The sequence below is a fragment of the Streptococcus lactarius genome (assembly GCF_016642265.1).
GTDB lineage: Bacteria > Bacillota > Bacilli > Lactobacillales > Streptococcaceae > Streptococcus > Streptococcus lactarius.
Genome location: NZ_MRXX01000001.1, coordinates 39,574 through 97,021, shown reverse-complemented (window position 1 = coordinate 97,021; position 57,448 = coordinate 39,574). Strand labels below are relative to the sequence as shown.

General features: G+C 39.0%; 60 protein-coding genes, 1 tRNA gene, 2 pseudogenes and 1 CRISPR repeat array (1 of these 64 cut by a window edge). Of the genes and pseudogenes, 57 read left to right on the top strand and 6 right to left on the bottom strand.

Translation table 11 applies throughout. The annotated features are described in order from the left end of the window. From BTU61_RS10215 to BTU61_RS00410, 23 genes and pseudogenes are all read left to right on the top strand, one after another. On the top strand, window positions 1-774 hold the 3' portion of the coding sequence (locus BTU61_RS10215) for a phospholipase D-like domain-containing protein (RefSeq protein ID WP_234700057.1). 180 nt of this gene lie to the left of the window's left edge; only the last 774 of its 954 coding nucleotides appear in the window; the start codon falls outside the window, past its left edge; the stop codon is at window positions 772-774. 172 nt (window positions 775-946) lie between these two features. Next, window positions 947-1,588 (top strand): annotated as a pseudogene (locus BTU61_RS00515) (IS256 family transposase); the annotation flags it as partial. 609 nt (window positions 1,589-2,197) lie between these two features. Continuing rightward, window positions 2,198-3,166, top strand: coding sequence for a DUF4365 domain-containing protein (locus BTU61_RS00510; RefSeq protein ID WP_200771871.1), 969 nt, complete (start codon window positions 2,198-2,200; stop codon window positions 3,164-3,166). 6 nt (window positions 3,167-3,172) lie between these two features. After that, window positions 3,173-3,571 carry a hypothetical protein gene (locus BTU61_RS00505; RefSeq protein WP_200771870.1) on the top strand — a complete coding sequence of 133 codons (399 nt, stop codon included), beginning with the start codon at window positions 3,173-3,175 and terminating at the stop codon, window positions 3,569-3,571. 192 nt (window positions 3,572-3,763) lie between these two features. Then, entirely contained in the window at window positions 3,764-4,369 is a 606-nt protein-coding gene (locus BTU61_RS00500) for a DUF6037 family protein (RefSeq protein WP_338092674.1), read from the top strand. A 145-nt stretch (window positions 4,370-4,514) separates the two neighbouring features. Then, window positions 4,515-5,276 (top strand): DUF6710 family protein, encoded by a 762-nt coding sequence (locus tag BTU61_RS00495; protein ID WP_200771869.1) that lies wholly within the window; start codon window positions 4,515-4,517, stop codon window positions 5,274-5,276. Between the two features lie 241 nt (window positions 5,277-5,517). Next, window positions 5,518-5,637, top strand: a pseudogene (locus BTU61_RS00490) (Type 1 glutamine amidotransferase-like domain-containing protein); the annotation flags it as partial. 169 nt (window positions 5,638-5,806) lie between these two features. Beyond that, a complete protein-coding gene (locus tag BTU61_RS00485) occupies window positions 5,807-6,436 on the top strand; it encodes a TetR/AcrR family transcriptional regulator (RefSeq protein WP_200771868.1) in 630 nt (209 codons plus the stop codon). A 277-nt stretch (window positions 6,437-6,713) separates the two neighbouring features. Further along, window positions 6,714-7,454, top strand: coding sequence for an ABC transporter permease (locus tag BTU61_RS00480; RefSeq protein ID WP_200771867.1), 741 nt, complete (start codon window positions 6,714-6,716; stop codon window positions 7,452-7,454). 135 nt (window positions 7,455-7,589) lie between these two features. Continuing rightward, the gene (locus BTU61_RS00475; RefSeq protein ID WP_200772064.1) at window positions 7,590-8,327 is read left to right on the top strand and encodes an ABC transporter ATP-binding protein; all 738 of its coding nucleotides are present in this window, start codon (window positions 7,590-7,592) and stop codon (window positions 8,325-8,327) included. Between the two features lie 2 nt (window positions 8,328-8,329). After that, window positions 8,330-10,012 (top strand): ABC transporter ATP-binding protein, encoded by a 1,683-nt coding sequence (locus BTU61_RS00470; RefSeq protein ID WP_200771866.1) that lies wholly within the window; start codon window positions 8,330-8,332, stop codon window positions 10,010-10,012. Window positions 10,013-10,196: 184 nt separating this feature from the next. After that, window positions 10,197-11,174, top strand: coding sequence for an Abi family protein (locus BTU61_RS00465; RefSeq protein WP_200771865.1), 978 nt, complete (start codon window positions 10,197-10,199; stop codon window positions 11,172-11,174). Between the two features lie 206 nt (window positions 11,175-11,380). After that, window positions 11,381-12,187, top strand: a complete 807-nt coding sequence (locus tag BTU61_RS00460) for an alpha/beta hydrolase (RefSeq protein WP_200771864.1) — start codon at window positions 11,381-11,383, stop codon at window positions 12,185-12,187. Window positions 12,188-12,198: 11 nt separating this feature from the next. Next, window positions 12,199-12,327 (top strand): ADP-ribosylglycohydrolase, encoded by a 129-nt coding sequence (locus BTU61_RS00455; protein ID WP_200771863.1) that lies wholly within the window; start codon window positions 12,199-12,201, stop codon window positions 12,325-12,327. A gap of 104 nt (window positions 12,328-12,431) precedes the next feature. Continuing rightward, the gene (locus tag BTU61_RS00450; protein WP_200771862.1) at window positions 12,432-13,049 is read left to right on the top strand and encodes an SAP domain-containing protein; all 618 of its coding nucleotides are present in this window, start codon (window positions 12,432-12,434) and stop codon (window positions 13,047-13,049) included. A 40-nt stretch (window positions 13,050-13,089) separates the two neighbouring features. Beyond that, window positions 13,090-13,944: an ADP-ribosylglycohydrolase family protein gene (locus BTU61_RS00445; RefSeq protein WP_200771861.1), complete on the top strand. Its 855-nt coding sequence runs from the start codon at window positions 13,090-13,092 to the stop codon at window positions 13,942-13,944. A 272-nt stretch (window positions 13,945-14,216) separates the two neighbouring features. Further along, the gene (locus BTU61_RS00440) at window positions 14,217-14,993 is read left to right on the top strand and encodes an alpha/beta fold hydrolase (protein WP_200771860.1); all 777 of its coding nucleotides are present in this window, start codon (window positions 14,217-14,219) and stop codon (window positions 14,991-14,993) included. A gap of 32 nt (window positions 14,994-15,025) precedes the next feature. Then, complete coding sequence (locus BTU61_RS00435; protein WP_200771859.1) at window positions 15,026-15,763, top strand: DUF4336 domain-containing protein; 738 nt, start codon at window positions 15,026-15,028, stop codon at window positions 15,761-15,763. A gap of 259 nt (window positions 15,764-16,022) precedes the next feature. Further along, window positions 16,023-16,316 carry a type II toxin-antitoxin system RelB/ParD family antitoxin gene (gene relB / locus BTU61_RS00430; RefSeq protein WP_200771858.1) on the top strand — a complete coding sequence of 98 codons (294 nt, stop codon included), beginning with the start codon at window positions 16,023-16,025 and terminating at the stop codon, window positions 16,314-16,316. Beyond that, window positions 16,309-16,647 carry a type II toxin-antitoxin system RelE/ParE family toxin gene (locus BTU61_RS00425; protein WP_200772063.1) on the top strand — a complete coding sequence of 113 codons (339 nt, stop codon included), beginning with the start codon at window positions 16,309-16,311 and terminating at the stop codon, window positions 16,645-16,647. Before relB ends, BTU61_RS00425 begins: the two co-directional genes overlap by 8 nt. A gap of 13 nt (window positions 16,648-16,660) precedes the next feature. Beyond that, window positions 16,661-17,104: a hypothetical protein gene (locus BTU61_RS00420; protein ID WP_200771857.1), complete on the top strand. Its 444-nt coding sequence runs from the start codon at window positions 16,661-16,663 to the stop codon at window positions 17,102-17,104. Between the two features lie 309 nt (window positions 17,105-17,413). Beyond that, window positions 17,414-19,171, top strand: a complete 1,758-nt coding sequence (locus BTU61_RS00415; RefSeq protein ID WP_200771856.1) for a glycoside hydrolase family 13 protein — start codon at window positions 17,414-17,416, stop codon at window positions 19,169-19,171. 110 nt (window positions 19,172-19,281) lie between these two features. Further along, the gene (locus BTU61_RS00410; protein ID WP_003006843.1) at window positions 19,282-19,593 is read left to right on the top strand and encodes a hypothetical protein; all 312 of its coding nucleotides are present in this window, start codon (window positions 19,282-19,284) and stop codon (window positions 19,591-19,593) included. Between the two features lie 207 nt (window positions 19,594-19,800). Here BTU61_RS00410 and BTU61_RS00405 read toward each other — a convergent pair whose 3' ends face one another. Continuing rightward, window positions 19,801-20,013: an AbrB family transcriptional regulator gene (locus BTU61_RS00405; RefSeq protein WP_200771855.1), complete on the bottom strand. Its 213-nt coding sequence runs from the start codon at window positions 20,011-20,013 to the stop codon at window positions 19,801-19,803. A 209-nt stretch (window positions 20,014-20,222) separates the two neighbouring features. Here BTU61_RS00405 and BTU61_RS00400 point away from each other — a divergent pair, with 209 nt between their 5' ends. Genes BTU61_RS00400 through BTU61_RS00385 form a run of 4 tightly spaced genes read left to right on the top strand, consistent with a single transcriptional unit; the run spans window position 20,223 to window position 23,053 of the window. Further along, window positions 20,223-21,110 carry a DUF4300 family protein gene (locus BTU61_RS00400; protein WP_200771854.1) on the top strand — a complete coding sequence of 296 codons (888 nt, stop codon included), beginning with the start codon at window positions 20,223-20,225 and terminating at the stop codon, window positions 21,108-21,110. Between the two features lie 3 nt (window positions 21,111-21,113). Next, entirely contained in the window at window positions 21,114-21,530 is a 417-nt protein-coding gene (locus BTU61_RS00395) for a hypothetical protein (RefSeq protein ID WP_200771853.1), read from the top strand. 21 nt (window positions 21,531-21,551) lie between these two features. After that, entirely contained in the window at window positions 21,552-22,304 is a 753-nt protein-coding gene (locus BTU61_RS00390) for a CPBP family intramembrane glutamic endopeptidase (RefSeq protein ID WP_200772062.1), read from the top strand. Beyond that, on the top strand, window positions 22,304-23,053 hold the full coding sequence (locus tag BTU61_RS00385) for a CPBP family intramembrane glutamic endopeptidase (protein ID WP_200771852.1): 750 nt from the start codon (window positions 22,304-22,306) through the stop codon (window positions 23,051-23,053). The genes BTU61_RS00390 and BTU61_RS00385 overlap by 1 nt, the downstream gene beginning before the upstream one ends. 89 nt (window positions 23,054-23,142) lie before the next feature. Here BTU61_RS00385 and BTU61_RS00380 read toward each other — a convergent pair whose 3' ends face one another. From BTU61_RS00380 to BTU61_RS00370, 3 genes are all read right to left on the bottom strand, one after another. Next, on the bottom strand, window positions 23,143-23,385 hold the full coding sequence (locus BTU61_RS00380; protein WP_023023047.1) for a type B 50S ribosomal protein L31: 243 nt from the start codon (window positions 23,383-23,385) through the stop codon (window positions 23,143-23,145). A gap of 160 nt (window positions 23,386-23,545) precedes the next feature. Further along, window positions 23,546-24,130 carry a lantibiotic ABC transporter permease gene (locus BTU61_RS00375; RefSeq protein WP_200771851.1) on the bottom strand — a complete coding sequence of 195 codons (585 nt, stop codon included), beginning with the start codon at window positions 24,128-24,130 and terminating at the stop codon, window positions 23,546-23,548. A gap of 94 nt (window positions 24,131-24,224) precedes the next feature. After that, window positions 24,225-25,169 (bottom strand): DHH family phosphoesterase, encoded by a 945-nt coding sequence (locus BTU61_RS00370; protein WP_200771850.1) that lies wholly within the window; start codon window positions 25,167-25,169, stop codon window positions 24,225-24,227. A gap of 148 nt (window positions 25,170-25,317) precedes the next feature. On the opposite strand from BTU61_RS00370, the gene BTU61_RS00365 reads away from it, so the two are divergent. From BTU61_RS00365 to BTU61_RS00285, 17 genes are all read left to right on the top strand, one after another. Then, window positions 25,318-25,587, top strand: a complete 270-nt coding sequence (locus tag BTU61_RS00365) for a TIGR04197 family type VII secretion effector (RefSeq protein WP_200771849.1) — start codon at window positions 25,318-25,320, stop codon at window positions 25,585-25,587. 17 nt (window positions 25,588-25,604) lie between these two features. Beyond that, entirely contained in the window at window positions 25,605-25,979 is a 375-nt protein-coding gene (locus BTU61_RS00360) for a DUF3958 family protein (RefSeq protein ID WP_200771848.1), read from the top strand. Continuing rightward, window positions 25,954-27,840 (top strand): DUF3114 domain-containing protein, encoded by a 1,887-nt coding sequence (locus tag BTU61_RS00355; RefSeq protein WP_200771847.1) that lies wholly within the window; start codon window positions 25,954-25,956, stop codon window positions 27,838-27,840. Before BTU61_RS00360 ends, BTU61_RS00355 begins: the two co-directional genes overlap by 26 nt. Further along, complete coding sequence (locus BTU61_RS00350) at window positions 27,821-28,381, top strand: hypothetical protein (protein ID WP_200771846.1); 561 nt, start codon at window positions 27,821-27,823, stop codon at window positions 28,379-28,381. The genes BTU61_RS00355 and BTU61_RS00350 overlap by 20 nt, the downstream gene beginning before the upstream one ends. Window positions 28,382-28,465: 84 nt before the next feature. Continuing rightward, window positions 28,466-29,086 carry a hypothetical protein gene (locus BTU61_RS00345; protein ID WP_200771845.1) on the top strand — a complete coding sequence of 207 codons (621 nt, stop codon included), beginning with the start codon at window positions 28,466-28,468 and terminating at the stop codon, window positions 29,084-29,086. A 116-nt stretch (window positions 29,087-29,202) separates the two neighbouring features. Continuing rightward, on the top strand, window positions 29,203-29,646 hold the full coding sequence (locus BTU61_RS00340) for a flavodoxin (RefSeq protein WP_023917941.1): 444 nt from the start codon (window positions 29,203-29,205) through the stop codon (window positions 29,644-29,646). Window positions 29,647-29,710: 64 nt separating this feature from the next. Next, window positions 29,711-29,983, top strand: coding sequence for a chorismate mutase (locus tag BTU61_RS00335; protein WP_200771844.1), 273 nt, complete (start codon window positions 29,711-29,713; stop codon window positions 29,981-29,983). Between the two features lie 46 nt (window positions 29,984-30,029). After that, on the top strand, window positions 30,030-31,193 hold the full coding sequence (locus tag BTU61_RS00330; RefSeq protein WP_200772061.1) for a chloride channel protein: 1,164 nt from the start codon (window positions 30,030-30,032) through the stop codon (window positions 31,191-31,193). A gap of 122 nt (window positions 31,194-31,315) precedes the next feature. After that, window positions 31,316-31,663, top strand: a complete 348-nt coding sequence (rplS, locus tag BTU61_RS00325; RefSeq protein ID WP_003016418.1) for a 50S ribosomal protein L19 — start codon at window positions 31,316-31,318, stop codon at window positions 31,661-31,663. 42 nt (window positions 31,664-31,705) lie between these two features. Beyond that, a tRNA-Arg gene (locus BTU61_RS00320) sits at window positions 31,706-31,777 on the top strand. Between the two features lie 456 nt (window positions 31,778-32,233). Then, window positions 32,234-36,334, top strand: coding sequence for a type II CRISPR RNA-guided endonuclease Cas9 (gene cas9 / locus BTU61_RS00315; RefSeq protein WP_200771843.1), 4,101 nt, complete (start codon window positions 32,234-32,236; stop codon window positions 36,332-36,334). Beyond that, window positions 36,334-37,200: a type II CRISPR-associated endonuclease Cas1 gene (gene cas1 / locus BTU61_RS00310; protein WP_200771842.1), complete on the top strand. Its 867-nt coding sequence runs from the start codon at window positions 36,334-36,336 to the stop codon at window positions 37,198-37,200. Before cas9 ends, cas1 begins: the two co-directional genes overlap by 1 nt. Further along, a complete protein-coding gene (gene cas2, locus BTU61_RS00305) occupies window positions 37,197-37,541 on the top strand; it encodes a CRISPR-associated endonuclease Cas2 (RefSeq protein WP_200771841.1) in 345 nt (114 codons plus the stop codon). The genes cas1 and cas2 overlap by 4 nt, the downstream gene beginning before the upstream one ends. After that, on the top strand, window positions 37,531-38,193 hold the full coding sequence (gene csn2 / locus BTU61_RS00300) for a type II-A CRISPR-associated protein Csn2 (protein WP_200771840.1): 663 nt from the start codon (window positions 37,531-37,533) through the stop codon (window positions 38,191-38,193). The genes cas2 and csn2 overlap by 11 nt, the downstream gene beginning before the upstream one ends. A 90-nt stretch (window positions 38,194-38,283) precedes the next feature. Beyond that, a CRISPR array of direct repeats spans window positions 38,284-39,505; the repeat unit is 36 nt; unit sequence GTTTTAGAGCCGTGTTGTTTCGAATGGTCCCAAAAC. A 35-nt stretch (window positions 39,506-39,540) separates the two neighbouring features. Beyond that, window positions 39,541-39,843, top strand: coding sequence for a hypothetical protein (locus tag BTU61_RS00295; RefSeq protein ID WP_200771839.1), 303 nt, complete (start codon window positions 39,541-39,543; stop codon window positions 39,841-39,843). Between the two features lie 287 nt (window positions 39,844-40,130). Beyond that, a complete protein-coding gene (locus BTU61_RS00290) occupies window positions 40,131-41,099 on the top strand; it encodes a DUF6287 domain-containing protein (RefSeq protein WP_200771838.1) in 969 nt (322 codons plus the stop codon). 114 nt (window positions 41,100-41,213) lie between these two features. Next, window positions 41,214-42,026, top strand: a complete 813-nt coding sequence (locus BTU61_RS00285; RefSeq protein WP_200771837.1) for a PrsW family glutamic-type intramembrane protease — start codon at window positions 41,214-41,216, stop codon at window positions 42,024-42,026. A gap of 41 nt (window positions 42,027-42,067) precedes the next feature. Here the strand turns inward: BTU61_RS00285 and mnmE are convergent, their stop codons facing one another. Continuing rightward, complete coding sequence (mnmE, locus tag BTU61_RS00280; protein WP_200771836.1) at window positions 42,068-43,441, bottom strand: tRNA uridine-5-carboxymethylaminomethyl(34) synthesis GTPase MnmE; 1,374 nt, start codon at window positions 43,439-43,441, stop codon at window positions 42,068-42,070. Between the two features lie 160 nt (window positions 43,442-43,601). Here mnmE and rpiA point away from each other — a divergent pair, with 160 nt between their 5' ends. The 8 genes from rpiA to BTU61_RS00240 all read left to right on the top strand — a co-directional run bounded on the left by rpiA (window position 43,602) and on the right by BTU61_RS00240 (window position 51,160). Next, entirely contained in the window at window positions 43,602-44,273 is a 672-nt protein-coding gene (gene rpiA / locus BTU61_RS00275) for a ribose-5-phosphate isomerase RpiA (protein ID WP_200771835.1), read from the top strand. An 88-nt stretch (window positions 44,274-44,361) separates the two neighbouring features. Then, window positions 44,362-45,573 (top strand): phosphopentomutase, encoded by a 1,212-nt coding sequence (locus BTU61_RS00270; RefSeq protein ID WP_200771834.1) that lies wholly within the window; start codon window positions 44,362-44,364, stop codon window positions 45,571-45,573. Between the two features lie 91 nt (window positions 45,574-45,664). Beyond that, window positions 45,665-46,474, top strand: a complete 810-nt coding sequence (locus tag BTU61_RS00265) for a purine-nucleoside phosphorylase (RefSeq protein ID WP_200771833.1) — start codon at window positions 45,665-45,667, stop codon at window positions 46,472-46,474. Window positions 46,475-46,478: 4 nt separating this feature from the next. Next, on the top strand, window positions 46,479-47,714 hold the full coding sequence (locus BTU61_RS00260) for a chloride channel protein (protein WP_200771832.1): 1,236 nt from the start codon (window positions 46,479-46,481) through the stop codon (window positions 47,712-47,714). Beyond that, entirely contained in the window at window positions 47,711-48,421 is a 711-nt protein-coding gene (locus BTU61_RS00255) for a glutamine amidotransferase-related protein (protein WP_200771831.1), read from the top strand. The genes BTU61_RS00260 and BTU61_RS00255 overlap by 4 nt, the downstream gene beginning before the upstream one ends. A gap of 529 nt (window positions 48,422-48,950) precedes the next feature. Further along, entirely contained in the window at window positions 48,951-49,661 is a 711-nt protein-coding gene (deoD, locus tag BTU61_RS00250; protein ID WP_200771830.1) for a purine-nucleoside phosphorylase, read from the top strand. Then, complete coding sequence (locus BTU61_RS00245; RefSeq protein WP_200771829.1) at window positions 49,661-50,428, top strand: hypothetical protein; 768 nt, start codon at window positions 49,661-49,663, stop codon at window positions 50,426-50,428. Before deoD ends, BTU61_RS00245 begins: the two co-directional genes overlap by 1 nt. Continuing rightward, window positions 50,429-51,160, top strand: coding sequence for an NAD-dependent protein deacylase (locus BTU61_RS00240; protein WP_200771828.1), 732 nt, complete (start codon window positions 50,429-50,431; stop codon window positions 51,158-51,160). A gap of 36 nt (window positions 51,161-51,196) precedes the next feature. On the opposite strand, the gene BTU61_RS00235 is transcribed toward BTU61_RS00240, so the two are convergent. Continuing rightward, complete coding sequence (locus BTU61_RS00235) at window positions 51,197-52,105, bottom strand: LysR family transcriptional regulator (protein ID WP_200771827.1); 909 nt, start codon at window positions 52,103-52,105, stop codon at window positions 51,197-51,199. A 232-nt stretch (window positions 52,106-52,337) separates the two neighbouring features. Here BTU61_RS00235 and BTU61_RS00230 point away from each other — a divergent pair, with 232 nt between their 5' ends. The 5 genes from BTU61_RS00230 to pyrE all read left to right on the top strand — a co-directional run bounded on the left by BTU61_RS00230 (window position 52,338) and on the right by pyrE (window position 57,401). Beyond that, on the top strand, window positions 52,338-53,813 hold the full coding sequence (locus BTU61_RS00230) for a DUF6688 domain-containing protein (protein ID WP_200771826.1): 1,476 nt from the start codon (window positions 52,338-52,340) through the stop codon (window positions 53,811-53,813). Between the two features lie 185 nt (window positions 53,814-53,998). Next, on the top strand, window positions 53,999-54,805 hold the full coding sequence (locus tag BTU61_RS00225) for a dihydroorotate dehydrogenase electron transfer subunit (protein ID WP_200771825.1): 807 nt from the start codon (window positions 53,999-54,001) through the stop codon (window positions 54,803-54,805). Between the two features lie 9 nt (window positions 54,806-54,814). Further along, window positions 54,815-55,753 carry a dihydroorotate dehydrogenase gene (locus BTU61_RS00220; RefSeq protein ID WP_200771824.1) on the top strand — a complete coding sequence of 313 codons (939 nt, stop codon included), beginning with the start codon at window positions 54,815-54,817 and terminating at the stop codon, window positions 55,751-55,753. A 178-nt stretch (window positions 55,754-55,931) separates the two neighbouring features. Next, a complete protein-coding gene (pyrF, locus tag BTU61_RS00215) occupies window positions 55,932-56,624 on the top strand; it encodes an orotidine-5'-phosphate decarboxylase (protein WP_003014774.1) in 693 nt (230 codons plus the stop codon). A 144-nt stretch (window positions 56,625-56,768) separates the two neighbouring features. Further along, window positions 56,769-57,401, top strand: a complete 633-nt coding sequence (gene pyrE, locus BTU61_RS00210) for an orotate phosphoribosyltransferase (RefSeq protein WP_200771823.1) — start codon at window positions 56,769-56,771, stop codon at window positions 57,399-57,401. Window positions 57,402-57,448: the final 47 nt, after the last annotated feature.

Here is a 57,448-nt window from a genome sequence, read left to right as displayed (position 1 = left end):
CGTAAAAAAACTAATGTCAGAGTACTATTAAGTAAAGTTTCTAAGCAAAGTCAACATTACGCAGATTTAATTCGAGAGATTGTACCAAATTCAGATGTAATTAAGGTTGAAGAGAGTCACGCCAAAATTGTTTTGGCGGAGCCTAATTTTGTATATCTAGGATCTCAAAATATTGATCAGTCAGACTGGTTCCAGACAGGAGTGGTAATTAGGGACCAAGAAATTTATAAATATTATCTAAAGATTGTTAATGATTTGGCGAAAGGAAAATTACCTTATAATTATTCGCATAAAAGTTCAGATTATGTCTTGCAGAATCTAAATAAAATTTCTTATACTCCTTTTACACCATTATATTCATCAAAAACATTGCATAACGTTGAAGTTAAATTCTCTAAGCAGTTAAATTGGAATCAAAAATTCAATGGATTGCGAAATAGAAAAATTATTATTACTACTTATACACTCCCAAATATGGACTACATTCGAACAATGTTAACTAAACTATTCAAACAGCAAAATGATGTAACAATATACGCAAATTCAATAGCTCTACCAACTTTAGAGAAACTTAGAAATGAGTTTCCAAGTTTGGATTTTGAAACAAGACCAAATTTACATTCAAAGATGATTTTAGTTGAGGACAATATTGTATGGATTTCCTCTCAAAATTTCGGAACTAGTACTTGGTTCGAGAATACATTGAATATTAAAAGTAACGATGCTTATTGCTATTTTGAAGCCATTTTAAAAGATTTCCTACGAAGACAATAATCAATTACTATGTAGAAATCTATTTAGTTTGGAATATATCACTTATTAAAACAAAATATTTTCTTTATTTTTGTATATGATAAATAGAACACGAGAGCTCTAATATGATTAACTCAATAAATGAAACATTTGAAAAAAGTGGACTACTCTAAAAAATAATAAATAATTTTAAAAATGTATTCATATCGAGCTTCGCATTACACCAGAAGGACAAAAGACTATCCTCGGATGTGAGATGCCCAAAATGAAAATGATGATTCTTGGTTGGCTCTGCTAGACAAACTTCAAAACCAAGGAATCCAACCTAATTCTCTTTTAGTGACCGATGGCGTCAAGGGGGATGAGCAGATTATTAGTCAGGCTTACTCATTAGCGAAACAACGTTGCTTAATTCATATTAGTCGTAATCTGGCTAGTAAGGTGAAACGATCTGATCGGGCAGTTATTCTGGAGCAATTTAGAACGATTTATCGTGCTGAAAATTTAGAAATGGTAGTACAAGCTTTAGCTTACTTTATCGTCGAATGGAAATCAAAGTATAGAAATATCATGGGAAATCTAGAGAATACGGATAATCTTTAACTTTTTATCAGTTTTCATACCAGATTTGGCACAGTCTTTATTCGACAAACTTCATTGAGGCTCTTAACAAAGAAATCAAACATCAAACGAAAAAGAAGGTTCTTTTTCCTAACGAGGAGGCTCTGAAACGTTATTTAGTTACTCTGTTTGAAGATTATAATTTCAGGCAAAGTTAGCGAATTCAAAAGGTTTTGGCCAATGTTCTGACACACTTGAAAGCTTATTTGATTAAAACTCCGTAACTCTGCTTGAGTGTTTACACAAAATTATTGACAGTATCATCAAAAGCTTTGCCCAAAATATTGAAGAAAATCCATTCTCATCAAAGCTTTTCTGCGGTGTATGTGGTTCGCCATTTGCGAGGCAACATTGGACAACTACCAAAGGGAAACGCCCCATTTGATAATGTAGTTCAAAAGGGAGAACTTGGTTGTTCAAACACACATATTGATGAAAAAATGTTGCGAAAGGCTACCAGCTAGCCATATCGGAATTACTCTCTCATCAGCAGGACTGCGAACAGAAGTGGCAGAGAATGATTGAGAAAGGAACATCTCTTGAGAAGTACAAAGCTTCACTCATGAGAGAAGAACTGATGGATAGTAGTAAGGAGTTCGATCCAGACTTGATAGTTAGATTGCTGAAAAAATCATTGTTGGTGAGCAAGTGATAGTCTGTTTTGCGGATGGAACAGAAGTTTCACTTTAAAATGTTTCAATTGAGGTACATATGTGCTCTTTACTTTTTTGGTATAATTGAGGTAGATATTATTCTAAATTAGAATTAATGAAGTTATTGTGCTAATTAATAAGTTTGATTGTAAGATCTTAAAGGAGTGCTTATGTCAAATACAAATGAACGTTTAGGAGTTCATTACTGTGCAGGAATTGTAGAACATAATAAATGGTTGTTTAGAGAACAACCCGTTAATGATATCGGTATTGATGCACATATTGAATATATTGAAAATGGAAAACCAAAACAGCTTCTAGCTTTACAAATAAAATCTGGACCTAGTTGGTTTAGAGAAAAGAAAGATGATTGTGTCATTTTCAGAAAGATAAATGAAAGACAATATAACTATTGGACTATGAATTCCCTTCCTTGCATTATTGTACTGTATCATCCAGAGACTAACGTGTGTATCTGGCAAAAGTTAACTGTTGATACAATTGAAAGAACAAAAAATGGAGACGGGAGGGGTTTTATTGTTAGAATTCCTTTGAGTCAAGTTTTCTTAGATGAATCCTCAAATAAGGAATTGCTTAGTTATACAAATTTGCCACAGCACATTGTCAACTACAATTTCCTATCATCTCAAAAGAATTTTATGCAGATTATTAAAAATGGTGGCGAAATAAAGTTGCATTCTAGAGAATGGATCAACAAATCAAGTGGTAAAGGTGAAGTGGAGTTAATAGTTGATGATAGGAAAACAATCCAAAAATATATTTATCCATATTGGTTTCCTTACACTCCCTACACAGATGTGTTTCCTAAATTGTTTCCATGGGCAAATTTTTCTCCTGATGAAGAGTTTTTTGAAGAAGATGATATAGAACTGTGGAAACAATATCACTGTTATTATGATGAAGAAAGAGATGATTGGTTAGTTGTTGGCGATACATTCGAGGAGTTTCGCAAAACGTTAAATCCTATGCGTTGGAAAGATTACTCTGGCGAAATTGCAGAGTACATGTTGATTTTAAGTTTGAATGAACTGGGTGACTCATTCTTGAATGTGGATAATTTTTTGGATAAAAATCAGCCATATGTAGAAACAAGATCAAAAGAAAGATCTGGAGAGTAAACTATCATGAAAAAAATTAAACTAAATAGTGAGCAAATGAGTATTTCTAAAATTGATGGGTACATACTTGATCCCACTGAAAAATATGTAAGTGATCTCAATGAAGAACTAGATTTTGGAATTACGATTCTCCAATCCTGTCATATGCTTGTTTTTCCTCCAGCCTTTAAAAATTGGCATGCCTGGCTTTTTGAAAATGGATTTAGTCTAGATATACCAAACCCAACAAATGAGTTTGTTTCAAAATTTTATGGTGTTGAGCCACTGTGGAAAACCGCATATTCGATGGGAATAGTCGTAAAAGCTGAGAATGATGAGGATTACTATATCATTATGGAATGTAGTGATAAAAATACGGGCTTTAAACATACTCAAATCATTCTTACTATGGGTGGGTGCATGTAAGGAGATTCACTCCAACTTGATAGTTTGGCTACTTTGAAAAATAATAGTCGGTGCGCAAGTTACAATTTGCTTTTTGGATGAAACTGAAGTTGCTTTATAAAACTCTGAAAGCACAGATAAATTCTGTGCTTTTTTGATATAATGGAGTTTAAGAAAGAATATTAGTCATCATGGAGGAGGTGCAATAATGGAATATTTTATAGTAAAAGCATTGATGGTCTGAAAGAATTGTATAAATCAATGTGTGGATTGGGAGTCCAAATTGGAAGTTTCATACATGAGTATAATAGCATTAGGTCAAATGTTATTTTTGATACCCGTAAGTGGATTCTAATATTTATAAAGCAAGGATTAGGAGATACACTAACACTAAAGGTTCAAAAAGGATTTAAATTTACTATTGAAGGTAATAGTGAGTATCAAAATTTTATTTCCTATTTTGGCATCAGAGGAGGGAGAGGGAAGTTTAGTATAGCTGATTTTATCAATCATTTTAGTAGTCAGATACCTACTCAATATATAATAACTGATACTGCAAGGCAGACCATTGTTAATTATGACCGAATAGATTCTACAAGTGATGGAATTTATCCAGTAGGAGTGAAAAATTGGGATGTTATACATGCTCAAAATCCCAATTTACCAAAAGATAAGTACCATCGTACAAAAGGAAATTTATTGAAAACAAAGGAACTCTATCCAAAAATATATGAGCTAATCAAGGATAAGGATATTACGATAATATATAGTCAACATCAAGGGGCTGAAACAGCTCACATAAAAAGTGGTATTTTTTAGAAAAAGTTATAATGAGAATACAGCACGATGGAAAACGATCAAAAATCTAATTGAAACAAATCCAGCTTGGTTAAAAAATTTAAGTTAAAGTTAGAACCCCATCAGAACTGGATTTTTTAGTCTTTTTTACTAATAGGAGAAAATAATGTTTGATAAAATATGTAAGTTTTTTGGTTCTTTTTATAGAACTGAGAGGAATGGTGATTATCAAGGTAAATATAAAAGGTATATGGAGAAACTAAACAATAGTGAGAATACTAATAAAAAGGTAAAAATTGTAAAAAATATTTTATCGGTGATAATTGATTATCTAAACTTTTATGAAGCAATTCAAGCTATTGAAACAGACCATGAAGTTCAATATAATTCAAATATTGAAGAAATCTATAATTTACTTGCTAACGAAACAGATTTGGATATTGATGAAGTTATTTGTGAAAAAGTACATGTAGATGATATGAAATACTATGAAAATAAGAAAATACGTAAAGAAGGCCCGATTAGCATAAAAGTAAATGAGTTACCGATTTTATTAAACCCTTGGAATTCAGATAGGATTATTAGAAATCTTGATGATATTAACGACCAAAATGTTTTTGACGGAGATAAGTATAGTTTCAATATCTATAATCATTATTTGTATCCAATGGATATTGTTATTTGTAATGGGGGAAATCATTCGCAGTTTTCAGCAAGGATGAAACATCAAGGTCATACCCTTATTAAAAGTATACGAGACTATTCGGTATTATATGACTATATTTACTTTGATGGTCAAAAATTTAAAAGAAAGTCAGATGAATCAGTTATTGATTTGGAATATGATACAAAGCTTGTATTCTACTCAGGAGTTATTTTTGAATACGGAAGGCATTTACTTGAAGCAGATTATCATAGATTCGAATAATCTGTTGAACATTTTCGAATATAGGCAGAAAAGTCTGTAAAATTGTTGTATATACACTATTTCTAACTAAGAAGAATCTACTTTGAATTTTATATCATATTTTAAGTGTTTCGGAGTGTCCTTATAAATTCTATCCCTCGATAATCCATTTCAGAGTAACGGACTGTCCTATCAAGACATGTTGAGGCAGTATTACTGCTTGTACGAGCTGAAGCAGTGTGAAAGTAGTTAATTTACAGTGAATGATAAAGCTAATAAGGATAGAGCTGAAGAACTCGTTCATGTTCCCATAATTCCACTAAATGATTATTCCTGTCTTGTATTAGATAAACTTGGAAACATCATAGAGAAAATTGACTAGTTTTCAATATTTAAAATCCGGAATTAGGATACTAAAGTGTAGATGAAATGTTTAATGAAAAGCCTTGAATTAAGGCTTTTTGTTATATTCCAATAAAGAACTTGACATTTTTAGTTTCGTCAATTACAATAGAAGTTACATACCACCGGTATGATAGAAAGGGACTAAAATGGCAAGGAATAGAAACTCACATGAAACTAGAAAAAAAATACTAGAGGTCTCTAAAAACTTATTTTTAGAAAAAGGATTTGATAATACGTCAATCCAAGATATCATAGATGGCTTAGGTGGATTAACAAAAGGAGTTATCTATCATCATTTTGATTCTAAATATGATATACTTCAAACAATCATTAGCGAAAATAATCAAGAAATTTTAAATTATAATTGGAGAGGAAATACTGGATTAGAAAAGATACAAAATTCTTTGATGGATTCTTTCTCTAATTTTGAACACCAAAGGCTCGTATACTCTGCCTCAATCATGCTAAGAAGTCCCCGTTTGTTAGGGGAGCAGTATCTAGGTCTATTTTCTGATTTTTTACCCGAAATTAGAGAGAAAGTTTACGAAGGAGTTGAAGATAGGTCTATTAAAACAGAATATCCAGAAGAGCTAGCGGATTTAATTGTTTTAACTCTAAATATTTGGATCGGTTTTCAAATTTCCGTTTTTTCATTAGTAGAATTAAAGCGCAAAATGAATTTCATTAAACTTACTTTTGAAGGTCTAGGGGTACAGTTAATTTCTGATGAAATGATGGAGGTGATTTTCAACTTATTTGATCACTTAAAAAAATAGGAAATAAGTAGTTGCATGACATGCTTGTTAATACTAATTTCTATCTATGTAATATCAATTGAACGATCTATTTTACATTTTGATACTTAAAAAATAACATACTTTAAGTGTGTTATTAAAATTCCATTATACATACCATAGGTATGTTTGTTTTTTGATATTTACATACCGATAGTATGTCTGATGGGATTGTCTGTTAAATAAGCTTATTTTTAAATATTTGGTGAGATTAGTTTGAATAGTTAATTCTTTATTTACACTTTGGAGGAAAGAATCTATGTTGTCGCTTATTAAAATTGAATTAAATAAAATTTCTAAATCTAAATTATTTTTAGCCTGGTTGTGTACTATATTTATAGTGTTAGGTATTACAGGAATAATCATTATGGGGTTAGGTACTGATAATAAACTAGGAGAATTCACTGGACAGGATTCTAATCTTATTAGAATTACTGGTAAATGGGAAGGTTGGGCAATTGTAGCATCATTGTTTTCATCTTTATTTACAAAAGCAGTATTTTTGATTTTCGAATCTTATTTATTATCTACGATTATTATTGATGAATTTAAACGAAGGACAATTTTTCAGTTGTTTTCTTACCCTATTTCTAAAATAAAGTTACTATGGGGAAAAATTATTTCAGTCATTCTAATAGCATGTATTGCCCATTTTTCTGCACATTTAGTGATTCAATTATTCATTAGATTCATGGCTGTTGTAACTGAATCTAGTTATATCCCTGTAGCTAGTCAATTAATTAACTTAGCTGGAATAACGTTTGCAACAGTACTAATAGGGTTACTACCATTTGTTTTAGGTATGATTAAGCATTCAACAGCTATAACAATGCTTACAGGACTTGGTTTAGCAGCATTACTTTCAAATGTAAGTCCAGGAAGTTTATCTAATAATATTGCTGATAACTTATTCTTTTTGATATTTGCAAGTTTCATAAGTTTAATGATTACTTCATTTTCAATTTTTGATATTTCAAGACAAGATATTAGTATCAAGTAGCGTAGTTGAGTTTAATCGAAGGAAAGTGATAATTCCTTAATGATTTCTATAAAAAAAGAGACTGTATAAATTAGTATTTATTCTCCGGGAGAAAAATTCTTGTATTTAAAGCCAGATATAGAAAGAGAGATAGAAATGAGAAATATTGTTGAAATAAAAGAACTTTTTAAAACAATTGATAAAGAAGAAATTTTAAGTGGTATCAACCTTCAAATTGCTGAAGGAGAAATCTATGGTTTTTTAGGACCGAATGGTGCTGGAAAAACAACGCTAATGAAATGTATGTTAACCTTATCAACAATTACATCAGGTAGTATTGAAATTTTTGGGAAAAATCTACATGAACACAGAGAGGAAATACTAAGTCAGGTTGGAAGTATTATTGAATCACCAATTTTTTATGATAACTGCACTGCAAAAGAAATTTTGGAAATTCACGCTCAGTATATGGGGAAAACTATTACTGAATCAGATATAATAAGAGCCTTAAGAATGGTCGGATTAAAAAATACGACTAAAAAAGTAAAAGATTTTTCGTTAGGAATGAGGCAAAGGCTTGGTTTAGCTCGTGCTTTTCTAACAAAACCTAAATTGTTAATTTTAGATGAGCCAATCAATGGTTTAGATCCAATAGGAATTCAAGAAATTCGAAATCTTTTGTTGTCGCTTTCTAAGGAGCATGGAATTACAATACTAATATCGAGTCATATATTATCGGAAATTTCACAGATAGCAGATAAGATTGGTTTTATCAAAAATGGAGAAATGGTAGAACAGGTCTCTATGAAAGAGATTAGAAGAGAGAATATCGATTTAGAAGAATATTTTATGTCACATTTTCTAAATGAAATTAAGAATTATGAGGTAGATTAAGGATGAAACAATTGATAAAGAACCATCAGAAGGCTTTTTATGCCTTCATGATATTTAATATACTGGTCCCTTTAACTAATATTGCTTTTGCTTATGCTATTAAAGGTATTATTGATAGTGGCATGTCTCAAAATAAAGAAGCCTTAACTCAAGCGGTACTAGTAGGAGCTATTGTTATTTTCATCTATGCAGGGCTCAACTTTCTATCTCTGCGATTGAAAAATAAACTTGTTAGGCAAATCATGTCAAGATACAAAAACAAGGTGTTACAATCTATTTTAGATAGGGATTATAGAGACTTTTCTAACGAAAAATCAGGGAAATTTATTTCTGTATTAACCGAAAATATGAAGAAAATTGAGCAAGATTATCTACACCAGTATTTTAATATTTCAAAAAACCTTTCCTTAATGATTTTTTCACTCCTAGCTATGTTTGTAGGTAATTGGTTTTTGACCTTATTAGTTATCATTGCTAGCATTATTCCGATGATGATTTCAGGATTTATTGGACAAAAATCAGCCTCTCTACAAAATAGAGCTATGATTGCCGATCAGAAGTATTTAGCGAAGGTTAAAGATATTTTAGCAGGATTTCTGGTTATTAAAAGTTTTAATGTGAAAGACGCTATCTGTGAGGATTATAGTCATGAAAGTGAAAAATTTGATGAGATATATTTTATAAAAGGAAAATTTGATGTTTTAGCAAATGTTATTTCCCAGCTTTCAGGGATGATTGTTTTTTTGGTAGCCTTTGGTGGAGGGATGTATCTCGTATTTAATGGCTCTACCACAATTGGAAGTGTGACAGCTATTGTTCAACTGGTCAATTTTGTAGTAATGCCACTAAATGAAATTGGTATGGGAATGAGTAAATTCCGTGAAGGTCAGACAACACTTAATGCATTTGAGGTAAAAGATGTAACTGGACTCCAGACCGGTGAAACGAAAGAATATTTCGATGATGTTATTTCTTTTTCAAATATAGACTTTTCTTACCCTAATGCTGAAGAAAAAATTTTTAATCATTTATCTTTGAAGATTAAAAAAGGAGAAAAAATTGCAATTGTAGGAATGTCAGGGAGTGGGAAATCAACTTTGCTCAATCTATTACTGCGTTTTTACGATGTAACAAGTGGGTATATCTCAATTGATAATCAAGATATACAAGCTATTTCAGCAGAGAGTCTTTATAACTTAATGACGATTGTTCAACAAGATGTTTATATCTTTGATGATACTTTAAGAGCCAATATTACTCTTAATCAATCCTTTACCGATGAGGAAATAAAGAAAGCTGTACAGCAGTCAGGTTTAGAAAGTTATGTTTTAGAAAATGAATTAGGTCTACAAGCTTTATGTGGAGAGAATGGATCAAATTTATCTGGCGGACAAAAACAAAGAGTTAGTATTGCGCGTGCCTTGATTCGAAAAACACCAATCTTATTATTGGATGAGGCTACTTCATCTTTGGATAATCAAGTAACTACTGAAATTGAAAGTTCAATCTTGGATATTCAAAATTTGACTGCACTTGTAGTAACCCACAAGTTGAATGAGAACATTTTGAAAAAATACGATAGAATCCTCTTTATGAAAGATGGCGTTATTGTTGAAGATGGTTCTTTCAGTGATTTGATGGATAGGAGAGGTGAGTTTTGTAAGTTGTTTGAGTTGAGTGTGTAATTCTCTTTCATTTTATAGTATAATTTTATAAAACACTCTATTACTTTCATTCTATAATATAGAAGTTTATAACGATACGAAGAGTGTAAAAGTTTGTTAGTAAAACGTTGTTAAATATCTTAATTATAGATTTTTCGCTTACTGTAATTGGATTCTTTTCAATAAATCTACTTAGGGAGAGGTTATGGCAAATAAAGTTAAAAAACCTAAGAAGTTAGTTTCCCAATTAATTTTAGAAATGAAAAATAATAGAGGCATTACATTTAATTATATTGATGAATCTGTAGCTGCCAATTATTTATCTAATATTAATAACTATCTACGTACGGCTTCATATAGAAAAAATTATCAAAAATATCAAAAAGGAGCAAAACAAGGTAAGTACATACAACTTGATTTTTCTTATTTGGTTGAGATGAGTATACTGGACATGCATTATAGATTTTTAGTACAAAAAATGTGTTCTGATATTGAACATAGTATGTGTGTCAACTTGATTCATGACGTGGAGAAAGATGTAACAACAGATGGCTATGATTTAGTAAAACAGTTTTTAAAAAAATATCCTCGAGAAATTAAAAAAATTCAAGGAACAATCTTATCACCACATACTGGAGATCTTTTAAAGAAATATTTCACCATTAAGCAAACAACAAAAAGTCGTTCAGTCTGTTATGAGATTACAAACTATGAGGATTGCCCAGTATGGGTTTTGATGGAATTATTGAGTTTTGGATCTATTATAAATTTTTATTTAGACTACTATACCAGAAAAAATTCCCCTCATATTCAAAGTCAGATTTTAAATCTAGTACGAAGCTTAAGAAATGCTGCAGCTCACAATAATTGTATTTTATATGACTTGAATCCTGGGACAACCGTACCCCCTCAAGCGATTATAAAATTTGTTAAAGGAATTCCTGGTATAACAACGTCTAGCAGAAGGAAAAGGTTGTCATCTCGCGCTATTCTGGAATTTGTTGCATTAATATATGTTTATGATCAGATTGTCACAGGAAAGGTCAAAAAGCATCGATTCAAAGAACTGGACGATTTATTCAATAAAAGGATGAAAGAAAAAGCTGGTTTTTTCAAAAATAATCAATTGATTAATAGTACATATACATTCCTTCAGAAGATTGTAAATGATACTATAAAGTAAATAAAAATTTGACAAAATACCAGAGTGATGGTAGAATTACTTTATTAACTAAAAATTGTAATCAATTTTTGACGGGGCAACGTTACGACGGTGTCCTATTTTTTGTATATTATAATAGCATACAAATTAAGTAAGCCCACTCTAGTTGTCCAAACTGATTGAACAAGGATGTTGTTAGTGAAAGTCTCATAGTAAGGAGTTTAAATATGAAATTCCATGAATTTGGTGATAAGAATTTGCCTCCTGTCTTACTGATACACGGCGGTGGTAGTTCTTGGTGGAATTATCTTCGTCAAGCACGGATCTTATCAAAAGACCACCGTGTTATTCTACCCACTTTGAATGGCCACGGCGAAGAATACCAACTTGATTATGTTTCTACGGAAGATTCTGCTTTGGAGATCCTAGACTATATCAAAGCAAACTGTGGTGGAAAGGTCTTTGCGATTGGTGGCGTTTCACTTGGTGGTCAAATTGCCATGGAGCTTTTGTCCTTAGACAGCGAGATAGCTGAGAAAGCCATCATAGACGGAAGCCTCTGTATTCCTCAACCAAGGTTGACTAAAATCAGCATCTTTCTAGTATCACTATTTGGTAAACTGATGTTCTGTAAATCCTCTTGTAAACTTCAATTAAGCATGATGAACAAACTCTATCCTAAACTGGCTTATCCAGAGGAAATAAAAGCATATTATTTGGAGGATCTGCCAAGAACACCTATCAAAACATTGGTGACCATTTACAAAACCTATATGGGGCGTTACAAGCTCAAGGATACGATTTCTGCTAGTAAGGCGCAGGTTCTGTATATTTATGGTGAAAAAGAATTGAACTGTGTGAAAGAGTCAGCTGGATTATTTGAGCAGCTACACCCTAACACGATCCTGTATGAAGCAAAGGGCTATAACCACGGCTATTTATCAGCTTACCTACCTTATGAGTGGATTGATTTGGTGGTGCCATTTTTAAAGAGTGACTCATTAGAAATGTGTAACGAATCTGATATGCCATAAGGAGGAAACGGATGCTAGGAGCAATTATTGGAGATATTGTAGTTTCAGTTTACGAATGGAACAATATCAAAACGAAAGACTTTCCATTATTTCGTGAGGATTGTTTTTTCACGGATGATACGGTAAATCCGAACCGCTGAGTGTGTGAGTTTGTTAGTGAAACGTAGTTAATCCTCAAAATAAAGAAACTAAAACTCCATTATTTTGAGATGAAAACCTAAACTGTTTTTAAGGAGGTGAAATATTGATAGAAAGCAGACCTATGTTTGAAAAAATCTCATCCTTTGATGAATTTAATAAATATTACTGGTATCGTGATGAACTTTCACAGATATGCAAGTCATTAGGGCTTGAATATAGAGGGACCAAACAGGAACTTAATCATATTATTGAGCAGTACTTTAAGGGTAATTTGATTAAAAAATCATCAATAAAAAGGGAAAAGAAACAAGTAGAAGTCGTTACCTTAAATACGCCCTTACTTGAATGTGGATTCTCCTTTAATGCACACTTTAGAGAATATTTCTCAACTTTAACAGATGTTTCGCCCTTTAAGTTTACTGCCGATATGGCTACTGCTTGGAGAAAAGTAAAAAGCGACAATGATTTGAGTTTCACAATCCAAGATATGCTAAAAGTTTATTATGGAAATTCAGATTATGCCAAGTATGATCATTCGGTTTGTCAATGGAACCAATTTTTAAAGGACTTCTGTGCAGACGAAAATAGTGGCAACTACTCGAATAAACTAAAAGTAGCTTCTATTCTTTGGAAAGAAGTTAGAAATTCAAGTAATGAAAAAATTTATTCAAAGAATCTTTTGACCGAATATGTTGATAAAATAAAAGAGTATGACAAATAGAAATGTCTGTCTAAACCAATAGTTTATAAGGAGAAATGCCATGCTAGGAGCTATTATTGGAGATATTGTAGGTTCAGTTTACGAATGGAACAATATCAAAACTAAGGATTTTCCTTTATTTCGTGAGGCTTGTTTTTTCACGGATGATACGGTTATGACCTGTGCTGTGGCAGAAGCTATTATGAATGGTGGTCAGAAGGATGACTTTATTAATGCCATGAAGAAGTATGGTGGGATGTATCCTGATGCTGGTTATGGTGCTAGGTTTGACGCATGGATTCATAGCAATGACCGCGCCCCTTATAATAGCCTTGGCAATGGCTCTGCCATGCGTGTTTCTCCCTGTGCTTGGGCCATGGATTGTAGTTTCTGTGCACGAACGGGAGCCTGGCCGTCCAGAAGAGCTCTTGCGCGACTTTCTGCAGAAGTGACGCACAACCATCCAGAAGGGATTAAGGGAGCTATGGCAACGTCTGATGCTATCTTTATGTGTCGGTATTACTTTGGAGGTTACTGTGGCGACTACGAGCAACCAATCAATGATGACCCGGCAGAATGTAAGAGACGCATCGGGGAATACATAGAGGAAGAGTACGGATATAACCTTTCTCAATCACTCGATGACATTCGTCCTAACTATCATTTTAATGAAACTTGTCAGGATACAGTACCCCAAGCCATCATTGCTTTTCTTGAAAGTACAGACTTTGAAGATGCGATTAGAAATGCCATCTCTCTTGGTGGGGATAGTGATACCCTAGCTGCTATCACAGGAAGTATCGCAGAGGCAGCCTATGGAATTCCTGATTGGATTAAGGACAAGGCTTATACCTATCTTGATGAGCCCTTAAAGGATGTGCTCAGACGGTGGGAAACTAATGTCGTCATAAAATAATAAAGATTATTAAAAGTAAATGGTGTAATTTGTTCTCAGAAGAAATTATATTTTCAGAACATGGACAAACCTTGTTTAAAATTTATGTATCTTTAGAAAACGCGAAAATTTGACCAACATATTTTTATTTGGGGGAAATTCGCCGATAAAGAATCAGAAGTATCGAAGAGAGGTGAAATGGAAAAAAAGAGCCAACCCTGTCTGAAAATACTAGTAAAAAAAGTCCAAATAGGGATGTATCTATTGAAAGTCTCACAGTAAGGAGTTTAAACATGAAATTCCATGAATTTGGTGATAGGAATTTGCCTCCTATCTTGCTGATACATGGCGGTGGCAGTTCTTGGTGGAATTATCTTCGTCAAGCGCGGATCTTGTCAGAAGAATACCGTGTGATTCTACCCACTTTGAATGGCCACGGTGAAGAATATCCACTCGATTATGTTTCTACGGAAGATTCTGCTTTGGAGATCCTAGACTATGTCAAAGCTAACTGTGGTGGAAAGGTGTTTGCGATCGGTGGCGTTTCACTTGGTGGTCAAATTGCCATGGAGCTTTTATCCTTAGACAGCGAGATAGCTGAGAAGGCCATCATAGATGGAAGTCTCTGTATTCCTCAACCAAGGTTAGCTAAAATCAGCATCTTTTTAGTAGCTCTATTTGGTAAACTGATGTTCAGTAAATTCTCTTGTAAACTTCAATTAAGCATGATGAATAAAATCTATCCTAAACTGGCTTATCCAGAGGAAATAAAAGCTTATTATTTGGAGGATCTGCCAAGGACACCTATCAAAACATTTGTGACCATTTACAAAACCTATATGGGACGTTACAAGTTAAAGGACACGATTTCCGCTAGTAAGGCCCAGGTTCTGTATATCTACGGTGAAAAAGAATTGAACTGTGTGAAAGCATCGGCGAAATTATTTCCGCAGCTACATCCCAACACGATCCTGTATGAAGCAAAGGGCTATAACCACGGCTATTTATCAGCTTACCTGCCTCAAGAGTGGATTGATTTGGTGGTGCCATTTTTGGAGGATAACGATTGATTATACTTTATTAATTTAGAAAGCAGAGTCTCATGGAAGTCAAAAAATATAGTCCGCTCAATTCCTTAAAAAAGATAGCAGATAACCTCTGGATTGTAGATGGGGAAGAAGTACTGATGAATTTCAAACTCTTCAAAGTGCCTTTTTCAACTAGAATGACAGTTATCCGTCTGCAGAATGGTGGTCTTTGGGTGCATTCGCCGATTAAGCCTAGTGACAATTTACTTTTTGAAATCAAGCAATTAGGTGAGGTAAAACACCTTATTGCACCCAATGTCTTACATTATAGTTATATAAATGAGTGGCACGAACTATTTCCGGAAGCAGAAGTATGGCTAGCTAGTGGTGTTCAAAAGCGTGCCAGAAAATCGGGAATGAGTTTAGATTATGGTCATGAACTAGAGAAAGCCAATTGGAACGAAGAAATTCTTTTTACGATATTTGAGGGAAGTTTTTATGTGAAAGAGGTTGTTTTTTTCCATACTGAAAGTTCAACTCTAATTTTAACGGATCTTATTGAAAATATAGAAGTTGAGAATTTATCGCTTTTTGAAAAGCTACTTTTTAAAATAGGTGATAATCACTATCCAAATGGTAAAACACCAAGAGATTTAAGAATGAGTTTCTTATTTGGTAAAAAACAAGCTTTGAGGAGTTATCACAAAATAAAAAAATGGGATCCTAAGAATATTATTATTTCTCATGGACCGTGTATCATTGGACAAGCAAAAGAGATGTTAAACCAAGCGTTCTTTTGGCTAGAGAAATAGGAATTTACTATAAAGAAATTAATAAAATATATCTAATATAATTGACTACAATTACTTGGAGTTGTTAAATTAAGATGTGGAATCTACTTAAATTGTTGATTCTAAGAGGTATCAGATGACCCGAGAGAAAGGATATAGATTAACTCTCGGTATCTCTCAATTAGATTTAGTGAAAGAAGAATCCATTTTTCACTTGAATCCTTTCTCTTTCGTATGATAGAATGTATATACAAATTGTATGTACAAAGGAGAGGTAGAAATGGCAAACACGAAAGCAGTGAATTTTCGCGCAGATGCGATATTTTACCAGAAAACAAAAGAGGTACTTGCTGATGAAAAAATTTCTGTGTCAGATGTCCTGAATGCAGCACTTCGGAAAATTGCCAACGGGACTGTGGATCCGAGAGAATTTGTTTCGAGTGATTTGAAGGACAAACAGTATCAAGTAGCCTTTGAGGATTTGAAGAAGGAGATTTTAGTGGGGCATCAAGAAATCGCTCAAGGAAAAGTCACTTCTGTAGCAGATGTGAGAAAGGAATTTGGTCTTGACTAAGTTGAAACGCTATCAGGTCTTACTTGCAGATCGAGCTAAGCAGGACTTGCGTGATATTCACGACTATATTCTTGTGAATTTTTATAGCCAGCAAGCTGCAGATGGCAAAGTCGATTTGCTATTAAGCGCTCTTGAGACCCTAGAACTGTTTCCAGAAGCGTGTCCTCTGGTATCAAGCAGGGGGTATGGTGAGATGACGAATGATGGAAAACCCTATCGTTATATGCCAATAGAGAACTATCTCGCATTTTATTATATTGAGCAGCATACAGTGTATGTTGCTCGTATTCTAAGTGCAAAGCAGGATTGGGTCAAGATTTTTTATAAGTAGGATGAGGACCCCCATGTTAAAATCGAATAAACTGATTATTTTTTTAATTTCCTTACCTTTTCTGATGGACATTGTTTTCTATTTGCGCAATGGGCATCCTGGATATAGTGATGATAGTAATTTCGTCAGAAATCATGAGGCTACTGTTAAGGAGGAGATTATCGCACACTTAGCTCAGGAAAAGCAAGACATAAAATCTGTCACCTTATTGCCAAATACTGCTAGAGGAGAGTATGATAATGGTGGTGATGTGAGTGGAAATTACCACATCTATTTTACAGCCTACGTCAATCATAATCGCGAGCGAACGATAAGCGTAGAACTATTCTTCCCAGATGCCAGCATTCCCCCATTTACCTTGTTTCCTCCCAACCCTTATAAAGACAAGGGCAAAAAGATGGCCAACTGGTATGTGGAAAGAATTGAAGAATCGGAAAAAGCGTCGAAATATGAATAAAGCCTTCAGAGATAGGATAAAATTATTTTCAGGCTAATTTTTCTAAGGTTGTTCAAATGTCAGAAAAGCAAGCGCTAAGTCTTGGAAAGCGGCATACAAGTAAGGAATGAGTATCAGTTATTTTGATAATGAGAAAGCCCAATTGCTGGGCTTTTTTGTTGCATTACAATCTTAAAAAGCTAGTAATCTAAAATGATCTCTCAGCATCTTGCAAACCTTTTCATAAAGTTGTATACTAGAAATAGTTTATGGAATCGTTTGCATAAATTGGTAAATGAAGAAAAGAGAGTATAGTAGGAGACGAGACAGATGGAATTAACAGCGATTTATCACCGGCCTGAATCGGAGTACGCCTATCTTTATAAGGACGGCCAGCTTCACATTCGCATCCGGACCAAGAAAGAAGATATCAAACGGATTGTCTTGCACTATGGGGATCCCTTTATTTTTATAGAGGATCTTTATGAGGCAACCAAGGAAATGGACAAGGTGACGACAGATGACCTCTTTGATTATTGGCAAGTGTCGGTATCTGTCCGCCATGCAAGGATCCAGTACCTCTTTGAATTAGAGGACACAGCGGGAGAGAAGATTTTGTATGGAGACCGAGGTGTGGTAGCCTATAACAAGGAGAACCTGGACTTCGTCATGAACGGCTTTAAGCTTCCCTTTATCCATGAGATTGATGGGTGTGCTGTTCCGGATTGGGTGGCGCAGACGGTTTGGTATCAAATCTTTCCTGAGCGCTTTGCCAATGGGAATCCAGCCATTTCCCCAGAAGGTGTTCGTCCTTGGGATGCTTCTATTTCCCCTCAAATCTTGGATTTCTTTGGTGGTGATTTACAAGGGATCATCGATCATCTGGACTACTTGCAGGAGTTAGGAATTACAGGGCTCTATCTTTGCCCGATTTTTGAATCTCCAAGCAACCACAAGTACGATACCATTGATTATTTTGAAATTGATCGTCATTTTGGAGATAAGGAAACTTTCCGCCAGCTGGTGAAAGAAGCTCACGCGCGTGGGATGAAGATCATGCTGGATGCCGTCTTCAACCATATTGGCTATGATTCACCTCAATGGCAGGATGTGGTCAAACACGGGGAGGATTCGATTTACAAGGACTGGTTCCATATCAAAGAGTTCCCTGTCTCCTCAGAAAATCTGTGGAATAGTCGCGACTTGTCTTACCATGCTTTTGCCTTTGCAGGCTATATGCCTAAGCTCAATACGGCTAATCCTGAGGTGAAGGCCTATCTCTTGCAGGTGGCGACTTACTGGATTGAAGAGTTTGATATTGATGCTTGGCGACTGGATGTGGCCAATGAGATCGACCATCAATTCTGGCGAGATTTCCGTAAGGCGGTCTTAGCCAAGAAACCAGACCTCTATATCCTCGGGGAAATCTGGCATTCGTCCCAACCTTGGCTCAAGGGAGATGAGTTCCATGCAGTGATGAACTATCCCCTCTCTGAAAGTATCAAGGATTATTTCCTGCGGGAGCATAAGGAAACGCAACGCTTCATTTGGGAAATCAATAGCCAGTCCATGTATTACAGGCAACAAATCTCTGAGGTGATGTTTAACCTCTTGGACTCCCATGATACAGAGCGCATTTTGACGACGGCCAAAGGCGATCTCCAGTCTGTCAAGTCTGCTCTCGCCTTCCTTTATCTGCAACGGGGTACGCCATGTATTTATTATGGAACGGAGCTAGCCCTTATTGGCGGGCCAGACCCTGATTGCCGCCGTGTCATGCCATGGGAGCGCGTGGCAGCTGATAATGACATGCTGAACTTTATGAAGGACTTGATCCAGCTCCGAAAAGAAGTAGCGGGCATGATTCAGTATGGTAAAGTGAGTCTGGAAGAAGTAGAGCCAGATGTAGTGGCAATAGAATGGCAGCATGAAGGTGACATGCTCAAAGCCTACTTTAACCAGTCGAAGAAAGACGTTGTCTTAGAAAAAGGACAGGCAGATCTGATGAGTCTTGGAATCATTTCTGATGATCAATTGGTTATCCAACCAAATGGATTTGTTATTTATAAGGAAGAGATGAATGGATAAATCAATGTCTAATGGACGCATTTGTGTGCTATTTTCCGAAATCCTTTAATTGTACTTTCCCCTACATAGGTGTATAATGTATACTTAGATAAGCAAATAAGGAATTTACCATGGAATTAAAAGATTTTACAGAAAAAGAACAAGAACAAATCAAGCAAGGATTGAGTACAGCTGAGATTTCTGATAAAGAAGCAGCGAAGAAGTTGCTCGCTTTAGTCCCGCAAGAATGGATCAAGCGTATTCCATTCTTTGTCAGAGGGCATGCGACGACCAAGACAGTTGAGCGTGTAGCCAAGCAATACCCTGAACTCTATGCCGTGGCAAAACGTCAAGGAGACCTTCCTGAAAAAGAAGGGGAAGAGCTCCGCAAGATTATGACAGCCATCTTTGAAGAAAAGATGAACAAACACAAGATTAAATAAGACTTTTAAAGGGAACGTGTTTATTTTATATTTACAAATCAACATTCTATAAAAAAAAGACAATATCAGTGCTCTGTATTCCAGAAATCTAATATTGTCTTTTTTCTTATTTTTTATGCTGTATTAAAACGAAAAACGCTGCGCGTTTATTAGAAATTGGCAAAAACATGCTTTTTTTATCAATCTACTTTTCTATTAGGTAAACTGTCATTTTTCCACCAAAGCCTTGAAAATATCATCATATTCATCAAAAATATCATTAGATAAATCGGAGTCAAGATTGTTGTCTTCTTTGGGAGTATTGATAACTTCACTATTTTGGATCAATTTTACTTTGCTTTTAACATTCCTTACCATATTAAATGCATTCGCCAGTTCTTTTGTGGTTGAATTTCCGTCTTTTACAGTTTCTCTTACCATTTGCCTACCTCCTTTGGAGTATTATATCAAATAATTAATAGTATGTAAGAAAATAGCTATTTTAACAGTAGATCCTCAACTATAGTTTTAAATTCAGTGTTATAGTAGAGAGTTTTTTCTTTTTGTTTCAATCTGTTTTTTGTTATAATGAACTTAAGAAACTTTAAAATAAATGATTCTTACAACAAATCATTAGAAGGAACCATTTTATGAAACCATCTAAAAAAATCATGCTCCTTACTAGTTGTGCTTTTGCACTCTTTGCTTTAGCGGCTTGTGGGAGCAACCAAAAGCAATCCAAGGGAAAGCAGGAACCCTCAACGGTGCAGAAATCTAGTACAGACAAGGAGCGCTACAAGGGCACCTACAGCAACCTCAACAGCAAGGCAAGTGTCGAAGAAGTGCGGACTCTTTTGTCTGCTTATTTGGATCAGGAAAGTGTAGATAAATTTCTAGGTCTAGTAACGGACTATGATAGCATTGTTGGCTCGACCGGCTTGACGGGTAACTTCACCACCTTCAAGAAAACAGACTACAATGTTGAGAAGATCAGTGACTTGTGGACCAAGCAGAAGGGCGATTTCGTCGGGACCAACTGCCGGATCAATAGTTATACCTTGCTGAAAAATCGCATCGAGATTCCTAAGATGAAAGCGGATAGTGAACTCTTATTCGTGGACAATGATGCCATTGACAAAGGCAAAGTCTTCGACGAAGCAGACAAGGAAGCCTTTAACATACTGTATTCACGGGTTCCGACAGAGGCGACAACGGATGTCAAGGTCCATGCCAAGAAGATGGAGGAATATTTTTCTCATTTCAAATTCAATGAAAATGCTCGCATGCTTTCTGTCATCGTTCATGATAACCTAGACGGAAATACCCTTTTTGTCGGGCACGTTGGTGTCTTGGTTCCTGCCAAGGACGGTTATCTCTTTGTTGAAAAGCTGACCTTTGAAGAGCCCTATCAAGCCATCAAATTTGCGACCAAGGAAGATGTCTACAAATACTTGGAGACCAAGTATCAAGACTACACAGGCGAAGGTCTAGCTAAGCCCTTTATCATGGACAATGAAAAATGGGTTGAGATGAAATAGAGGATGAAGAACAGCGTGTTAGAATTTAGAAAGATGATGGAGAGTGCTCCGATTCTATATGTGCTAGTTTTCTTGCTCTTTTTCAGTGTTCTCCTTTTCTTGAGAAGAAGCGCAATCGTGAGATCTAGTGGCGGTCCCTTCTTTGCCCCCTTTCATATTAGCTATGGCTTCTTCTATATTCATGTGTCTCTGTGTTTCAGCCGTCGCAGTATCCCACTAAAAGAAATCAAGCAATTCACGTATGCAATTTTTCGTGGTCGTGCTGGTGGTGGGAGTCGCTATGCTTTCTATATTGAACTCAGAAATGGAAAGACCATTCCCTTCTTTTTTGGTAAAAGTAAACAGAATGAACTGTTGGTTGAAAAACTCAAGCAAAATGCAGGCAGGTATGGGTTTAAGGTACATAGCACTGGAAATTAATTGAAAGAAAAGGAATCACGAATGAGTAGAAAACAAGCCCTATCTATGTATTTGTTAGGGACCTTTGGTCAAGTATTAGGTGTCAGCCTTCTGGTTTGGTTTTTAAGAGCAGGAGGAGTCAAGGTTGATTTTACATCACCAATGGGGATTATCGCTGTTATTGTAGGTGGTTTGTCATCAGCTTTGTGGGGCAGTATTGCAATCATTAGTTACCATCTTTCTAGTTTTAAACAAGTTCTAAAAGATTTTTTTCAAGTCAAAGATAGTTTAGTAAATTATTGTTTGGTGCTTGTTTTCTTGCTGCTCGATTTTTTCCCATTTATCTTAGGTGGTAAGATTACCACTCAATCGTTGGTCTTGCCAGTGGTGCTCTTTTTCAAGGCTCTTCTTTTTGGTGGAATTGAAGAAATTGGATGGCGTTATTTCTTTCAACCAACTTTGGAGGAAAGAATACCTTATCTTTCAGCTACTGTGATCACTTTTTTAGCCTGGTCTATCTGGCATCTGTTTTACTTTTACATTGATGGTTCTTTAGCTGTCATTCAGTTGCTTCCGTTTCTAGTAGGGCTATTCATCAACTGCTTTATCTTATCAGCCTTGTATCATAAAACGCAAAATTTATGGATCTGTGTCATGACTCATGCCTGTATTAATTCCCTGTCTCAGATTCTAGTGAATGAAGAGGTATGGCTATCTCTAGTCAGTAAAATTCTTATTATTAGTTTAGCAATGATGATTGCAAGAAAGAAGTATGTAACTCTAAAGGAGAAATAATGAGCAAATTTATTTCAAAACAATCAGTCGCTATCTGGTATGCACTGACTGCCCTTCTTGCTACATTTATAGTAGGGCAAGTTATCCTATGGTGTTTCCCAGATAGGAGTAGTATGGGGGCTTCACTCCTGTTTATCCTTATGAACTTGATTCCCATGATAACGGCTCTTTGCTTTTCCATCGTCTTAGGTGAAACTAAATCCCTGGGAGAATTTTTCAAAAAGGTCTTTCTTCAAAAAGAAAGTAACCTGTCCTGGATGCTAGCTTTCTTCATCCCCATCATTTATTATGGGATTTCCATCCTGCTCATGAATGTTCGCTTTACTGGAAACTCCCTCTTGGCCTTCTTCCTCTATTTCCCCTGGACCTTTTTATATGGAGGTCTGGAAGAAGTCGGTTGGCGTTGGTTTTTACAAGATCATCTTTCCTTTAGCAAGCACTTTATATCTAAAATGATGGTTCTTTCCCTTGTCTGGTTCCTCTGGCATATACCTATCTATCAACTCCCTTGGATTACAGCAGGTTCGTCTAACTATCTCATCTTTTACCTGATGATTTTAGGGAATACCTTCCTATTTGGAGCGCTCAAGGAGTACTCGAAAGGTGCTGTTCCTTGTATCCTCGCTCATATGCTAATCGATAGTTTAGCTGTTCCTATGCTGGTTCAGAGTTCTCTTCCTCAGATCATCCTTCTAGTTATTATTGAAATCCTGCTAGCCTCTTGGCTAGTGGCTAAACGAAAATCATAGAAACAGAATTCGACTTCTCATATAAGCTAAATAAGCGGTTTAAAATCAAAAAAACCACTCCCAAGAGGGTAGTGGTTTTTGTTGGTTTCTTATTTGAGACCGTATTTTTTGTTGAAACGATCCACACGTCCATCTGCTTGAGTGAACTTTTGACGTCCAGTGTAGAATGGGTGTGAGTCTGATGAAATTTCAACACGGATCAATGGGTAAGTTTCACCTTCGAATTCAACAGTCTCGTTAGAGTACTTAGTTGAACCACTGAGGAACTTGTAACCAGTAGTAGTGTCCATGAAGACAACAGGGCGATATTCTGGATGGATATCTTTTTTCATTTTGCAATATTTCCTTTCTGCCATGGTCTCTTTCCGAGCCATAGATTGTTACTTAGCTAGTGTACCAAATTTCAAGGATCTTGACAAGTCTTTTCCCTGATTTTATCAAATTTATTCATAAAAAAGATCACTCTGTTAGGCCGGAGCGATCAATTTTTGGTTATTGTTCAGATTGGTTTGGATCTTTTGGTGCTTCAACTGGTTGATCAGCTTGTCCTTCTGTATGTTCGTGTGTTTCTTTTTTGATTTCGTTCACAGCAGTTTTTACAGTAGAAGTGGTCACGCGACCAACTGATTGGGCAAATCCTTTACCTGATTCAGCAAGCTCCTCGAATGTTCCTTTAGTGATTTTACCACCAGACATAGCCAAGAGACCAGCGACAATGATAGCGACAGAGGCGATCAAAGTAAGGATCAAACCAAATCCGATTGAAACGCCATAGCCGTTGAAGTCAACAACGTACTTGTTCACATTAAATACGTCGATCAATCCAACGACAGTTGCGATAGCGCCTGAGACGATAACACCAATTGCTAAACCTTTTGGTAATGAAGATTTCACATCATTTAAGCAAGCAAGGACAATCGCAACGACACCACAGATAAGGATGAACCATCCATCTCCGTGAAGACCATTCACACTGTACGAACCAAAGGCACCAGCGTTGACACTTACCCATGGTAAGAAAGAACCAAGAATCCCTACCGCAGCAGAGATAATGATAAACAAACGATTTTTTTCCATAATCAGTCTCCTTAAAATTTGTTAGGTTTATTTTACCACAAGAGATCACAAATGAAAACCCCATGACCGAGATAAAAAGGCTGAGAAACCGTTCTCAGCCTTCATTTGTGCGAGCCGCTTCTTGTAGCTCTTGGTAGATTTGGTCATTTTCTTCTAGGGAGTAGGAGTTGGCACCGCTCGCTAGTGGATGGCCACCACCGTTATGGCGTTTGGCAATTTCGTTAATCACTTTGCGTTTGCTACGCATCCGGACACGGAAGTGACCGTCGGCTTGCTCAACAAAGATAGCCCAAACAGACACGGTATCAATGCGTCCAGGAGCTCCGACAATCGCAGCAGTCTCGGAATCACGTAGATCGAATTTCTTCAAGAGCTCTTGTGTCAGGGTCACACGCGCAGCGCCATGTTCATCGATCTCGAGATGGTCATAGACGTAGCCTTGAAGCTTAGCCGTCTTGAGATTGATCGTATCCATCTGACGAGCAAGTGATGTAAAATCAAAGGGAATGCTTCGAAGGAAGGCAGCAAGCTCAAAGGTTCGAGTCGAAGTAGCAGGATAAAGGAAGCGACCTGTATCGCCGACAATCCCAGCATAGAGGAGACGCGCAGCACTAACTGGAAGTTCGAGATCCAATTCCTTAGCAAAAAGAGCAATCAGTTCACTAGTAGAGCTAGAATCGGTATCAACCCAGAGCAGATCGCCATAAGCATCGTCATTTGGATGGTGGTCGATCTTGATTAGGAAATCACCAGACGTATAGCGCTTGTCATCGATGCGGGGAGTATTGGCCGTGTCACAGACAATCACCAAAGCCCCCTCATAATCCTCATCCTTGACGTCATCCATCTCAGCAAGCCAAGTCAAGGTAGGTTCATCATAGCCAGTAGCCAAAACCCGCTTTTGAGGGAAGTGCGCACGCAGGAGGTCCCGCAAGCCCACCTGACTCCCAATCGCATCCGGATCCGGATTCTGGTGACGGTGAATAATAACCGTGTCATAAGCTTGAATCTTTTCAAGAATGTCATTCATTACGTTCATACATTACCTCGTTTTCTTAGTCAATTTTAACATAAGAAAGGCCCATCCAGCAAGCGTTTATCACTAATTAGGAGCTATGGAAGCGGTTTTACAGATGTTCAATATTTTGGTAGAATGGATGAATAGATTTAGTATGGGAGAAATTGGAATGAATGAAATTAAAAGCAATGCTGAGACAGCCCAAGAGTTAGCTGCCTCCTTAAAACGTAGTGGCGATGCACTTACATCAGTTACACCAGCTACAAAGGATGAACAAACCAAACTTTCCGGTAATGATGCTGCCCACCAAGCCATTGATACGGCTAAAACCAAAGCAGAAGAAATTGCAGCAGCGATTGAATCCATCGGGACTAATCTGCAAAGTGTTTCAACTGGATTTACAGAAGTGGATGAAGCGACTGCTGCGAGCATGCAATAGGTTGAAAGAGTAGGAAGATGGATTACGATCAACAACTGTCAGAATTAAGAAAAATAGAAGACCAACTTTTCCAAAAAGAAAGGGCTATTATAAAAGAAACAAGAAAGTTGGAAGAGGATTTGAACCGCTTTGAAGCGTATAGCTATGATGCACACCGTTTTTTATGGAATGCATTTGAATCTTACCCTTCCTCTAGAAATTTTTTTGACCAACTTCAGGAAGGAGTCCTTCATGAATCAAGAAAAATTTCAACTAGTTATTTGGAAGAAATAGATGAATTAGCTATCCAAAAAAGAAAAATCGAAGATGATTTAAATGATATTTATCACGAACGAAAAAAACTAAACTTTGAAAAGGAGAGTGACGATGGGAATCGAAGTTTATCGAGGTAGTTTGGATAGTCAGGCTACTAGCACAGGGACGATGGTTGAGCAGCAACTGAAAGCCTATGAAGCACTAGAAACATCATTAACGCAAATAGAAAACTCAGCCTCACGCTTGTCAGGACAGGCTTACGACTCTTTTAGAATCTTTGTGACAAGTGTTGTCAAGCCATTAAAAGAGGCCGGGATAGCTTTAGCGGATGCGACACAAGAAAGTGTGAAAAAGCTTCCAGAATCCTATCGCTCTGAGGTGGCTGATGAGGACTTACAGGAAGATAAGTTGTTGTCTGAAATTGAAGAGTGTGATCGGATGATTGCTATCTTTCATGCAGAGATTAATGAAATTGCGGCTAGTCAATCGACCAGTGCGGGAGATTTTCAAAGATTACAAGGATTGCAAAGAATAGAAGCATCTTTTCAAAAAGCTAAAAATGAATTTCAAGAAAAATTGAATAAGCTTAGAGCATTTAATGGGACGTCACCAAGCATTTTCTGGGAAATTGATGTTTTAGCCCAAGCTATTCAAATAGCTGTCAATCAAATTAACGTAGCGTGGGATCCAAATACTGGAATGTATTCTATTCCAAAGGATTTATCCTGGTCTGATCTCGTAAATGAAACGATTAAGAATAAAGAGTTTGAAAATGAATATTTGCCAACGAAACCAAAGGATGTAACAGCGTTCGAATATAACCAATTTCTTACGGGATTACGTGAACAATCAGTGAACCTTAAAGAAATAGATGGCTGGGATAAGGATGCAATCAAAGGGTATGTTAAAGGCGTTTCAAAAAGAACCGCTGATGCCAAGACAGGCAGTGAGTTAAATGCAAGGAGAGATGCTTTATATGCGGAAACCAAAGAGATTGGATCTGATATTTACACGGAGATGTATGCTAGTAGTAAACTCGATTCCAAAGCGAAAGTAGAACTGGTTCTTAAGCAATTGGGTGCGGAAACGGACAAAAAGCAGTTTATGCATTTGACAAGTCAAACCCATAAGATTTCAGAGAACCTGGCACCACATGGGGATTTTAACATGTATTTCAGACGGGATGTGGTAAAAGCGTTTGGTGATAAAAATCTTAATTACCAAAAGGATCCGCTTAGGCAACAAGTTCATTTCTTCCGCTATTATTTGGATCGCCAAGCAATTTACTATATTCGTAGTCACTACGAAGGTGCAAATGATTACGAGAAACTGTTAGCATATGGTAAAGAAAATAATATTGAATTTGATTATACAACCGGCTCTAACTACCATAATCGCTTTAAGAAATCAGATGGCTTCAAACGTCCGTATAATATGAAGGTTCAAGTCCCTCAGGGCAATTCAGCTAAAGGAAAAGATTTGAACAACGCACGTATGGTGGAATTTATTGTGAATATAGACACTGGCGAGTTTGAGAGTCAATGGGATGCCTATGACAAACACAAACTTCCAAATGGTCGTTATAACTCCGATCCAAGCGCATATTCTGATGATGAATTGAGGGAAATCGCCAATACGGAATCTTTTAACTATGGCCCTTCAAAAGGTCAAAATTCTGATGTTACAGAATTTTATAAAGGAAAACATGGAACACTCGATGTGGATGGTACTCCTGAGCCAGCCACTCGAGTTAGAGCTAAAAAATTATTTTCCTATGAAGAAGATTTGGGTAAAAAGGATAAAAACACAGGTCATATAGGTCAATTTGCGGATATTGTAAGAGGAGGACATGAAGATTATGAAGCATGGCAGAAAGTTCCAAATAAAGATAAACAAAAAGTTTATAACGACTATATTAATTGGAGTGGTAAGCATGATTTTAATGGTATTTTGGATTATTTCAAATCAGAAAAACTCTATGGATACGAATCAAACTAGTTATCAAAGAATTAAAGTACGTCAATTTGTTACAGTTCAGGATACTAGATATCCTAATGAGGAGATTGGTTTTGACTTGAAAACTCATGAATTTTATAGTTCTTCCCTGGCTGTAAAAAATGGTCGTGCTTATGGCATTGATTCAACTGTAGCTTCAGAACTGTACAAGGAGTGGGAAGAATTCATTCTAACGTATGGAATACTAAAGATAGCCATAACCAATAATGAAATCATTAATCATGGTTATATCCTAGAGTTTGATTCAAGGGATTTTATAAATAGTAAGAAACTTTCCAACATCCAAAGAGGTGATATTGAAAATTTTTACACGAAGTATAAAATGTCAAAAGTTCGTGTTACCTATAACAAGGAGTTTCTGCCTACAAAAATTGAGGGCTACTATGAAAAAGATGGTGAAATGAGTTGGAATACGATTCGCGCATACTCTTACCCATTCAAAAATAAAGCTGATTTTGATAAGAAGTTGGACGAACAAATCCAGCTGATTAAAGAAATTGAAAGTGAAAAAGAAGGAGATTAGGCTATAAAGCTATTAAAAAATCCATTAAAGTTAAAGAATTTATCAAGGACCTATCTCCTCCTAATCGCAGCAATCATAATAATAATGGCTGTTTTAAAAATGCTAATAGTCAATATTGTTCAAAAGCAGCCAAAAGATGTTTATGATATTTTGCTGAGTCAGAGATTTATTTTGGTACAAGATAAAAATGACTGGGGAAAACAGTGGAGTACTGGAGTAGGATTTGATTTAAAAGATAAGGAACTGTACAATTCGTATTTTGCAGTTATTAAGAGAAATAAATTATATGGTGGTTATGGAAATTATGGAACTAAAGAAATGTATCAGCGTTCTTTTAACAGAGAAATACCCTCCATATTAGTTAATCTGAAAATTTCACCGGATGAAATCAAAAAGAATAACTATCAAATTACTGGCTCACCGAATAGGTTTGTGGACGATAAATTGATGAAAGAAGAGTATCCCCCAGAATTTGAGGCGATTTATTTAAATAAAAAACGTCAATTCACCAAAGTTCGTATCACCTATAACAAAGAATTCTTACCAACCAAAATCGAGTGGTACTATAAGGGTGGAGAAGGAATAAAATGGTACACTTGTCGCACCTATTCGTACCCATTTAAGAATAAATCTGATTTTGATAAGAAGCTTGATGAAGAAATCAAAACTATTAAAGAAATTCAAAAAGAAAACGAGGGTGATTAGGTTCCATCGGTCCAATTTCTTGAAATGAACCTATTCTTTCACCTTCTCAGGAAAGGTTCTGTACAAAATACCTGAAAAAATGGTATAATACGGGAAATAGATTTTGGGAGGAAATTATGACTGTAGCGAAAATTGTTTTTGCTAGTATGACTGGAAATACTGAAGAAATTGCAGATATCGTAGCGGACAAATTCCGTGATCTTGGTGTAGAAGTAGACGTGGATGAGTGCACAACTGTGGATGCGGAAGACTTCCTTGAAGCCGATATTGCAGTGGTTGCGACCTATACTTACGGCGATGGAGAGCTTCCAGATGAGATCCAAGATTTCTACGAAGATTTGGCTGGCCTTGATCTCAAAGGCAAACTTTATGGTGTTGTAGGATCAGGGGATACCTTCTACGATGAATTTTGTAAAGCAGTTGATGATTTCGACCGTTGCTTCGCTGCGACAGGGGCTGAAAAAGGTTCTGAAAATGTCAAAGTTGATTTGTCTGCTGAAGACGAAGATATTGAAAAATTAGAAGCCTTTGCAGAAGAACTCGTAGCCAAAGCAAATTAATGATAAAGAGGCTGGATCGATGGATTACAGCCTCGATTTGTATCCAAAAATAAAGAGGAAACACATGAAGTTAGATCAGATTCGTAAGGACATTGACCAGATCGATCAAGAGCTTGTAGCCTTGTTGGAAAAACGGATGGTTTGTGTCGGTCAGATTGTAGAATATAAGGAGCAGCAGGGGCTACCTGTGCTTGATCAAGGAAGGGAAAGAGAGGTGCTAGAGAAGGTGGCTTCTCTCGTGGGTGATGAGCAGTATCGCTCGACCATCCAAGCCCAGTTTCGTGATTTGATGGCGCGTTCGAGAGACTTCCAAGAGGAGGTGAAGGCGCGTGATTAATCAATCGATTCAAGAAAAAACACAGCAGTATTTGGTACTAACTGGGATGGCTTTGTTGATCGGTCTCTTGGTCGGTGCCATTGACATGATTTTTGGTCAAGGATTGCTCCTGATCGGAGATTTCCGAAGCCAGCATTGGCCCTTGATTCTTTTCCTGGCTTTAGCAGGGCTTATCATCGTTTATCTCTATAAACGTTTTGGTGGCAAGGCTTCAAAAGGGATGGGATTGATCTTTGATGTCGGGCATGCACGTGAGGAGAAAATCCCCTTAGTCCTTGTGCCTTTGATCATGCTGACGACCTGGATGAGCCACCTCTTTGGTGGTTCGGTCGGACGGGAAGGTGTAGCGGTCCAGATCGGAGCGACCCTTTCGCATCGTTTTGCCCGTCATATTAAGATTCCAGATGCTTCGCGTATCTTTCTCATGACCGGGATGGCGGCAGGTTTTGCGGGGCTCTTTCAGACGCCGCTAGCAGCAACCTTCTTTGCCCTTGAAGTCTTGACCGTTGGGGAATTGCAGTTGATTGCTCTCTATCCTGCCCTTATCGCCTCGATTGTAGCGAGCTTCACCTCTCATGCCCTTGGTTTAGAGAAATTTGCTGTACCACTCAAGGAAACGCTGAGCTGGACACCAGAGACCTTGATCAAGGTTGCTCTTCTTGGCCTAGCTTTTGGCCTCGCTGGGAAGCTCTTTGCAGTTAGCCTTTCTTGGTTGAAAAAAACAGTCGCGAAAGTACTGCCTAATCCTTATATTCGAATCTCGGTCATTGGGGCTGGACTCAGCTTGGTCCTCTTGACTCTCCAGCTGACCAAGGTCGGCTCTTATAGCGGACTCGGAACCAATCTGATTGATGTGGCCTTTCACCAAGGTAGTGCGCAGAGCTATGACTGGATCCTCAAGCTCCTCTTTACTGTGGTGACCATTTCAGCTGGTTACCAAGGAGGAGAAGTGACACCGCTCTTTGCGATCGGAGCGACACTTGGCGTCTTTCTTGCTCCTCTGCTGGGCTTACCCGTCTTAGTCGTGGCTGCTATCGGCTATGCCTGTGTCTTTGGCAGTGCGACCACGACCTTGCTCGCACCGATCTTGATCGGAGGGGAGGTCTTTGGATATGGCAATCTTCCTTTCTTTGTGATCGCCTGCGCCATCGCCTATTGCCTGCCAAAAGACTGGAGCATTTATTCCGGTCAAAAAGTTGCAAAAAAGTAGGGAAATAGCTTTACAAACCTGAAAATATCTGATATGATAGTTTTTGTGCGTAATGGAAGCACAAAAATACAGTTTATCCGCTGAGGGAGGTCCCTCAAGATTGACGAAGATAGGAGAAAATAATGAATCCATTAATCCAAAGTTTGACTGAAGGTCAACTTCGTACTGATATCCCTGCATTCCGTCCTGGTGATACTGTTCGTGTTCACGCGAAAGTTGTCGAAGGAACTCGCGAACGTATCCAGATCTTTGAAGGCGTTGTGATCGCTCGTAAAGGTCAAGGACACACTGAAATGTACACTGTTCGTAAAATCTCTAACGGTGTCGGTGTTGAACGTACATTCCCAGTACACACTCCACGTGTAGAAAAGATCGAAGTTGTACGTTACGGTAAAGTACGTCGTGCGAAATTGTACTACCTTCGTGCATTGCAAGGTAAAGCAGCTCGTATTAAAGAAATCCGTCGTTAAGACGAACAAGGAGGCGGGAGTGATCTCGCTTCTTTTTTATCTGTCCCCTTAGTTCAATGGATATAACAACTCCCTCCTAAGGAGTAGTTGCTGGTTCGATTCCGGCAGGGGACATGAAGAAAAAGGAGGCTGGGACAAAAGTTCTAGTCTATTTTTGATGTTGGATTGTCGAGCAAGACGCAGTGGTTGAGTGGGTTCTACTAGGCTGATTTCATCAGCTTTTACAGCCCTACTCAACTGTGCGGAGGTGGGACGACGAAATCGAATTCTAACGAATTACCGATTTCGGTCTCACTCTCTTTTTGTGTGTATTAAAAATGTTTGAAATAGAAAAATTATCTCCATATGGAGATTTGATTTTTGAGGAAGGAAGGAGTAAAATGGAATTAATATAATGATTGGTGAGGAATAAACGGAACAGGGCATAAAAAAAGCACCGAATCGGTGCACACTTTTTCAAGTTGGATACGGACAAAGCCTTATTTTAACTTGCTATGTTGTTTCGAATAGTTCCAACATCATTATTTTACAACTTTATCATCGTTAATGCAATACATAAGGGAGAAAATTATGAAAAAGCCATACTCAATTGGATTAGATATTGGTACAAATAGTGTAGGGTGGGCTGTTATCACAGATGATTACAGGGTTCCTGCTAAAAAAATGAAGGTACTTGGAAATACTAATAAGACGACTATTAAGAAGAATTTAATCGGAGCACTCCTTTTTGATGCAGGTAATACAGCTGCAGACCGTCGCTTAAAAAGAACTGCTAGACGTCGATATACAAGACGTCGAAATAGAATTTTGTATCTACAGGAAATATTTGCGACAGAAATGAACAAAGTGGATGAAAACTTTTTTCATCGCTTAGATGATTCATTCTTAGTTCCTGAAGATAAGAGAGGAAGTAAATATCCAATTTTTGGAACCTTAGAGGAGGAGAAAGAGTATCATAAACAGTTTCCAACCATTTATCATTTAAGAAAGAGTCTTGCAGATTCGAAAGAGAAAGCTGATTTGCGTTTAATCTATTTAGCTTTGGCACATATCATTAAATATCGTGGGCATTTCTTGTATGAAGACTCATTCGATATTAAAAATAATGATATTCAAAAAATCTTTAACGAATTCACAAGTCTCTATGATAACACTTTTGAAGAAAGTTCGCTTAGCAAAGGAAATGCACAGGTAGAAGAAATTTTTACCGATAAGATTAGTAAATCTGCTAAAAGAGACCGTATCTTAAAACTTTTTCCTGATGAAAAATCAACGGGAATATTTTCTGAGTTTTTGAAATTAATTGTTGGGAATCAAGCTGATTTTAAGAAACATTTTGACTTAGAAGAAAAGGCTCCACTGCAATTTTCTAAAGATACTTATGATGAGGACTTGGAAAACTTATTAGGTCAAATTGGGGACATGTATGCTGATCTTTTTGTAGTAGCTAAAAAACTCTATGATGCCATACTACTAGCAGGGATATTATCTGTTAAAGACACTGCAACCAAGGCGCCACTATCTGCTTCTATGATAGAACGTTATGATAATCATCAAAACGAGCTTTCAGCATTAAAACAATTTATAAAAAGAAATCTTTCAGAAAAATATGATGAAGTCTTTTCTGATGAATCTAAAGATGGATATGCTGGATATATTGATGGTAAAACTACTCAAGAAGGATTTTACAAATATATTAAAAATCTCATCTCTAAATTTGAAGGAGCAGACTATTTCCTTGAAAAAATTGAACGTGAAGATTTTTTGAGAAAACAACGCACCTTCGATAATGGTTCTATTCCTCATCAAATTCATCTTCAAGAAATGAATGCCATCCTCCGACACCAAGGAGAATATTATCCTTTCTTAAAAGAGAACAAAGAAAAAATTGAACAGATCCTAACATTCCGTATTCCTTATTATGTTGGCCCACTAGCTCGTGGTAATCGTAATTTTGCTTGGCTGACTCGAAATTCTGACGAAGCAATCAGACCATGGAATTTTGAGAAAATTGTTGATAAAGCAAACTCTGCAAAAGATTTCATCAATAAGATGACTAACTATGATTTGTATCTCCCAGAGGAAAAGGTTCTACCTAAACACAGTCCCTTATATGAAACTTTTACAGTCTATAATGAATTAACAAAAGTAAAATTTATTGCAGAAGGAATGAGAAACTATCAATTCCTTGATAGTGGACAGAAAAAGAAAATTGTCGATCAATTATTCAAAGAAAAAAGAAAAGTAACTGAAAAAGATATCATTAATTATCTTCACAATGTTGATGGTTATGACGGAATCGAAATAAAAGGAATAGAAAAACAATTTAACGCCAGTCTATCCACTTATCATGATTTACTCAAAATTATTAAGGATAAAGAATTTATGGATGATACTAAAAATGAAGCAATTCTTGAAAAGATCATCCATACTCTAACAATATTTGAAGATCGTGAGATGATTAAGAAACGACTTGATCAATATAATTCTATCTTTGATGAGAAAGTAATCAAGGCACTAGCTCGTCGACATTATACTGGTTGGGGAAAACTCTCTGCTAAGCTGATTAACGGAATCCGTGACAAGCAAACTGGAAAAACGATTCTTGATTATCTGATTGATGATGGCTACAGCAATCGTAATTTTATGCAGTTAATCAATGATGATGGACTTTCCTTCAAAGAAGTTATCCAAAAAGCACAAGTGGTTGGTAAGACAGATGATTTGAAGCAAGTTGTCCAAGAACTTCCAGGAAGTCCTGCCATTAAAAAGGGAATTTTACAAAGTATCAAAATTGTGGATGAACTTGTCAAGGTTATGGGCCATTCTCCTGAGTCTATTGTAATCGAAATGGCACGTGAAAATCAGACTACTAATAAAGGAAAAAGTAAGTCGCAACAACGCTTAAAAACACTCTCAGATGCTATTTCTGAACTTGGAAGTAACATTCTAAAAGAACATCCAACAGATAATATTCAACTGCAAAATGACCGTCTTTTCCTTTACTATCTCCAAAATGGGAAAGATATGTATACTGGAGAAGCTCTTGACATCAACCAATTGAGCAACTATGATATTGACCACATCATCCCACAGGCTTTTATTAAGGATGATTCGCTCGATAACCGTGTCTTGACTAGTTCAAAAGATAATCGTGGTAAATCTGATAATGTTCCAGGTCTTGAAATAGTTGAGAAGATGAAAGGCTTTTGGCAACAATTACTGAAATCCAAATTAATTTCCGAACGTAAATTTAACAATTTAACCAAAGCTGAACGTGGAGGGTTAGATGAGCGAGATAAAGTTGGCTTCATCAAACGTCAGTTGGTTGAAACACGGCAGATCACAAAACATGTTGCACAAATTTTAGATGCTCGCTTCAATGCAGAAGTGAATGAAAAAAACCAAAAAATTCGTACTGTTAAAATCATTACATTGAAATCCAATCTGGTTTCCAACTTTCGTAAAGAATTTGGATTATATAAGGTACGGGAAATTAATGACTACCACCATGCACATGATGCATACTTAAATGCAGTGGTAGCTAAGGCTATCCTTAAAAAATATCCTAAATTAGAGCCTGAATTTGTCTATGGTGATTACCAAAAATACGATCTTAAGAGATACATTTCAAGAACCAAAGATCCTAAAGAAATTGAAAAAGCAACAGAAAAGTATTTCTTCTACTCAAACTTGTTGAACTTCTTTAAAGAAGAAGTTCAATACGCAGACGGAACAGTCGTAAAAAGAGAGAATATCGAATATTCCAAGGATACTGGTGAAATAGCTTGGGATAAAGAAAAAGATTTTGCAACAATCAAAAAAGTGCTTGCTCTTCCACAAGTGAATATTGTGAAAAAGCGAGAGGTCCAAACAGGTGGCTTCTCTAAAGAGTCCATTCTTCCTAAAGGAAATTCTGACAAGCTAATCCCTCGAAAAACAAAGAAAATTTTTTGGGACACTACTAAATACGGGGGATTTGATAGCCCTGTTATCGCCTATTCGATCTTGCTCATTGCCGATATCGAAAAAGGAAAAGGGAAAAAACTTAAGACGGTCAAGACTCTAGTTGGTATAACGATTATGGAAAAAGCCACTTTTGAGAAGAATCCAATAACTTTCCTTGAAAATAAAGGTTATCATAATGTCCGTAAAGAAAACATTCTTTTCCTACCTAAGTATAGTTTATTTGAACTTGAAAATGGTCGCAGACGGATGCTAGCAAGTGCCAAAGAACTTCAAAAAGGTAATGAAATGGTGCTACCATCGTATTTAATATCCTTGCTTTACCATGCTAAAAAAATACAAAAAAAAGATGAACCGGAGCATTTTGAATATATTCAGCAACATCATACTGAATTTAATGATTTATTGAATTTTGTATCTGAGTTTTCACAAAAGTATGTACTTGCAGAGTCAAATCTAGAAAAAATTAAAAAAATATATAGTGATTCTGAACAAAGTAACATGGAAGAACTAGCAAATTCATTTATCAATTTGTTGACCTTCACTGCATTTGGTGCCCCTGCTGTCTTTAAATTTCTTGGAACTGATATTGAAAGAAAACGCTACTCATCTGTTACAGAAATTTTTAATGCTACCCTTATCCATCAATCTATTACAGGACTTTATGAAACTCGTATAGACTTGAGCAAATTAGGAGAAGAGTAATGGGCTGGCGTACAGTAGTAGTAAACACTCATTCTAAACTAACCTATAAAAACAATCATTTAATTTTTAAAGATGCATCTCGGACAGAACTAATTCATCTGTCCGAGATTGATATCTTGCTTCTTGAAACAACTGATATAGTCTTGTCGACCATGCTTGTAAAACGGCTTATTGATGAGAATGTGTTAGTGATCTTTTGTGATGATAAAAGACTTCCAACTGCTTATTTAATGCCTTATTATGGACGCCATGATTCAAGTTTACAATTATCTAAACAGATCTCTTGGAATGAAGAAACTAAAGGTTTTGTTTGGACAAGTATCATTTCTCAAAAGATATTGAATCAAGCAATGTATTTAGGAAGTTGTGGTTATTATGAAAAATCAAAATCTATCATAAACTTATATGACGGGTTAGAAATTTTTGATCCAAATAATCGAGAAGGACATGCTGCTCGAATCTATTTTAATACCTTATTTGGAAATGATTTTAGTCGTGATCAAGATAATGATATCAATGCTGCATTGGACTATGGGTATACTTTGTTACTGAGTATGTTTGCGCGTGAGATTGTGTTATCAGGCTGTATGACGCAACTAGGATTAAAGCATGCGAATCAGTTTAATCAATTTAACCTAGCAAGTGATATTATGGAGCCATTTCGACCTATTATTGATCGTATTGTATATGAAAATAGAGGTTCAGAATTTATAAAGATAAAAAGAGAATTATTCTCGATATTTTCAGATACTTTTCATTACAATGATAAAGAAATGTACTTAACGAATATTGTTAGTGATTATACGAAGAAAGTCATTCAGTCATTAAATAATCCTCAGAAAGGAGTTCCTGAGTTTAGGATATGAGTTATCGATATATGCGAATGATTTTAATGTTTGATATGCCAGTTGAAACAGCAGAGGAGAGGAAAGCCTATCGTAAATTCAGGCAATTTCTAATTGATGAAGGATTCATCATGCATCAGTTTTCCATTTATAGTAAGTTGTTGCTAAATAATTCAGCCAATAACGCAATGATTGAACGATTAAAAAACCATAACCCTAAAAAAGGAAGTATTACGCTGCTAACAGTTACGGAAAAACAGTTTTCCCGTATGATATATTTATGCGGTGAGAGAGATACTAGCGTAGCGAATTCAGATGCACGTTTAGTTTTTTTAGGAGAGGAATTTTCAGATGAAGATTAATTTCCCTTTATTAGATGAGGCAATAACAATAGCAAATGCCACCTTTTTAGTCCTTGAAGATCAGCAAGTATTTTCAGACCTTGTAAAGCAATTGTATCAATACACTGGTGATAGTGATTTAAATATTTTTGACTCTCGTCATTCAGTATTAAAAGATTCAGAACTTCTGGTGATAACAGATATTTTAGGCTATAATTTAAATTCAAGTTCTATGCTTAAATTGATTCATGCGGATTTAGAAAATCAATTGAATGAAAAACCTGAAGTAAAGTCAATGATTGAGAAATTAGTCATAACGATCACTGAATTATTGGCTTATGAATGCTTAGAGAATGAATTGGATCTAGAATATGACGAAATCACTATCCTAGAATTGATCGAAGCATTAGGAGTCAAAGTAGAGACACTGAGTGATACGTTATTTGAAAAATGCATGGAAATTGTGCAAGTTTTTAAATATCTTTCTAAAAAGAGACTTCTTGTTTTTATAAATGTTGCTTCTTACTTGTCAGAGAAAGAATTAGAAAGTTTGATGGAATATATTAGCTTAAATCAATTATGTGTCTTATTTATAGAACCAAGGCGAGTTTACAATTTTCCACAATTTGTACTAGATAAAGATTATTTTTTAAATACTGAAAATATGCTATAATAGCAGTAATGAAGGGATTCAGACGGACTGAAGTCTAGCTAAGACGAATGGTGCGATTACGAAATTTCGAAAGAAAAATTATTCTACGAGGTTTTAGAGCCGTGTTGTTTCGAATGGTCCCAAAACCATTTGCTCAGTTTGTCGGCTGGGAGAACTGTTTTAGAGCCGTGTTGTTTCGAATGGTCCCAAAACCATCTGTTGAGCCACCTGTTGCAGTAATAGTTTTAGAGCCGTGTTGTTTCGAATGGTCCCAAAACTTGGACGATAGGATCACGCTGGACGAATTAGTTTTAGAGCCGTGTTGTTTCGAATGGTCCCAAAACCGCAACAATCGCAGCAGTCGCAACAGTAGGGTTTTAGAGCCGTGTTGTTTCGAATGGTCCCAAAACTATCTAGCTGGTATGTCAATAACTAAGTTGGTTTTAGAGCCGTGTTGTTTCGAATGGTCCCAAAACTCGGCAAACGGAAAAAATACCAATTATTACGTTTTAGAGCCGTGTTGTTTCGAATGGTCCCAAAACAGTTAGAAGCGTATATTGAACAGGCTGGAGGTTTTAGAGCCGTGTTGTTTCGAATGGTCCCAAAACTTTGGAATAATCTTATAAACATTTCCTTTAGTTTTAGAGCCGTGTTGTTTCGAATGGTCCCAAAACTCGCACTGGTCTGGCTCTCTGGTCTGATCTGTTTTAGAGCCGTGTTGTTTCGAATGGTCCCAAAACACGACCAATCTTGTCACGGAATACCTTTGAGTTTTAGAGCCGTGTTGTTTCGAATGGTCCCAAAACCTTTGGTTGAATGATAACTGCTCCGCAATAGTTTTAGAGCCGTGTTGTTTCGAATGGTCCCAAAACAAACAGATGCACCAGATAAGCTCTCACGCTGTTTTAGAGCCGTGTTGTTTCGAATGGTCCCAAAACAATTCCCGTTACGCTTCCCGTGAGATATTGGTTTTAGAGCCGTGTTGTTTCGAATGGTCCCAAAACAGAGCTTCAGGAATTGCTTATTGGGTTCCTGTTTTAGAGCCGTGTTGTTTCGAATGGTCCCAAAACAGTTCCAGCTTTCTTTAATCCATCAGTAAGTTTTAGAGCCATGTTGTTTCGAATGGTCCCAAAACCTGTCATGCCATCACGTTTGAACGCGTTTAGTTTTAGAGCCGTGTTGTTTCGAATGGTCCCAAAACGATTGCTTCATCTTGCTATCGAATGTCCCAGTTTTAGAGCCGTGTTGTTTCGAATGGTCCCAAAACAAGACTATCGTCATGACCACCGACACGGGCGTTTTAGAGCCGTGTTGTTTCGAATGGTCTCAAAATTTATTTTTTGTATGTTATAAAGGAATATTTTAAAAATGAAGGGATTTTCTATGGAGAGTGATGTGTTTTTGGATTATTATTTAAAATCACTTAGATTTTATTTTGGTGATAGGTGTAAGGATATCGGATTTATAAAGTTTTTCAAAGATGAGAATAATTGTTTTATTACTATTGAGGATTATGTTTTGGAATCATTTGTAGTATTGTCAAATATTTTGAGTAAGGAGAGGATTGTGTTTTCTTGTGGAATTATTCATAGTAAGTGGGGAGTTACTGGAGTAGAAGTATGTATGAATGTATTAGAGTTAGAAAGATTAAATCATTTGTATAAGATATAGTTTTAAAGAATATTAAAAAAATAAGGGAAACTGTCTATGTAGGATGTGTGGAGTTGATAGTATCAATGCTTCCTGGTTTTAGAGCTGTATTCTTTCGAATGATCCCACAACGAGAAAAACAAAAAATGATGGTCTAGGAGCTCGATACATTGAGCTTCTTTTTCTTTAGAAATTCAAATAATAATTTTACAGACTTTTATGTCATTAATTTATTTTCCCCCTCCACTTTTCCATTGACGATCCTTTCTTATTTCTCTAAAATAGTAGGTGTGTGAAGGGAGATTAATATGAAAAAAGGTATTGTGATTATGCTTTCTGCATTGGTCTTGGCTTCGTGTGGTCGGCCCTATCGGTCGGTTACGCCGAAGACTCCGTCTACCAAGCAGTCTAGCCATGCTGATAAAAAACACTCAGGTATGGACTTGAAAGCTATTAAGAACAAGGATTACTCGAGTATCGAGGGGACTTGGATTGACGGCCATGGGAATGAGCTGGTCTTTGATGACAAGGGCTTGGTCAGCGAGGATGTTGAGCTTGATGCATCGAGCTTCAAGCAAAAGGACCATGGTGCTGAGATGACGGTTAGTGCCAAATCTGGTGTCGGTGGCTTTGGTATCTTGCTCCTTCCTAAGGGGGAGACTGCTGGTAAGGACGATGCATCGGATAAGTCCAAGGATCGGATCTGGGCGGGTCAGTCACCGGCTTATGGTGATGATGACAATTTCTACTATCGCAAGAAAGAGCAACCAAAAGATCGGGAGCAGGTAGATAAAAACGATAGCAGTAGTACGACTAAGACAAGCAAGGCCAAAAAATGGGCTAGCAGTCAAGGATCCGATACCAAGTCATCGAAAAAATCAGATAAGGATAGCTTCCCAGGCTATTCGTCTGACCAGATTGAAGCTGCGCGTGTTTGGGCTTATGTGATTCAGTCTGTTCCTAAGGAATTGAATGTCAACGAAAGTGCTGCTGGTACCTATATTTACACAGATGGGATGGGAGTGACCTATCCGAAGACGGTCCATCATCTATATGGCTCTTATTCGGCTGAGGGAAATGTGACCTATGCGTCTAACGGTGATGGAACAGTGACGATTTATCCTGTACCGAGTCACTGGCAACAGTCTGCGGATGAGTTGAACAGCCAAGAATACATGACTCAGTTCACCCAAGGAATCCTAGACCATGCGGAGACGGTAACATTGCCTGATGGGGATCCTGATATGATTCGGCAGATCCTAGCTGTTCTACAGTAGAAGTAGGAAATAAGGGCTTAGTTTATTGTTTTTTTAAGCTGATCCTGATACAATAGAATCACAGAAAAGGACTGGTCTTCCAGCCTTTTTCATTTCCTTATAGAAAGGTCTTTTATGAAACGCAAATCGATTTTGTTTCTTTATTTATTGTTACTGACCATTGGGTTGGCTTATGAGACCCAGTCGCTGACGGAAGGTTGGATGTCGGGTAGCCAGTATGGGATTGTGGGACTTTCGACCCTGATCCTCTTGGTCTACGCACTTCCTGCTGTCTGGGCATTGTTTCATTTTGCCAAGAAGTGGAAGTTGTCTTGGGTACCGGTCCTCTTTTCGCTTTTAGGTGGAGGCTTTGTGGCTGGGTGGCTGTCTAGCTTTGCCAATACTTATTTTCATGACATGGTCCAAGCAGTAGCGCCAAACAGCGCCTTTTGGAACCAGTATGAGAGTGCCATCGCGGCGCCCCTCTTTGAGGAACCCTTTAAATTGCTTCCGATCTTCTTTGTTCTCTATTTGTTTAGTGTCCGTCGGATCAAGTCGATCTTTCTCTTAGCCATTGCCTCTGGTCTTGGCTTCCAGATTGTGGAGGACTTTGCTTATATTCGTCAGGATCTGCCGGGAGGTTTCTCCTACACGGTGTCAGGGATTCTCGGACGTGTGGCTAATGCGCCTATGTCTCACTGGGTCTACACCGGCCTTGTCATGCTGGGACTTCTCTTGTTAGCGCAAGTTCGAAAAGGTCGCAAGGATCTCCTTGTTCCGGCTTGGGGTTACTTCATCGCAGGTTTTGCCCTTCATTTTGTGGGCAATTCCCCATTCTCACAAATCGTGACCGAGTTGCCGATTGCGATCCCGCTTCTAAATGCTGTCGGTCTCTTCTTGATCTACCAAGCCTATCAAACGATCGAGAAGGTAGAGCAAGATAAATAAACCAAAAAAATGCGTATGGTTCGAACACATACGCATTTTTATTATTTACCGAGACAGAACTGGCTGAAGAGTTGGGTAATGAGCTCATCTGGAGCGGCATCCCCTGTGATTTCTCCGAGGATTTCCCAAGTGCGAGTGAGGTCGACTTGAAGCAGGTCGACCGGCATGCCAAGGGCCAAACCTTCGTTGACAGCTTGCAGGCTTTCAACAGCTTTTTCGATCAGAGAGATGTGGCGGGCATTAGATAGATAAGTAGCGTCTTGCTCAACGAGCCCAGCATTCTCGAAGAAGAGGGCATTGATCCGGTCTTCAATTTGATCGATATTTTGGTTCTTTAGAACGGAAATCTTGATGTGATCTTCTGGCAGTTGATCAATTTCGATCTTCTCTGGGAGATCTACCTTGTTGAGCAGAATAATGCGGTTGCTATCTCGAGAAATTTCAAGTAACTGGCGATCTTGATCGGTCAGAGGCTCGCTAGCATTGAGGACCAGGAGGACTAGATCAGCTTCCTTGAGGGCTTTTTTCGAACGTTCGACACCGATTTGCTCGACGATATCCTCGGTTTCCCGGATCCCAGCCGTATCTACCAACTTGAGGGGAACGCCGTTGATGTTGACGTATTCTTCGATGACGTCCCGGGTGGTTCCTTCGATATCGGTCACGATGGCTTTTTCCTCTCGAAGAAGGTTGTTGAGAAGGCTAGACTTGCCGACGTTTGGTCGACCGATGATAGCAGTAGAGATCCCTTCACGCAATATCTTTCCACGACGAGCTGTCTTGAGGAGATTGGTCAAGAGGGCTTCGAACTCGGTGGTCTTTTCACGAATGATCTCAGTGGTAGCTTCCTCGACATCATCGTACTCAGGATAGTCGATGTTGACTTCAACTTGAGCCAGAGTATTGAGGATTTCTTGGCGGGTGTTGTTGATCAGTTCAGACAGGGAACCATCTAGTTGCTTAACGGCAATATTCATGGCCTTGTCGGTCTTGGCCCGGATAATATCCATGACGGCCTCAGCCTGGGTCAAATCGACCCGACCGTTGAGGAAGGCCCGCTTGGTAAATTCACCAGGCTCCGCAAGACGGGCTCCTTCGCGGATGACCAACTGCAGGATTTCATTGGTCACAGCGATCCCGCCGTGGGTATTGATCTCGATGATGTCTTCTCGGGTGAAGGTCTTAGGTGAGCGCATAGCGCCAACCATGACTTCATCGAGAATCTCATCCTTATCTGGATCAACGATATGACCGTAGTTGAGGGTGTGGCTAGCCACCTCTTGGAGGTTCTTACCTTTAAAGATCTTTTGTGCAATGGCAAAGCTGTCTGTTCCGCTTAAGCGGACGATCCCGATCGCTCCCTCACCGAGTGGTGTCGAGATGGCAGCGATGGTATCAAATTCTTTGGTAATCATGTCATTTCTCTTTTCCTGTAGATTCATCTCTATTCTATCGTAAAGTCAGCTGTCGGGCAAGGTTTTGATTTTGAACGATAAGCTGGAAAGGTTTTCATTTAACTAGTGAAATCTCTTCCAAAATATGCTATACTAGAGGAGTGTAAAAAGGAGGTCAATGATGGTAAACCTAAAAGAACAGGTAGGAATCAAGGCGGCTGAGTTTGTCAAAGACGGCATGATTGTCGGTCTCGGTACAGGGTCAACTGCTTATTATTTTGTAGCTGAACTAGGTCGTCGCATCAAAGAAGAGGGCTTGAAGATCACAGCTGTCACGACGTCAAGTGTGACCTATGATCAGGCTGAGAGTTTAGGTATTCCGCTCAAGGCCATCGACGATGTCGAAGTGGTCGATGTGACAGTGGATGGCGCCGATGAAGTGGATCCTCAATTAAACGGGATCAAAGGTGGTGGCGGGGCTCTCCTCATGGAAAAAATCGTCGCTACCAATTCAAAAGATTGCATTTGGATCGTGGATGAATCCAAGCAAGTCAAAACTCTTGGGGCCTTCAAACTTCCAGTGGAGGTTGTGCAGTACGGGGCTGAAAATCTTTTCCGTCACTTTGAGCAAAAAGGTTACCACCCTTCTTTCCGTCTTGCGGATGATCACCGTTTTGTCACTGACCAAGGCAATTTTATCATTGACTTGGATCTTAAAGTGATCAAGGATACAGAAGCTCTGGCAAATGAACTGGATCACACGGTTGGAGTTGTCGAGCATGGTTTATTCTTGAACATGATTTCAAAAGTGATTGTTGGGACACCGGATGGTCCTGTCATTATTGAAAAATAATTTTTAAGAGGAAGGCAGAGTCTCCTAGAGGTTTCTACGGATAGGGATTCGATATTAGTCTAAATTTTATAAAGGAAAGAGGCAGTTTATGTCAAAATTTAAACGCATGCACTTAGTTGTGCTGGATTCAGTTGGGATTGGTGCTGCACCAGATGCTAATAACTTTGTCAATGCAGGAGTTCCGGATGGAGCATCTGATACTTTGGGTCACATCTCTAAAACCGTCGGTTTGAATGTACCAAATATGGCGAAGATTGGTCTTGGAAATATTCCTCGTGAAGTACCATTGAAGACGGTTCCTGCTGAAAGCAATCCAACTGGTTATGCAACAAAATTGCAAGAAGTTTCCCTCGGGAAAGATACTATGACTGGTCACTGGGAAATCATGGGACTTAACATCACCGAACCATTTGATACCTTCTGGAATGGTTTCCCTGAAGAAATTATTACGAAGATTGAAGACTTTTCAGGCCGTAAGGTTATCCGTGAAGCTAACAAACCTTATTCTGGTACAGCTGTTATTGATGACTTTGGACCACGCCAAATGGAAACGGGTGAGTTGATCATCTATACATCCGCTGACCCTGTGCTTCAAATCGCAGCTCACGAAGATATCATTCCTTTGGATGAACTCTACCGTATCTGTGAATATGCTCGTTCGATCACCTTGGAACGTCCAGCTCTTCTTGGTCGGATCATTGCTCGTCCTTATGTTGGAGAACCAGGCAACTTCACTCGTACGGCTAACCGTCGTGACTTGGCTGTATCTCCATTTGCGCCAACTGTTTTGGACAAGTTGAACGAAGCTGGTATCGATACCTATGCCGTTGGGAAGATCAACGATATTTTCAACGGAGCTGGTATCAACCACGATATGGGCCACAACAAATCAAATAGCCACGGTATGGATACCTTAATTAAGACGATGGGACTTCCTGAGTTTGAAAAGGGATTCTCATTTACCAACTTGGTAGACTTTGATGCTCTTTATGGTCACCGACGCAATGCCCATGGTTACCGCGATTGCTTGCATGAGTTTGATGAGCGCTTGCCAGAAATCATCGCTGCCATGCGTGAAGATGACCTCTTGATGATTACGGCTGACCATGGTAACGACCCAACCTACGCTGGTACAGACCATACGCGTGAATACATCCCATTCTTGGCTTATAGCCCATCCTTCAAGGGTAACGGTGTGCTTCCAGTCGGCCATTTCTCTGATATTTCAGCAACCATTGCAGAGAACTTTGGTGTTGAAAAAGCCATGATTGGTGAAAGCTTCTTAGACAAATTGAACTAAGATGCCGATTGACCGTCTTTTGATCATTTGCACTGCCAATACATGTGACAAAATTGGCCAATTTTTAAGGAAATCATAAAGGAGATATGCAATGACATTGTTAGCAAAAATCAATGAAACAGCTGCTTTTTTGAAAGGCAAAGGAATTGAAGCACCTGAGTTTGGCTTGATCCTTGGATCAGGTCTTGGAGAACTGGCTGAAGAAATCGAAAATCCAGTCGTAGTAGACTACGCTGACATTCCAAACTGGGGTCGTTCGACGGTTGTAGGACACGCTGGTAAATTAGTCTACGGTAAGCTTGCTAGGCATAAGGTTTTAGCCCTTCAAGGACGTTTCCACTTCTACGAAGGAAACCCATTGGAAGTGGTGACATTCCCAGTTCGGGTCATGAAAGTGTTGGGATGTGAAGGGGTTCTTGTCACCAACGCTGCTGGTGGTATTGGCTTTGGTCCTGGTACTTTGATGGCCATCACTGACCACATCAACATGACTGGACAAAATCCATTAATCGGTGAAAACTTGGATGACTTTGGTCCACGTTTCCCTGATATGTCAAAATCCTATACTCCAGAATACCGTGAGACCGCTCATAAAGTCGCTGACAAATTGGGCATCAAATTGGATGACGGGGTTTATATTGGTGTGACAGGTCCTACTTATGAAACTCCAGCAGAAATCCGTGCGTATAAGACACTTGGTGCAGATGCAGTTGGGATGTCTACAGTGCCAGAAGTCATCGTGGCCGCTCACTCTGGCTTGAAGGTTCTTGGCATTTCATGTATCACCAACTTTGCGGCTGGTTTCCAAGAAGAGCTCAACCACGAAGAAGTAGTGGAAGTGACTGAGCGCATCAAAGGCGACTTCAAAGGCTTGCTAAAAGCAATTCTTGCTGAATTGTAAGACCATGAAAGCACGAGTCCAAAGCCTGCCTTACGGATGGCGCCTGATTTTAGCGACTGTCGCTTTGGGAATAGGAACGGGTCTAGTCGGAATGACCTGTCATTATCTACTAGAAGGCGTGCAAGGACTGGCCTTTGGTCAAGATAAGGGGGACTTGTTCCAGCAATTTAATCACGCTGGAGGTTTCCGTAGATTCCTTGTCCTATGTGTGACAGGGATTTTGGCAGCTGTCTTCTGGTATATTCTGCAACGTCGCTATAACATTCTCTCCATTCGTAGGCAAATCGACCTGGTTGGAGAGAGAGATCCGGCACCATTAGCCCATATCCTTCACGCAAGTATGCAGGTTGCGATTGTCGGGGCCGGCGCTTCGGTCGGAAAAGAAGGAGCCCCACGTGAGGTTGGGGCTCTTCTAGCTGGTCGTTTGGGGAAGGCTTTCTCCTTGACGATCAAAGAGCGAAGAGTTTTGATTGCTTGTGGAGCAGGAGCCGGCTTGGCTGCGGTCTATCAGGTTCCCTTTGCTAGTAGCTTGTTTGTCTTTGAGACCTTGGGACTGTCCTATCGCTGGAAAAATTTTGTACTGGTCTTGTCCAGTACTTATCTAGCGACTTGGGTGGCCCAGCCAATCGTTGGACATGGTGCTATTTATCACATGTCGCCAGTTCATTGCTCAGCCAGTAGTTTATTCCAGGCTGTCATAGTGGCTCTATTGGTTACTCCCTTGGCACTGGCCTTCCGTTATCTAGCTAATCGGGCTAGTCGCAAACGGCGGAAGGATTGGACCATTCTTTGGGCTCTGCCTGTAGCCTTTATGGTGCTAGCAGCCATTGTGGCCTTTTATCCGATTTTTATGGGAAATGGACAGGTTCTAGCCCAAGCCCTCTTATCAGGCCAGCCATTTTCCAACCTTGTCTTGACTTTGGCCATGAAAGGGTTCCTAGTCTACCTTCTCTTGCGAAATGGGGCATACGGAGGGACTTTGACACCGTCATTTGCCTTGGGGATCGGATCTGGCTACTTAGCGACTTTGCTCTTGACAGTCGTTGGCATTCAAATGGATCCTGCTCTAGGAATGTTGCTTGGAGCGACCGTCTTTTTAGGAACGACCTTACAGGCTCCATTGACAGGCATTGCCCTAAGCCTTGGTTTTACAGGCCAGAGCTGGGCCTTGATTCTACCGCTGGCACTAGCTGCTGGTGTGTCTTATGTGATTCAAAATAGATGGGAGAATAAACGATGAGAGTACATTTTGTCTTGCACGAAACTTTTGAAGTACCAGGTGCTTATCTCAAGTGGGCGCAGGAGCGTGGTCATCAGGTGACCATGACCAAGGTCTACGAGCGAGAAGCGCTACCTGAGACAGTGGATGAGATTGATTTTTTGATTGTTATGGGAGGACCGCAATCGCCTGATGAGGATCGCGCAACCTTTCCTTACTATGATCCGCAAGCTGAGATTGAATTGATTCAAAAAGCCATGAAGGCGGATCGCTACATCGTTGGAGTCTGTCTGGGTGCTCAGCTCATGTCCGTTGCTTATGGCGCAGAGTATGAGCATAGCCCAGAGCGGGAGATTGGGGTGTATCCTGTGGATTTAACGCCTGAAGGATTGGCAGATCCGCATGTCGGCTTGTTTGGTTCAAGCTTTGATTCAGGACACTGGCATGGGGATATGCCGGGATTGACGAATGATGCTGTTGTCCTTGCGACCAGTCAAGGTTGCCCACGTCAGATTATTCGCTTCAGTCCTAAACACTATGCCTTCCAAGCTCACTTGGAATTTGATTCAGGTGCAGTCAATCTCTTGATTGCTGCAGACGGTGAAGATGTCTTGGAAGGACAAAGTCAACAATTGCCATTTGTCGAAAAACCTGAAGCTATTCGTGCTTACGATTACCAAGAAATGAATGCAAAATTGTACGCATTTTTGGATTCATTAACAAACTAAAAACAAGAAAGGAAGGGCAGTTCGGGTTTGAATTGAACCCGGGCTATCCATGACTTTCAAAACGATATTTAATTGACCCCGCCCTAAAAGCTGTGTGAAAAAGATCGATTGTCTTGCAAGTCCAGTACTTGCTGCGACAATCCCCTATTTTCACTTTGCTTTTTACGGGCTTGGTATCTTATAGAAAGGTAGAGCATGTGTTCAGATTTGAACACGAGCGGAAAGCTTTTCTAATTACTCAATCAAACAAGAAAGGATGGGTTTACCGTATTCGCTGAACTGAATATGGGCGGAGAACTGTGTAAAAAAGATAAATCCTCCTAGATGCAGGGCATCTTTGTCGGATTTTCTATTTTTACTTTGTTCTCTGTCGCCTGTTCTATTACTAAAAAAGAAAGGTAAGAGCGTGTGTTCTGATTTGAACACGAGCGGAAAGCTCGGAAAATAGATAATCTGACTGAGAAATCAGGATTTCTCGTCAGATTCCTAATTTTCATTCGCTTTCTGGTCGCTCTTTGTATCATAAACTATGTCTATCCATATTGCTGCTAAGCAGGGTGAAATTGCTGATAAAATTCTTCTTCCTGGGGACCCTCTTCGTGCGAAGTTTATCGCTGAGAATTTTCTTGAAGATGCTGTATGCTTTAACGAAGTCCGGAACATGTTTGGTTACACAGGGACTTACAAGGGTCACCGTGTTTCTGTCATGGGAACTGGGATGGGGATGCCATCGATCTCTATTTATGCGCGTGAGTTGATCGTAGATTACCGAGTGAAGAAATTGATCCGTGTGGGAACAGCTGGTTCTTTGAATGAGGATGTTCACGTCCGTGAATTGGTCTTGGCACAAGCTGCCGCAACCAACTCCAACATCATTCGCAATGACTGGCCTCAATTTGATTTCCCTCAAATCGCTAGCTTTGATCTTTTAGACAAGGCTTACCACATTGCCAAAGACCTCGGTATGACTACTCACGTCGGAAATGTCTTGTCATCAGACGTCTTCTATTCAAATTATGGTGAAAAGAACATTGAGCTTGGTAAATGGGGTGTGAAAGCTGTAGAAATGGAAGCAGCGGCTCTTTACTATCTTGCTGCCCAACACCATGTGGATGCCCTTGCCATTATGACCATTTCAGACAGCTTGGTCAACCCTGAAGAGGACACTACAGCTGAAGAACGCCAAACAACCTTTACAGATATGATGAAGGTTGGTCTAGAAACCTTGATTGCAGACTAATGGCAGAATACCTTCATGATGAATGGCTCTACGATCTTCATCATTATCACTATAGCCGTGCCCTTCGCTCCCTTCAGCAAAAAGGGAATGTGCCGGATTTGCTGGTGAGTTTATTGCAGGTGATGGTAGAACGTCGTGAGCTCAATATCCAACCTGTCATGAATCAACAGTTGAAAACAGAAGTCTTAGAAGCGACTGGTTTTCCGCTTTTTTGGCATGAAAATCCTGAAGATGAACAGTTGGCCAATTACCTTTATGACTTAGAGGCGAAGTTGAGAAATGAACAGATTATCGACTTTGTTCGTGCTGTTAGCCCAGCCATCTATCGGATTTTTATGCGGTTGATTCAGTTGAAAATCCCTGATATTACCAACTATATCCATAACTCCAAAGAATCCAGTTATGATCGCTGGAAGTTTGAGGACTTGCATGCGTCTGACAATCCTATCTTGCAAGAATTTCATAGTGAAAGTGTCGTCAATTCATCCAGTTTGACGGAGTTGATCTTACTCTTGGACTTGCCGGATCTCGTCAAACTTGCGTCTCAGCAATTACGGGAGCTAGAAAGATCCGTTCGCAATCCCTTGGCCCACTTGATCAAACCCTTTGATGAGGAAGAGCTTCATCGTTCAACCGGTTTCTCTTCTCAGGATTTTTTGAAGAATTTGATTGACCTTGCAAGATACACAGGCATCCATTATGATCAAGCTCACTTTTATTTTGATCAGGCCAATGCTGTGATGGAAGAGCTACTAAAGGAGAAGTAGATGGATAAGATTGCTCAACTACAAGAGATGATTGATCAGAGTCAAAGCATCGTCTTTTTCGGGGGTGCCGGCGTCTCTACGGAGTCGAATATTCCGGACTTTCGGAGCTCAGACGGAGTCTATAGCGTTCAGGTAGGGCGTCATTTGACAGCCGAGCAATTGGTTTCTCATACCATGTTCGAGCGCTACCCAGAGGACTTTTTCGACTTCTATAAGAAATACCTGCTCTATCCCGATGCCAAGCCCAATGCAGCCCATCGCTATTTGGCTCGTCTTGAAGAAACTGGTAAGCTCAAGGCAGTTGTGACACAAAATATCGATAGTCTCCATGAAATGGCCGGCTCTAAAAAGGTCTTGAAGCTCCATGGTAGTGCCGATCGTAATTACTGTACGGGTTGTCAGCGATTTTATGATTTAGAGGCCTTTCTAGCTTTGGAAGGCCCGGTTCCACACTGTTTGGACTGTGGTAAGGTGGTCAAACCAGATGTGACTCTTTACGAGGAGCCTCTCGATATGGAGGTCTTTAGCCAAGCGGCCCAAGCCATACAGGCAACCGATCTTCTCATTATCGGTGGGACCTCCCTTGTGGTCTACCCAGCAGCCAGCTTGATCCAGTATTTCCAAGGGAAGAAGCTGGTTGTCATCAATAAGACCAGTATCCCTCAGGACAAACAAGCTGATTTGGTTATTGAAGGGAAAATTGGGGAAGTATTTTCACAATTAAGACAATAAAAATATCTGAGTGAACCTGAGCACTCAGATATTTTTTTACTTATCAAACTTCACTTCCTCAAGCAAGTACTCGATGAATTTTTCTCCCATTTTTGAGAGGGCTGTTTTTTCATGTTTGATATAGACCAGCTCGATCGGGTCTTCGATATCAAGGGGAATAGAAACGATGTTATCTCCGTTGAGATTGCTATTGAGAATCCCGGTCGCAATGGTGTAGCCATCCAGACCAATCAAAAGATTAAAGAGGGTAGCCCGGTCACTCACGACGATGGATTTCTTATGATGCTCTTGAGAGAGGATCTCTTCTGAGAAGTAGAAGGAGTTGTGGGTCCCTTGGTCATAGCTGAGATAAGGAAAATCTTCCAGATCAGACAGGTGGACAATCTCCTTCTTAGCAAGGGGATTGGTCTTGCTGACAAAGATATGGGGCTGCGCTGTAAAGAGGTGGGTAGCAATCAAGTGATTATCATCCAGCATCTTAGAGAGGACATCTCGGTTGTAGCTATTCAAAAAGAGCACGCCAACCTCGCTTCGGAAATTCTTGACGTCATCAATGATCTCCCAAGTCCGCGTCTCCCTTAGGAAGAGTTCGTATTTTTCCATATCGCTTTTCTTGAGGAGAGAAACGAAGGCCTCGACCACGAAGGCGTAGTGCTGTGAAGAAACGCTGAAGAGTTCACGAGAGCCCACAGGATTTTTATAGCGCTCGGACAAGAGGTCGATTTGCTCCACCACCTGGCGGGCATAAGAGAGAAACTCCATTCCATCACGGGTCAAAGTGATCCCTTTAGGATTTCGGATAAAGATTTCAATTCCCATCTCACTTTCCAAGTCCTTGACAGCATTTGAAAGACTGGGTTGCGTGATAAAGAGTTGTTTTGCGGCTTCATTCATAGAGCCAGTTTCGACGATTTTGATAATGTATTGTAATTGTTGTATTCTCATGCTTTTATTTTAACATAAAAAGACACGTTTTTCCCGAATAATGTGGTCACTCCAAGGATTGTTGGAGAGAATTGCTCAAGGGATTAGGTCAGCTGAATCATAGATTTAGAAAAAATGAGGGCTGGTCCAAAGATCTCCATCTAGAGACCGATTTTGGCTAGAAGGTAGGGCTAAGAGTTGCCTAAGGTGAAAGCAGCCTGCTAAAATGGAAAAAAACAATGGAGAATCAGTTATGAAGAAATTAGCATCCTGGTATCGAAAATGGGATAAAGAATTGGAAACACAATTTACATTTGCCTTGTTGGTACTGAATTTTATGACCAATGTTTTGATCTTATGTGGCCTTTACCTCTTTTTTGTACTGCCAAATATTCTGTTTCTCTTTCCTGAAATGGGATTTTTCCAATCGATTCTGGCCTTATTTGCCTATAGTGTCCAATTGCTGCCGTATGGTTTTATTACGGCGATTCTTGTTCCTAATATTTTCGTCTTAATGTACGCGATTCGTCGTTGGTCTCATCTCCGACTAAAGGAAGCTGAGGAAGAAGCAAAAAAAGACCTGGACCTATTTGAAAATAGAGAAGAGTCAATAGAAGTGCTAGATGGAGGGCAGACAGAGGATCAGGATAGTAGCAATGACCTCCTAGATACTAAGGTAGACGTAAAGAAAGAAACTCAAAATGAGGAATCGTTAGCCCCTGCTAAAAAGAAAAATCAAAAATATACAGCACTTCTTTGGTTGGGACTCTTTGGATCTTTCTTTGAAGCAGTGATCATTTTCATCGTGAAAGATATGACCTTTTATGACTGGAATGAACGCTTGATTAATTCGCAGAAGCACGTCTTGATCTGGTCAGGTGCTTATCCAACCTTCTTCACCCTTGCAGCTCTCACCTTGCTTGCCTTGATCATCTATTCCTACCGGGATGCCAATTCCCTATCCCCTCTGGTTAATGTCTTTTGTATCAGTGGGATTCTAGGAGGGCTGGTTCTCTTAGCCGTTTTTGACTTTCAATTGCAACTAGTCAGTCTCCATACCCTGTTTTTGGTCTTTTATTCCTTGAATCTTTTAGACATTCGAATCAGAGAGTGGCAAGAGAATCGATCGAAGATAAGGTATGAAAATCGTCTGGTTCAACGATGCCAAGAGTTCTTAAACAAATCGCGTAATTGGCCGTGGATAGCGGCTTTACTTGCCCTTCCGACGTTAGCCTTAATTGTCTTGGTTCTCATGCTCTTTGGCCAACAACCAGATTCCATGATCAAGGCCTGGACCAATACAGCTGATTGGACTCTCTCACAAAAAATCCCTCCTCAGAATCTCATCATTGATGAGCACTATCTCTGTACCGTTGCGGCTGGTGGCCATAAAAGAGTTGTTAAACCCCAGCGGATGGGCGTCCGGCACGGCTATCCAGTCGTTGTCAATCGCCAGCTCTGTATTGCTAATGCTTTTGAGCAGCTACTGGAAGAAAAGACACCACGTTTCCATCGCTTCTTACGACGCAATTATGACCGCTACGGCTATCCTTTTGCCAAACATATCAAGAAGAAATGGGCCATGGATTTGATCTACTACCTGATGAAACCTTTGGAATGGATTTTTTTACTGGTTCTTTATCTAGTCGATCGTAAGCCCGAGAACCGAATCGCCATGCAATACATCAAACCGATTCCAGAAGATTTTGATCCCAAGAAAGCTTCTTAAATCACCGATTTCTACTTGACAAGCGAGAAGGAGCACGATATAATGAGAAAAATTTAACCTTTAAGAGGTCCAGAGAGGCCTGCAAGGAAAGACAGAAAAAAGATCAGCGGACCGAGTCTAGCTGGTCAATTGTAGGACCTTGCCTTTGCGAGGTCTTTTTTGCTGAAAGAAAGAAGAGGAAACCAATGGTCAGTGACAGCTGTAAGAAACGGTTTGGAAAAATCATGATGGAAGACATGGAGCTAATCGCTCAAGAAGAGATTGCGCCACGAATTTTTTCAATGGTCTTGAAGGGGGAAATGGTGGAGCAGATGTTGCCGGGGCAGTTTCTCCATATCCGTGTACCGGATGACTCCAAGCTCCTTCGTCGTCCCATTTCTATCTCAGAGATTGATCTAGACAGCCAGACCTGTCGCCTCATCTATCGGGTAGAAGGAGGCGGAACGGCCATCTTTTCTCACTTGCCTGTCGGTAGCTTTCTCAGTGTCATGGGCCCGCAAGGAAATGGCTTTGACCTAAAAGATCTTGGCCAAGGGGCGCGTGCTTTGATCATCGGTGGCGGGATTGGAGTGCCTCCCTTGGTCCAAGTGGCTAAACAACTACATGAGCAAGGAGTAGAAGTCCATTCTGTCCTGGGATTTGCAAATAAAGAAGCAGTTATCCTTGAGGAAGAATTGAAGCAGTATGGTCTAGTAACTATTACAACCGACGATGGATCTTATGGCACAAAGGGATATGTCTCCACTATCGTTGACCAGATGGATCAGGAGTTTGATGCCATCTATTCTTGTGGGGCTCCCGGCATGCTCAAATACGTCAACAGCAAGTTCTATGACCATCCCCGCGCCTACATTTCTATGGAGTCCCGCATGGCTTGTGGGATGGGGGCTTGCTATGCCTGTGTGGTTCATCTGGAAAATGCAAGCCAAGCAGCCAATAAGCGCGTGTGTGAAGACGGGCCGGTCTTTGAAACCGGTACGATTGTGATGTAGGAGGACCGTATGACAGCAAATCGACTAGCCGTATCCTTACCTGGTTTAGACTTAAAAAATCCTATTATTCCAGCATCTGGCTGTTTTGGCTTTGGTCAGGAATACGCTAAATATTATGATTTGGATCTGCTTGGATCCATTATGATCAAGGCGACGACTGCTGAGGCTCGTTTTGGTAATCCGACGCCCCGTGTTGCTGAGACTCCCGCAGGCATGCTCAATGCCATTGGTCTCCAAAATCCAGGTGTAGACGTGGTCCTCGCCGAGAAACTCCCTTGGTTGGCTCAGCATTATCCAGATCTACCGATTATCGCCAACGTAGCTGGCTTCTCTAACGAAGAATATGCGACGGTTTCTAGAAAAATCTCTCAGGCACCAAATGTTAAAGCCATCGAGCTCAATATCTCCTGTCCCAATGTGGATCATGGCAACAATGGTCTCTTAATCGGGCAGGTTCCAGAATTGGCCTATAATGCGGTAAAAGCTGCGGTAGAAGCCTCCTCCGTTCCTGTCTATGTCAAATTAACGCCAAGTGTGGCAGACATCACTCAGGTCGCAAAAGCAGCAGAAGATGCGGGAGCGACTGGCTTGACCATGATCAATACTTTGGTCGGGATGCGCTTTGACCTCAAGTCTGGTAGGCCCATCATTGCCAATGGTACAGGAGGGATGTCAGGACCAGCTGTCTTCCCAGTAGCCTTGAAACTCATTCGTCAAGTAGCCCAATCGACTAAACTTCCGATTATCGGTATGGGAGGTGTCAATTCAGCAGAAGCAGCCATTGAAATGATGATTGCTGGTGCTTCAGCGATTGGAGTCGGTACTGCCAATTTCACCGATCCTTATGCTTGTCCAACCATTATCGAAGACCTACCACAGGTCATGGATCGATATGGCATTGACACGCTTGAGAATTTTCGGAAACATGTACGGGAAAATCTATTGTAAATCCTTGACTTTTCCCCCATATCGTACTACAATAAATAAAAACCTTTAAAGCAGTCCAGAGAGGCAGCTAAGGTTAGACGGTGAATCATGGTAGTTGTTCCTACCAAATTTTCGTGTAACCTTGCCTCGGCAAGGTTTTTTTGTAGACAAAATGATCAATCTTAAAAAGGAGTAATCCATGCGTGAAGAACGTCCTATTATCGCCCTTGACTTCCCAGCTTTCGAGGATGTCAAAAACTTTTTAGAGCATTTTCCAGAAGATGAAAAACTGTTTGTAAAAATTGGAATGGAATTTTTCTATGCAGTTGGTCCTGAAATTGTACATTACCTCAAAGGGCTTGGACACAGTATTTTCCTTGATTTAAAATTGCATGATATCCCTAATACAGTTAAATCAGCCATGTCCGTACTGGGGACCTTCGGAGTAGATATGGTGACGGTTCACGCAGCTGGTGGTGTAGAGATGATGCGCGAAGCCAAAGCAGCTCTTGGTGAAGGAGCTAAGTTGGTAGCCGTAACCCAGTTAACTTCGACCAGTGAAGAAGACATGCGTGATTGCCAAAACATCCAAACAACGGTCCAAGAATCAGTCGTTAATTATGCTCGCAAGGCCCAAGAAGCTGGCTTGGACGGCGTGGTCTGTTCAGCCCATGAAGTAGCCTTGATCAAAGATGCTACTTCATCAGATTTTGTATGTGTGACACCAGGGATTCGTCCTGCAGGAGCTGAAATCGGCGACCAAAAACGGGTTATGACACCACAAGAAGCCCATAAAATTGGATCGGACTATATTGTTGTTGGACGCCCAATTATTCAAGCAGAAAACCCATGGGACGCTTACCATGAAATTAAGAGACAGTGGAATGCGTAAGAGCTACTAAAAGTGAAACTTTTGTAGCTCTACGGGAAGTCCGATAGGACCTTCCCTAACTTACTCACTAACCTGTAAAGTTTATTCTTTAAATCTATTTTGGATTTAATTCGTATATGATTAAAATCGTAAAAAGGAGTTATCATGTCATTAGCTAAAGATATTGCCAACCATCTTTTAAAAATTGAAGCCGTTTATTTGAAACCAGAAGAACCTTTTACTTGGGCTTCTGGAATCAAGTCCCCTATTTATACGGATAACCGCGTGACCCTTGCTTATCCAGAAACTCGTACCTTGATTGAGAATGGATTCGTGGATAAAATCAAGGAAGCTTTCCCTGAAGTCGAAGTGATTGCGGGGACAGCAACTGCGGGGATTCCTCATGGAGCCATTATTGCAGATAAGATGAATCTGCCATTTGCCTACATCCGTAGCAAACCAAAAGATCATGGCGCTGGAAACCAAATCGAAGGCCGTGTACCACAAGGTCAAAAGATGGTGGTGGTTGAAGATTTGATTTCTACTGGTGGATCTGTCTTGGATGCTGTTGCAGCTGCAAAACGTGAAGGAGCAGACGTCCTTGGTGTGGTAGCGATCTTTACTTACCAATTGGAGAAAGCTGATAAGAAATTTGCGGAAGCTGGCGTTCAACTCGAAACCTTGTCAAACTACACAGAATTGATCCACTTGGCAGAAGAACAGGGCTACATTACCTCTGAAGGATTAGAGTTGTTGCACCGTTTCAAAGAAAACCAAGAAACTTGGCAAGACAAATAATATAACTGAGAGTGGGACATAAATCGGTAATTCGTTAGAATTCGATT

Bases quoted from the DNA above. Each gene is read 5' to 3' on its own strand.
- BTU61_RS00420 (WP_200771857.1), top strand. From the start codon at position 16,661: ATGTTAAAATCGAATAAACTGATTATTTTTTTAATTTCCTTACCTTTT.
- csn2 (WP_200771840.1), top strand. From the start codon at position 37,531: ATGAAGATTAATTTCCCTTTATTAGATGAGGCAATAACAATAGCAAAT.
- BTU61_RS00335 (WP_200771844.1), top strand. From the start codon at position 29,711: ATGAAGTTAGATCAGATTCGTAAGGACATTGACCAGATCGATCAAGAG.
- BTU61_RS00415 (WP_200771856.1), top strand. From the start codon at position 17,414: ATGGAATTAACAGCGATTTATCACCGGCCTGAATCGGAGTACGCCTAT.
- mnmE (WP_200771836.1), bottom strand. From the start codon at position 43,441: ATGATTACCAAAGAATTTGATACCATCGCTGCCATCTCGACACCACTC.
- BTU61_RS00440 (WP_200771860.1), top strand. From the start codon at position 14,217: ATGAAATTCCATGAATTTGGTGATAGGAATTTGCCTCCTATCTTGCTG.
- BTU61_RS00470 (WP_200771866.1), top strand. From the start codon at position 8,330: ATGAAACAATTGATAAAGAACCATCAGAAGGCTTTTTATGCCTTCATG.
- rpiA (WP_200771835.1), top strand. From the start codon at position 43,602: ATGGTAAACCTAAAAGAACAGGTAGGAATCAAGGCGGCTGAGTTTGTC.
- pyrF (WP_003014774.1), top strand. From the start codon at position 55,932: ATGCGTGAAGAACGTCCTATTATCGCCCTTGACTTCCCAGCTTTCGAG.
- relB (WP_200771858.1), top strand. From the start codon at position 16,023: ATGGCAAACACGAAAGCAGTGAATTTTCGCGCAGATGCGATATTTTAC.
- BTU61_RS00485 (WP_200771868.1), top strand. From the start codon at position 5,807: ATGGCAAGGAATAGAAACTCACATGAAACTAGAAAAAAAATACTAGAG.
- BTU61_RS00330 (WP_200772061.1), top strand. From the start codon at position 30,030: ATGGCTTTGTTGATCGGTCTCTTGGTCGGTGCCATTGACATGATTTTT.
- BTU61_RS00260 (WP_200771832.1), top strand. From the start codon at position 46,479: ATGAAAGCACGAGTCCAAAGCCTGCCTTACGGATGGCGCCTGATTTTA.
- cas9 (WP_200771843.1), top strand. From the start codon at position 32,234: ATGAAAAAGCCATACTCAATTGGATTAGATATTGGTACAAATAGTGTA.
- cas1 (WP_200771842.1), top strand. From the start codon at position 36,334: ATGGGCTGGCGTACAGTAGTAGTAAACACTCATTCTAAACTAACCTAT.
- BTU61_RS00365 (WP_200771849.1), top strand. From the start codon at position 25,318: ATGAATGAAATTAAAAGCAATGCTGAGACAGCCCAAGAGTTAGCTGCC.
- BTU61_RS00445 (WP_200771861.1), top strand. From the start codon at position 13,090: ATGCTAGGAGCTATTATTGGAGATATTGTAGGTTCAGTTTACGAATGG.
- BTU61_RS00370 (WP_200771850.1), bottom strand. From the start codon at position 25,169: ATGAACGTAATGAATGACATTCTTGAAAAGATTCAAGCTTATGACACG.
- BTU61_RS00395 (WP_200771853.1), top strand. From the start codon at position 21,114: ATGAAGAACAGCGTGTTAGAATTTAGAAAGATGATGGAGAGTGCTCCG.
- BTU61_RS00360 (WP_200771848.1), top strand. From the start codon at position 25,605: ATGGATTACGATCAACAACTGTCAGAATTAAGAAAAATAGAAGACCAA.
- deoD (WP_200771830.1), top strand. From the start codon at position 48,951: ATGTCTATCCATATTGCTGCTAAGCAGGGTGAAATTGCTGATAAAATT.
- BTU61_RS00285 (WP_200771837.1), top strand. From the start codon at position 41,214: ATGAAACGCAAATCGATTTTGTTTCTTTATTTATTGTTACTGACCATT.
- BTU61_RS00355 (WP_200771847.1), top strand. From the start codon at position 25,954: ATGGGAATCGAAGTTTATCGAGGTAGTTTGGATAGTCAGGCTACTAGC.
- BTU61_RS00270 (WP_200771834.1), top strand. From the start codon at position 44,362: ATGTCAAAATTTAAACGCATGCACTTAGTTGTGCTGGATTCAGTTGGG.
- BTU61_RS00350 (WP_200771846.1), top strand. From the start codon at position 27,821: ATGGATACGAATCAAACTAGTTATCAAAGAATTAAAGTACGTCAATTT.
- BTU61_RS00225 (WP_200771825.1), top strand. From the start codon at position 53,999: ATGGTCAGTGACAGCTGTAAGAAACGGTTTGGAAAAATCATGATGGAA.
- BTU61_RS00380 (WP_023023047.1), bottom strand. From the start codon at position 23,385: ATGAAAAAAGATATCCATCCAGAATATCGCCCTGTTGTCTTCATGGAC.
- BTU61_RS00475 (WP_200772064.1), top strand. From the start codon at position 7,590: ATGAGAAATATTGTTGAAATAAAAGAACTTTTTAAAACAATTGATAAA.
- BTU61_RS00220 (WP_200771824.1), top strand. From the start codon at position 54,815: ATGACAGCAAATCGACTAGCCGTATCCTTACCTGGTTTAGACTTAAAA.
- BTU61_RS00375 (WP_200771851.1), bottom strand. From the start codon at position 24,130: ATGGAAAAAAATCGTTTGTTTATCATTATCTCTGCTGCGGTAGGGATT.
- BTU61_RS00460 (WP_200771864.1), top strand. From the start codon at position 11,381: ATGAAATTCCATGAATTTGGTGATAAGAATTTGCCTCCTGTCTTACTG.
- BTU61_RS00465 (WP_200771865.1), top strand. From the start codon at position 10,197: ATGGCAAATAAAGTTAAAAAACCTAAGAAGTTAGTTTCCCAATTAATT.
- BTU61_RS00255 (WP_200771831.1), top strand. From the start codon at position 47,711: ATGAGAGTACATTTTGTCTTGCACGAAACTTTTGAAGTACCAGGTGCT.
- BTU61_RS00265 (WP_200771833.1), top strand. From the start codon at position 45,665: ATGACATTGTTAGCAAAAATCAATGAAACAGCTGCTTTTTTGAAAGGC.
- BTU61_RS00505 (WP_200771870.1), top strand. From the start codon at position 3,173: ATGAAAAAAATTAAACTAAATAGTGAGCAAATGAGTATTTCTAAAATT.
- BTU61_RS00410 (WP_003006843.1), top strand. From the start codon at position 19,282: ATGGAATTAAAAGATTTTACAGAAAAAGAACAAGAACAAATCAAGCAA.
- BTU61_RS00295 (WP_200771839.1), top strand. From the start codon at position 39,541: ATGAAGGGATTTTCTATGGAGAGTGATGTGTTTTTGGATTATTATTTA.
- cas2 (WP_200771841.1), top strand. From the start codon at position 37,197: ATGAGTTATCGATATATGCGAATGATTTTAATGTTTGATATGCCAGTT.
- BTU61_RS00480 (WP_200771867.1), top strand. From the start codon at position 6,714: ATGTTGTCGCTTATTAAAATTGAATTAAATAAAATTTCTAAATCTAAA.
- BTU61_RS00495 (WP_200771869.1), top strand. From the start codon at position 4,515: ATGTTTGATAAAATATGTAAGTTTTTTGGTTCTTTTTATAGAACTGAG.
- BTU61_RS00230 (WP_200771826.1), top strand. From the start codon at position 52,338: ATGAAGAAATTAGCATCCTGGTATCGAAAATGGGATAAAGAATTGGAA.
- BTU61_RS00240 (WP_200771828.1), top strand. From the start codon at position 50,429: ATGGATAAGATTGCTCAACTACAAGAGATGATTGATCAGAGTCAAAGC.
- BTU61_RS00400 (WP_200771854.1), top strand. From the start codon at position 20,223: ATGAAACCATCTAAAAAAATCATGCTCCTTACTAGTTGTGCTTTTGCA.
- BTU61_RS00235 (WP_200771827.1), bottom strand. From the start codon at position 52,105: ATGAGAATACAACAATTACAATACATTATCAAAATCGTCGAAACTGGC.
- BTU61_RS00290 (WP_200771838.1), top strand. From the start codon at position 40,131: ATGAAAAAAGGTATTGTGATTATGCTTTCTGCATTGGTCTTGGCTTCG.
- pyrE (WP_200771823.1), top strand. From the start codon at position 56,769: ATGTCATTAGCTAAAGATATTGCCAACCATCTTTTAAAAATTGAAGCC.
- rplS (WP_003016418.1), top strand. From the start codon at position 31,316: ATGAATCCATTAATCCAAAGTTTGACTGAAGGTCAACTTCGTACTGAT.
- BTU61_RS00510 (WP_200771871.1), top strand. From the start codon at position 2,198: ATGTCAAATACAAATGAACGTTTAGGAGTTCATTACTGTGCAGGAATT.
- BTU61_RS00405 (WP_200771855.1), bottom strand. From the start codon at position 20,013: ATGGTAAGAGAAACTGTAAAAGACGGAAATTCAACCACAAAAGAACTG.
- BTU61_RS00345 (WP_200771845.1), top strand. From the start codon at position 28,466: ATGGCTGTTTTAAAAATGCTAATAGTCAATATTGTTCAAAAGCAGCCA.
- BTU61_RS00435 (WP_200771859.1), top strand. From the start codon at position 15,026: ATGGAAGTCAAAAAATATAGTCCGCTCAATTCCTTAAAAAAGATAGCA.
- BTU61_RS00340 (WP_023917941.1), top strand. From the start codon at position 29,203: ATGACTGTAGCGAAAATTGTTTTTGCTAGTATGACTGGAAATACTGAA.
- BTU61_RS00390 (WP_200772062.1), top strand. From the start codon at position 21,552: ATGAGTAGAAAACAAGCCCTATCTATGTATTTGTTAGGGACCTTTGGT.
- BTU61_RS00455 (WP_200771863.1), top strand. From the start codon at position 12,199: ATGCTAGGAGCAATTATTGGAGATATTGTAGTTTCAGTTTACGAATGG.
- BTU61_RS00385 (WP_200771852.1), top strand. From the start codon at position 22,304: ATGAGCAAATTTATTTCAAAACAATCAGTCGCTATCTGGTATGCACTG.
- BTU61_RS00245 (WP_200771829.1), top strand. From the start codon at position 49,661: ATGGCAGAATACCTTCATGATGAATGGCTCTACGATCTTCATCATTAT.